Source organism: uncultured Rothia sp. (assembly GCF_963555405.1).
Classification (GTDB): Bacteria; Actinomycetota; Actinomycetes; order Actinomycetales; family Micrococcaceae; genus Rothia.
In genome coordinates this window covers 57,672-115,342 of sequence record NZ_CAUVVO010000006.1, presented here as the reverse complement: position 1 = coordinate 115,342, position 57,671 = coordinate 57,672, and the positions used below count along the sequence as shown (strand labels likewise).

Sequence of the window (57,671 nt, the reverse complement as noted above, 5' to 3'; positions counted from 1 at the left end):
GAAGAACCCCTGCTATGCACTTAAATCCACCGCTTATCCACTTCTGTAATTACAAGTTTTCCACCGTGTGGAAAACTCTTGTGGATAACTTTCTCCACCTGTGCATTAAGCGGGTAGAATCTTAATGACCTCGCGGTGGTTTCCGGCATTATTTCTTTACTGCGCCACCGCTTCACATCGAGTGAAAGTAAAGAATTCCATGACCGATTCCCTTCAGGCGCGCTGGGCGCATCTGCTCTCCATTCTTGCCGCCGATCCGGCGGTGACGGCACGTCAGCGCGGTTTCGTGAATCTTGCGCAGCCTCAGGGACTGATGGGTTCTTCTCGCCTCATCATTGAGGTGCCGAATAAGCTCACCCGTGCGGTCTTTGAGGAGCAGATTAGTGCTTCGTTCCGTGCGGCTCTGCATGAGGCTTTCGGTCCGTCGACCACTGCTCTTTTCGACGTGAACGAGTCCATGGTTCCGGTTGAAACTGCAAGTCAGGACGTTTTCCAGGGTGAGCGTGAGGTACCTGCCGAACAGGCTCCTGCAGTCGCTCCGACTGTTCCCGCGCATCCCGAGGTACCCACCGGCTCGCGTGCTTTTGAGTATTACACGGAACCGCATCCGGGCCCCGATCACTACGAGGTTCCTGCCGATGAGCAGGTCACCCGCCCCTCCCTGCAGGCTTTGGAGGCGGAGCGTGCCGGCTTTCCCGCCGCTCAGCAGTCGGCTCCGGTGACGACTCCGGCAGCTCCTGTCGCGGGTGCGCCGGCCCCTCGCGAATATCCGGCGCCCCTGCCCACTTTCGTTCCGGAGGCCCCGGCGGTACCGGAGTCTCAGCAGGTGCATCCGCATGAAGACCCGGAAAACGCGCCGACCTGGGATAGCTCTGCCCGACTGAACCCGAACTACACCTTCGATACCTTCGTGATTGGCCAGTCCAACCGCTTTGCGCACGCGAGCGCTTTCGCGGTGGCGGAGCAGCCCGGCATCGTCTACAACCCGCTCTTCATCTACGGCGGTTCGGGCCTGGGCAAGACTCACCTGCTGCACGCGATTGGTCACTACACCAAGTACCTGTACCCGAACCTACGCGTGCGCTACGTGAATTCTGAGGAATTCACGAACGATTTCATCAACTCGATTCGTGATGATGAGGGCTCGTCGTTCAAGCAGATTTACCGCAATGTCGACGTTCTGCTGATTGACGATATCCAGTTCTTGGCGGGTAAAGAGGCGACGATGGAGGAGTTCTTCCATACCTTCAACGCCCTGTATAACCACCAGAAGCAGATCGTGATTACCTCTGATTTGCCGCCGAAGCAGCTGACCGGTTTCGCTGAGCGTATGCGTTCGCGTTTCGGTTCGGGCCTGAACGTGGATGTGCAGCCTCCGGAGCTGGAGACCCGTATCGCGATTCTGCGGAAGAAAGCTCAGAACGAGATTTTGCCGGTGCGTGATGACGTCATGGAGTACATTGCTTCCCATGTCACGGCCAATATTCGCGAGTTGGAGGGTGCTCTGATTCGTGCGAGCGCTGCCGCCTCAATGAAGAAGCCGCCGGAGCCCATTACCCTGGCTGAGGCGGAGACCTATCTGAAGGATTTGCTCTCTGATACCGGTGGTGCGGAGATTACATCGGCGCTGGTTTTGGCGACCGTGGCGAAGTATTTTGATGTGTCCATTGAGGATATGCAGTCGAAGTCTCGCACCCGCACGCTCACGAATGCGCGCCAGGTGGCGATGTATCTGTTGCGTGAGCTGACGGAGATGTCTTTGCCGCGTATTGGCAACGATCTGGGCGGCCGCGACCATACGACCGTGATGCATGCGGTGCGTAAGGTGAGCGCGCAGATGGCGGAGCGTCAGACGATTTTCAATCAGGTCACTGAGCTGACGAATTTGATCCGCCAGGAGCAGCGCGCCGCCGGCTAGAGCCTCTAGATTCCCCGCTTTACAGCAGATTTTTCACCTTGACTAGGTATTTTACTCGCTGTGAGGCGGGGTATCTTGGTGAATTCCGCTATTTTTAGCGGTGAGAAAAGCTGGATTTTCAGGGTGTGGATAAGCTGTGCTTTAACTCATGTGTTCGTGTGGACGTTAAGTGCATGAATATTCAAAAGGTGTGGAATCAGGGAAATGTATAAATATCCATACACAATGCATCCTCAGCACTGAGTGGATTCTTCCACTTAATGTCCACAGGCTACTTCCGCGTCATTGCAGGCAAGGAAGGGGTTTTCCACCGTTTCCACAAGCGTTAACAATACTACTGTACTTAAAGAAAAAATCCTCCCCATAACAAATAATTCTGCTCGACCGTCCGGTCTAGTTCAGGTTTTTCTGTATACCCCTGCTGAAAGCGTAGATTTTCGCGGATTTGGGTCGTTGCTGCATGCTCTCTCTTGGGTTGGGTTTAGAAAAGAAACCAACACTGAACCATTGCCTAGTTCGAACCTATTTTCGGGTAGATTCGCTACGTCTTCCGACTATCTTTGTAATTACAAAAATACGGAGGCTCCACGCACCTCATTACACCCGTTTTTTCGCTGCAGAACTGACCTTCGAGTCTCTGTGTAATTACAAAATCCGGTAGGATGGATAGACGCGCGCGCGGAAGATTCACTGCGCACCAGAGCACGCGATATCTCCGGCTCTATCGCCCAAAGCTTTACGTGCGCCCACAACCTAACTCTCCAATTCCGTGAAAGGCGCCTTCTCGATGAAATTCACCGTTGAACGCGATGTCCTTGCCGAAGCAGTCGGCTGGACGGCACGCTCACTTCCGCTGCGTCCCACCTCCCCCGTACTCAACGGTCTGCTGATTACCGCCTCCGCAGGTGAGGTCAGCATCGCAAGCTTCGATCACGAGACCAGCGCCCGCCAGGTCATCGCAGCTGACGTTGAAGCAGAAGGCGTTTGCCTGGTTCCCGGCAAGATCCTGGCTGAAATTTGCCGCTCCCTGCCGAACGCACCTGTCGAGTTCACCGCAGACGAGTCCGTGATCCGTATTCACTGCCGTTCCGCTAACTTCCAGCTCGCTGGCATGCCGGTCGTAGACTACCCCGAGCTTCCTGAGCTTCCCGAAATTTCCGGTACCGTGGACGGCGCCGAATTCGCTGAAGCCGTCAAGCAGGTTCAGATTGCGGTGTCCAAGGATGAGACCCTGCCGCTGCTGACCGGTATCCGCGTCGAAATCAACGGCGACACCATGACCCTACTCGCCACCGATCGCTACCGCCTGGCGATGCGCGAAATCAAGTGGAACCCGGTCAACCCCGACGTTCAGGCGGCTGTGCTGCTGAAGGCTAAGACCGTCTCCGAGGTGGGTAGCACCCTCTCCGGTTCCGGTGAACTGTCCATCGCTCTGCCCGCCGCCGGCGAGCTGATCGGCTTCGCTGCAGGTACCCGCCGTACCACCAGCGTTCTGATGGACGGCGACTACCCCAACATTCGTGCACTGTTCCCCGAGCAGACCCCGATTCACGCGGTGGTTCGCACCTCCGATCTGGCTGAGGCTGCTCGCCGTATCTCCCTCGTGGCGGAACGTAACACTCCCCTGCGTCTGAAGTTCACCCAGGGCTCGGTCGCTATTGACGCCGGCCGCGGTGATGAGGCTCAGGCTTCCGAGACCCTGCAGGCGCACCTGTCCGGTGAAGACATCACCGTTGCGTACAACCCTGCATACCTCTCGGATGGTCTGAAAGTGTTCGGTACCGAGTTCGTACGTTTCTCCTTCACCGATGCGCCGAAGCCCGCCGTGATTTCCGGTCAGGACGAGCCGCTGGCTGAGGACGACCGTAACTACCGTTACCTGCTGATGCCGGTTCGCCTGCCCTCGAACTAGTAGCTAGCCGCCCCGCGCGCCTCCCAAGGTTCTGCCCAAGGAAGCCCGCGGGGCTGTGCTTTCTACCCGCCCGCACCCATCCCCAACCGAACCGCACGAAAGGAGCTGCACCGGTGTATATCGACCATATTTCGTTGTTGGATTACCGCACCTACGCTCTGCTGAGCCTGCCTCTTTCGGCGGGGGTCACGGTGTTTCTGGGCTCTAATGGTGTGGGCAAAACCAATATTGTTGAGGCGATTGACTATGCGGCGTCTCTATCCTCGCACCGTGTGAGCCATGACGGGCCGCTGGTGCGGATGGGTGCTTCGCGCGCCTATATTCGCACCCGTACGGTGCGCGGCTCGCAGCAGACGGTGACCGAGTTTGAGATTGCTCCGGGGCAGAGTAACCGCGTGCGCATTAATCGTGCCGCGCCGGTGCGCGCCAAGGAGGCGCTGGGTATTGCCCGCACGGTGCTGTTCTCCCCGGAGGATTTGCAGTTGGTGAAGGGCGATCCGGCGGGTCGTCGCCGTTTTGTGGATGAGCTGGGGACCTCTTTGCGTCCGGTGGTTGCCGGGTACCGTAGCGAGTATGAGCGGATTTTGCGTCAGCGCAATTCGCTGCTGAAATCCATGCAGCGTAAGGCTCGGGACGAGAACGCTTTGAGTACTCTGTCGGTGTGGGATGAGCAGCTATCGACCCTGGGTGCTCAGCTTCTTTCCGCGCGTTTTCGCCTGCTACAGCGCTTTTTGCCGCAGCTTCGTCGCGCCTACGCGGGGCTGACGGACGGCTCGAAGGAAGTCGGTTTCAACTATGAGTCGACTGTTTTTTCGAGCATGGGCGAGCGCTCAATCGAGCACGCGGCACTGATGCGCATTGAGGACCTCAAAGAGGCTTTGATGCGCGGTTTTGCGGAGCGTCGACGCGATGAGATTGAGCGCGGCGTGACTCTGGTGGGTCCGCATCGTGAGGATATTACCCTGCTGCTGGGCGGCATGCCGGTGAAGCATTTCGCGTCGCACGGCGAGAGCTGGTCTTTTGCTCTGGCGCTGAAGCTGGCGTCCTGGTTTGTACATGTTGAGGATGATTCCTCGGCGGGTTCTTCGCCGATTCTGATTCTTGATGATGTGTTTGCGGAGCTGGATTCTGCGCGCCGCCACCGCCTGGGCGCGATGGTTGCCGATGCGGAGCAGGTGCTCATTACCTGCGCGGTGCTGAGCGATATTCCGGAGGAGCTGGGTGACTACCGCCTGGTGTCGGTGACGGCGGGTCATGCCGAGTATGCACAGCCTGCCGTTGCTACTGCGGATAGCGAGGGGTCGACTGCATCGGCGCTCGCGGAGGGTGGCGGCGATGAGTAACCCCGCCCGCCCTCAAAACCATGTTTCACGTGAAACATTCGACGAGTTTGCGGAACCGCAAAACCCGCGCGAGGTTGATAGCGTGGGCGAGTTCTACCGCGACGAGGTGGACGCTCCCTCCGCCCTACTGACCCGTATGCGCGTGGCGGCTCAAGAACGCGGCGAGGCGCCCCTGAACGCCTTCTCGGTAAATAAAATCATGCGCGATTTCGGTGCGGTCATGTCCGGTACCGCCTCGAAGAAGAAATCGCGGCGAGCGCAGGGCTGGGATCCCCGCGTTATGGGCGGCTATAGCGGCCCCGGGGAGAGCTCTCGCGACCCTAAACCCCTCGGTGGCATCGTCAGTGCCCTCATTCGTTCTCGCGGCTGGAAAGAGCCCGTGGCTGTCTCCAGCGTGCTGGCTCGCTGGGCTGAGCTGGTCGGTCCGGAAATTGCCGCACACACCCGTCCGATCAGCTTTGAAAACTCCATTGTTGAAGTTCAGTGTGACTCTACCGCCTGGACCACGCAGCTGCGCCTGATGCACGGTCACCTCATCGAGCTTTTTCGCCGGGAACTGGGCGAGGGTGTCGTAGCTCAGGTCCGCGTGTTGGGTCCGAATAACGGTCGCTGGAGCCAGCGAGGCTATCGCCGTGCCACCGGCATGCGCGGAGTTCGCGATACCTACGGGTAGGCGCATCCCGGTGAGCGCATCGCGTCACTGCATCGCATTGCCGCGGCGGGAAAAACTAGACATTGGGGTACGTTGCATAAAACGTGCCCCTTTTCTGCACTTCATGATTTTCTGCACGGTACGAAAGCTTTAGAATCGCCGGCAACCCCCACGAAGTGGTGAACCGTACCCCCCACCTCGAGAGGGGGTTGAAGCACTCTAAACCGCCTTTGCGGGCTTTTGAGCGGGTGGTAGTACCCAAAAAAGCTCAATATGTGACGTATGTAGATGGTTTTATGCTCTCTTGCTCGGTAAAATAAAAGAGACAATGCGTAAAGTGTGCCCACCTATGGGCACCACCGGCAACGCGGGTTGTGCAGGCACTTTCTGGTGCCCTTCGTGAGGTGTTCTAGGCTCCCCTCTGAGCTGCCCGCAGTTCTTCTTCGCCGGTTGCATCATCTACTCAAGGAGTTCTGCCTCGTGGCATCTGAACAGAATGCATCTGAACAGCAGCATGAATACGGTGCATCCGATATTACCGTGCTGGAAGGTCTGGAAGCGGTTCGCAAGCGCCCCGGCATGTACATTGGCTCGACCACTGAACGCGGTCTGCACCACCTGGTCTACGAGGTCGTAGATAACTCGGTCGACGAAGCGCTCGCCGGTTACGCCTCCAAAATTGACGTGACCATTCAGGCTGACGGCGCTGTTCGCGTAGAGGACGACGGCCGCGGCATTCCCGTGGATGAGCACCCCACCGAGCACAAGTCCACCGTTGAGGTTGTTATGACCGTGCTGCACGCTGGTGGTAAGTTCGGCGGTGGCGGCTACTCGGTCTCCGGTGGTCTGCACGGCGTGGGTATCTCCGTGGTGAACGCGCTGTCTACCCGCGTGATTACCGAGGTGCACCGCCAGGGCTACGCATGGCATATTTCCTTCTCGAACGGTGGCGTGCCGGACGGCCCTCTGCGTCGCGGCGAGCCCTCCGATAAGACCGGCACGATTCAGACGTTCTACCCGGACCCGGAGATTTTTGAGACCGTCGAGTTCGACTTTGAGACTCTGCGCGCTCGCTTCCAGCAGATGGCGTTCCTGAACAAGGGCCTGACCATCACTCTGACCGATGAGCGCGAGAAGTTCACCGGTGACGAGGTTGCTGAAGAGGAGAAGGAAAACGTCCTCAACCGCGTGCGTGCGAACGCCGACGGCTACACGACCGTCACCTACCGTTACGACAACGGCCTGTTCGACTACGTGCACTTCCTCAACGCTGGCGCGAAGACCATCGTGAACGAGGAGATCGTCTCCTTTGAGTCCGAAGACACCGACCGCAACATGAGCCTGGAAGTGGCGATGCAGTGGACCGGCGCGTACAAGGAGTCCGTCTACTCGTACGCGAACACGATTAACACCCACGAGGGTGGTACCCACGAAGAGGGTTTCCGCGCCGCTCTGACCTCTCTGGTGAACCGTTACGCGCGTGAGAACAAGCTGCTGCGCGATAAGGACGATAACCTCACCGGTGAAGACGTGCGTGAGGGCCTGACCGCGGTCATCTCGATTAAGATTTCTGAGCCGCAGTTCGAGGGCCAGACCAAGACCAAGCTGGGTAACTCGGAGGCAAAGTCCTTCACTCAGCGTGAGGTGAACGATCACCTCAGCGACTGGTTCGGTCGTAACCCCGCGGTGGCGAAGGACATTGTTCGCCGCGCGATCACTGCCGCTCAGGCGCGTATTGCAGCTCGTAAGGCTCGCGAGACCACCCGCCGCAAGGGCCTGCTGGAGACCAGCTCCATGCCCGGTAAGCTCAAGGACTGCTCCTCGAAGGACCCGTCGATCTCTGAGATTTACCTGGTGGAGGGTGACTCTGCGGGTGGTTCGGCAGTGCAGGGCCGTGACCCGAACACTCAGGCTATTCTGCCGCTGCGCGGTAAAATCCTGAACGTTGAGCGTGCTCGCCTAGACCGTGCCCTGTCCAATGCTGAAATTCAGGCAATGATTACCGCTTTCGGTACCGGCATCGGCGACGACTTCGATATTGAGAAGGCACGCTACCACAAGATTGTTCTGATGGCGGATGCGGACGTCGACGGCCAGCACATTACGACCCTGCTGCTGACCCTGCTCTTCCGCTTCATGCGTCCGCTGATTGAGGCTGGCTACGTGTACCTAGCTCAGCCGCCGCTGTACCGCATTAAGTGGTCGAACGCTCCGCACGACTACGTGTACTCGGACGCTGAGCGTGATGAGGCTCTGGCTCGTGGTGCAGCGAAGAACCTGCGCCTGCCCAAGGAGAACGGCATTCAGCGTTACAAGGGTCTGGGCGAGATGGACTACACCGAGCTGTGGGACACCACCATGGACCCGGCTCGTCGTACCCTGCTTCAGGTGAAGATGGAGGATGCAGCTGCTGCTGACCAGATCTTCTCTGTTCTGATGGGTGAGGACGTTGAGGCTCGTCGTGAGTTTATCCAGCAGAACGCAAAGGACATTCGATTCCTCGATATCTAGCCCGAAGCGGCATATGCCTCATAGGCAATATGCAGACTGAGGCATATGTCAATCGAGATATGAAGTAATGAGAAAGTTATGAGCGAAGAACACCAGAATGAGACTACCAAAGCTGACGTTGTCAGCAACGGTGGTGTTGAAAGCGTAGACCACCACGGTCACATTGAACAGGTGGACCTGCAGACCGAAATGCAGCGCTCCTACCTGGACTACGCAATGGCCGTTATTATTGGCCGCGCCCTGCCGGATGTGCGTGACGGTCTCAAGCCCGTGCACCGCCGCGTGATCTACGCGATGTACGACGGCGGCTACCGCCCGGACCGCGCCTTCAATAAGTGCGCCCGCGTGGTTGGCGACGTGATGGGTCAGTTCCACCCCCACGGCGATATCGCTATCTACGACACTCTGGTGCGTCTGATTCAGAGCTGGATTATGCGTTACCCGCTGGCTCTGGGTCAGGGTAACTTCGGCTCCCCCGGTAACGACGGTGCCGCGGCGCCTCGATACACCGAGACCAAGATGGCTCCCATTGCTCTGGAGATGGTGCGTGACATCAACGAGGACACCGTTGATTTCCAGCCGAACTACGACGGTAAGTCGCTGGAGCCGACCGTTCTGCCCGCGCGCATCCCGAACCTGCTGGTCAACGGTTCTTCCGGTATTGCTGTGGGTATGGCGACCAATATCCCGCCGCACAACCTGCGTGAGGTTGCTGAGGGTGTGGAGTGGTTCCTGAAGAACCCGCACGCGACCAATGAGGAGCTGCTGAACGCTCTGATGGCGCGCATTAAGGGCCCGGACTTCCCGACCGGTGCACAGATTCTGGGCACCAAGGGCATCGAGGATGCGTACCGTACCGGCCGCGGCTCTATCACCATGCGCGCGGTGGTCAATGTGGAGGAAATCCACGGTCGTACCTGCCTGGTGGTTACCGAGCTGCCCTACCAGGCAAACCCGGATAACCTGGCGATTAAGATTGCTGAGCTCATCAAGGACGGTAAGGTCACTGGTATCGCCGATCTGCGCGATGAGACCTCGGGTCGTACCGGTCAGCGCCTGGTGATTGTGCTCAAGCGTGATGCGTCCCCGAAGGTTGTGCTGAACAACCTGTACAAGCACACCCAGCTGCAGGAGAACTTCTCCGCGAACATGCTCGCCATTGTTGATGGTGTGCCGCGCACCCTGTCCCTGGATGCGTTTGTGCGTCACTGGGTGGATCACCAGATGGACGTTATCGTTCGTCGTACCCGTTACCGTCTGCGTCAGGCGGAGGAAGAGGCGCACATCCTGCGCGGCCTGCTGAAGGCTCTGGATGCTCTGGATGAGGTTATTGCCCTGATTCGCCGCTCCCCCACCGCTGATGAGGCGCGTAGCGGCCTGATGGAGTTCCTGCAGATTGATGAGGCTCAGGCTCAGGCAATTCTGAACATGCAGCTGCGTCGTCTGGCTGCTTTGGAGCGTCAGAAGATTCAGGATCGCCACGATGAGCTGATGCGCATGATCGCTGAGTACAACGCGATTATTGCGTCGGAGACTCGCCAGCGCGAGATTATCTCTGAGGAGCTGGGCGAGATTGTGAACCGCTACGGCGATGAGCGTCGCACCCAGATCATGTACGGCTACAACGGCGACATGTCCATGGAAGACCTCATCCCCGAGGAGGAGGTCGTGGTGACGATTACTCGCGGCGGCTACATTAAGCGCACCCGCAGTGATCAGTACCGTAGCCAGCACCGCGGCGGTAAGGGCATTAAGGGTGCCTCCCTGCGCGGCGATGACGTAGTGGAGCACTTCTTCGTGACCACTACGCACAGCTGGATTCTGTTCTTCACGAACCTGGGCCGCGTGTACCGTGCGAAGGGTTACGAGCTGCAGGAAGCCGGCCGCGATGCGAAGGGTCAGCATATTGCGAACCTGCTGGAGTTCCAGGGCGGTGAGCATATTGCTCAGGTCATGGAGCTGAAGAGCTACGACGATGCTGAGTACCTGGTGCTGGCAACTCGCGGCGGCATGGTGAAGAAGAGCCGCCTGAGCGATTACGACACGAACCGTACTGCCGGCCTGATTGCGATTAACCTGCGTGAGGGCGATGAGGTTGTTTCGGCGTTCACCGTTTCGGCGAAGGACGACATTCTGCTGGTGTCGCGTAACGGTATGTCGCTGCGCTTCCACGCTGATGATGCGTCGTTGCGCCCGATGGGTCGTTCGACCTCGGGTGTGACCGGTATGAAGTTCCGTGACGGCGACGAGCTGATTTCTGCGAACGTGGTTACTGAGGGCTCCTTCGTCTTCGTGGTCACTGAGGGTGGTTACGCGAAGCGTACGAGCGTGGATGAGTACCGCGTGCAGGGCCGTAACGGTTTCGGCATTAAGGTTGCTAAGCTAGTTGAGGATCGTGGCGCCCTGGTGGGTGGCCTCATTGTGGACGAAGAGGACGAGGTGCTGGTGGTTATGGCCAGCGGCAAGGTCGTTCGTTCGAACGTGAATGAGGTTCCTGCGAAGGGACGCGATACTATGGGTGTTATCTTTGCAAAGCCCGGTAAGGGCGATTCTATTATTGGTGTTGCACGCAACCAGGATCGTCAGCTGGATGATAGCGACGATGAAACCACTGAGAACACCGAGGCTTCGGAGTCTTCTGAGGCGCCCGGTTCGGACAACGAGGGTGAAGCGGCGGCTGCCGATCTCACCGCTACTGGAGGTAACTAATGAGCAGCACTCCCGCGAGCTCCTCTCCTGCGTCGGCACAGCGTTCGGCGTCGGCTGGTGCATCTAAGTCTTCGGGTGCGGCTAAGGCTGGCGCGCGTCGCCCGGCTCAGGCACGTTCGGGCCAGGCCCGTCCTGGCGGTACCGCTAAGCGTCCTGCCGGTAAGCGCCCTGTGAATGCTAAGCGTCCGACTGGTTCGCGCCGTCAGCTGGTGCGTCCTGCGCCGCGTTCGAAGATTCGTCGTGCGCGTCTGGTGGTTCAGAAGGTTGATACGTGGTCGGTGGCGAAGCTGATCTTCCTGCTGTCGATTGCCCTGGGTATTGTGACTGTGGTGGCTTCGGTGATTCTGTGGCTGTTCCTGCAGGCTTCTGGCGCGTTTACCGGTGTGAACCAGCTGATTAGCTCGCTGGGTACCGGTTCGACCACTGTGGATATTTCGCAGATGATTTCGCTGGGTCAGGTTGCTTTGGTGACTACTATTTTTGCTGTGGTCAACACTGTGGTCTTTACTCTGCTGGGTATGATTGGCGCGATTCTGTACAACCTGGCTGCGAAGCTGGTTGGTGGCGTGACTTTGACTCTGAGTGATGAGTCCTAGTTTGTAGCTTTTGAGCTTTGTGTGCGGGCGGTGCCCCTCTGGATGGAGGTGGTGCCGCCCGTTTTGCATGCTTGGGAACCTCGCAACAGTAAATGTGATGCAGAACATGCTTTTTCGATTTGGTGTTACCCTCAAACACCTGTATAGTTATATCTCGTTCTACGGAAGAAATTCCGCAGAAGGAGGGCGTATAGCTCAGACGGTTAGAGCGCTTCGCTGATAACGAAGAGGTCCCAAGTTCGATTCTTGGTACGCCCACTCCACACTATGAAAGGCAATAATGAAGAAATTATTGATTCTTGCTGTTCTTTCGTGTGTCACTGTGATGGTCTTGAAAAAGTACCAGAGCAATGAAGTCGTGAAGGCTTGGAAAAATAACTAAACAGTGGTTTTCGCTGAGACGGGGGCGTGGCGCAATTGGTAGCGCATCTGCTTTGCAAGCAGAGGGTTAGGGGTTCGAGTCCCCTCGCCTCCACTTTCCGGTGATTATAGCAAGAGGGAAACGCCTGGTTCCATTCCGAACCCAGAAGCTAAGACTCTTCGCGCCGATGGTACTGCACTTTTGTGGGTGTGGGAGAGTAGGTCATCGCCGGTTTATTTTTGAGAAAGACCCCGTATCGAAAGATACGGGGTCTTTTGTTGTATTCGCCGTAGTTGTTGTATCTGAGTTGTTGTATCTGCTGATGTGATGCGGAGGAATCGGTGTGAATGCCTCGCAAGGCCAGTGTGCTGCATGCGCCGCGGATTGGTGGCTGGAGTTTATTCTTCGTGATGCTGGAGTGCGCGCCGCTATAGAAAGCCCCGTGCTGTAAAAACCCACAGGGGCATCCTGCACGGGTAGTTTGGTGGCTCAAATGAGGTCTGAATAATAAAGGTGTGTCACAAAAAGAAAGCTGGGAGGTTCCTGAAAGTGAACACTTGGTGAACACACTTTAGCCTCTTGATGGATATAATCGCCCCTCTCCCCCACACTCTCGCATAAGCCACATAAACCAACTTAAGCATTCCGATAGGTGCACCCTTTTTGCCGCGGAATATCGGGATTATTGCCCCTAGAATATGGTCTCTGCAGCAAAACCCTCACGGAAACCCGCTCAATACTGTGGGTTTATCTGTTATTTCGTGTTAATTCGGAATACTTTAGATTTCACGAAAACCGACAGATAATTTTCTTGTGACTACAGAACTCATTATTCTCGTGATCGTGGTGCTTACCGCGCTCGCCTTCGACTTTACGAATGGCTTCCACGACACCGGTAACGCGATGGCAACCTCCATTGCGACCGGTGCGCTGAAGCCTAAGACCGCCGTGGCGTTGTCTGCGTCCCTGAACCTCGTTGGCGCGTTCCTCTCTGTTGAGGTGGCGCGTTCGGTCGGTAGCGGCATCGTGAACCTGGATCGTATCGATGTAACAACGGACGGCCCGGCGCTGATGCTTATTGTCTTTACCGGTCTGGTGGGCGGCATTCTTTGGAACGTTTTGACCTGGCTTCTGGGTCTTCCCTCCTCCTCGTCGCACGCTCTGTTTGGTGGCCTGATTGGTTCGGCTATTGTCGCGATCGGCTTTGACGGCGTGCAGTGGATGGGCGTTCTGTCCAAGATTATTGTTCCCGCGGTCCTCTCCCCCGTCATTGCGGCTATTGTGGCGGCAACCGGCACCTGGCTGGTATACCGTATTGCTGCCCCGGTGGCTGACGACCGTAAGCACGGCGGCTTCCGTAAAGGACAGGTTGCGACCGCATCCCTGATGTCTCTGGCGCACGGTACTAACGATGCGCAGAAGACCATGGGCGTGATCTTCCTGGCTCTGGTTGCCTCGGGCACTCTGAGCAACGATGACGCAATCCCCTTCTGGGTGAAGGCTAGCTGTGCGCTCGCGATTGCTCTGGGTACTTACCTGGGTGGCTGGCGCATTATCCGCACCCTCGGTAAGGGTATCGTTGAGGTAGACACCCCGCAGGGTGTTGCTGCTGATGGTGCATCCGCCGCGATTATTCTGACCTCCTCCCACTTCGGTATGGCACTGTCCACCACTCACGTGGCATCCGGTTCGATTCTGGGTAGTGGCCTGGGCCGTAAGGGTGCTGAGGTTCGCTGGTCTGTTGCTGGCCGCATGGTGGTTGCTTGGCTGATTACTCTGCCGGCTGCCGCAATTGTGGGTGCTCTGACCTGGCTGATTGGTCACGGCCTGAACGCTCTGACCGGCACCCAGTTCGTTGGCGAGCTGACCGTGTTCGCGCTGCTGATTATCTTCTGCTTCCTGATGTGGCGTCATTCCCAGAAGGACAACATTGACGCTTCGAACGTGACTGGCGACTGGGATGAAGAGGAAGGCGCTGCAGTCACCAGCGCTGACGCATCCGCAGAGCAGACTCTTGCTACTGAGAAGGCAGGTTCGTAGCCGTGGAATATCTGATGGACATTGTGAACAAGGTTATTCCGGTGCTGATTGCCGGTCTGTTCTTTGGTGCGGGCCTTCCGGCGCTGTATGCTCTGGGTCTGCGTCTGCTGGCTGGCCGTACCGAGTACACTGCGGACGGTAAGCTCGTTGAAATTGAGCCTCCGGGAACGGTGGCGAAGATTGCCGCGTCTTGCATTTTTGCTATTATCGTAGCAATCGTAATCATCGGTATTCTCTGGGTCGCTAAGGACTTTATCGACCACACTTTCGGCTGGAATATCTTCGGCGTAACCGGTGGAGGCCACTAATCCGTGAACACTAAATTGCATATGATGACTGCTTCGAAGGAGGGGCTCGATGCCTGATAAGAGCATAATCTCTCGAGTAATCGACTGGCTGAGCGTCGGGTATCCCAAGGATGTTCCGGTGCAGGACCGCGCGGCAGTGATGGCTATTTTGAAGATGCGTCTGACCGATGAGCAGCTGCAGGAAGTTGTTCGCCAGCTCATGCAGTCTCGTGCTGCCCGTGGTGAGGCGTACGTGAGCGACCAGCGCATTAACGAGTACATTCGTCGAGTGGTGGATCATACCCCGACCCCGCAGGATATTGACCGCGTCGCTAAGATTCTGGGTGCGCACGGCTTCCTGATTGCGGAGAACCACGTGAACGAGGACGCTGAGCCTACGACTGGCGGTACCGAGTACGTGACCTACGACGATCCGACGACCGGCGAGATTCGTATCGCCGAGTTGGCTGCTGAGTCGGCTAATATTCCGGCTCCGAACGCTACTGCTGCGCAGGACGACTAAATACTTGCTGTGAGAGTTAAGAACTCTCATGAAGCTTGTGACCTATGGGGTGGGCTGAAGTCCACCCCATAGGTTTTCTTTATGCCCTCCGATGGATGTGCCGCGGGTTGTCAGCTCACCCATAGGTGCGGGCGGTATCCTAGAGAGACTCACTCCCTCAAACTAATGGCGAGCTTTGTGCTCGCCCTACATCATGGAGATTCTGTGTCTTCTTCACCTACTCCTGAACCCGAGAACTCTCACCTTACGTCCACTCAAGAACCCTCTCAGGGCGTTTCTGAGGCGGCATCCGTCGCCACTGAGGAATCCTCCGCTAAGAGCTCTTCAACCCGCGTAGATGTCGCTAAAGAGGCTATTGCCGAGCAGGCGCGCCGCCTCGTGGTTCCTCGCCGTTCCCTGCTTCTGACCGGTGGCGTGATTGCTGCCGCCGGGGTGCTTGCCGCGATGCCGCAGATTGCCGCCACCGGTGTTCTGGGTGAGGACGCTGCGGTGGTGGTTTCAAACGAGAAGCTGCTGGCGCGTCGTGAGCGTCTGGTTCGCGAGAATATTGATACCCGCTACCTGAAGATTGAGTCGCTGGGGCGCATCTATGTGGGTCAGGGGCGTACTGAGCAGGATCTGCGTCTGGTGGGTTCTTTCTCCCTCACGGAGGCGGCACAAGCCGATTTGACGGCGGCAGCTACGGCTCTGACGAACCTGTCTGTCTACGGTTCTTTGCACCGGCTGAGCGTCACCTACGGTGGCGTGGACTCGGCGAATGACCCGCAGAACGTTGCCAACACCGCCACGGATGCGCCGGTGAGCCCGCTGCGCGTCAATGATTCGGCAACTCTGAAGGAAGAGCAGTGGCTGAAGGTGCTGACTGCCAATGCGGCACTGGGTACTAATGCGAGCTACGCTCAGGTGAGTCTGCTGGCGGATGAGCTGCGCCTGAACGCCGTTGTGATTGATGAGAACTATGAGTCCCTGATGAAGCGCTTCCGTGCGCTGGCTGAGCTGGATCTGAAGAACGAGCAGGTGCAGCAGATTCACCTGAATATTCAGTTGGCTCCGGATAAGGCGCTGACCCTGCCCTCGGGCGCGCAGTCGAAAATCTCGGTGAGTGTTGCGGAGTCTTCGCGCGTGGCAACGGTTGCTGATGTGCTGTCGAAGGCCGCCACGAGAAAGGAACTAAATACCCTGGCGTCGTTCTCGCTGGTGTGGAACGCCCGTGAAAAGTACCCCTCGGCGAGCCAGTGGGACGCGTTCAAGCTGGGATTCAAGGCGCCGGAATCGAAGGAAGAGTCCGCGAAGGAGGCGCAACGCACCGCGGTTCGTAAGTATCTGCAGGAAGTGAGCGGTCCGCTGCAGGCTCTGACGAAGCGTGAGGCGACGGTGCCGGGCGAGGTTATTTCCTAACCCTCTCGGGGTGTGATGGGTCTAACTAAAAAAATGTGCCCGAGGATTTGGTAAAGCTACAAAAGGTGTTATAGACTAGTAGAGCACCGCGGGGGCGTGGCGCAATTGGTAGCGCATCTGCTTTGCAAGCAGAGGGTTAGGGGTTCGAGTCCCCTCGCCTCCACTTTCCGGTGATTATAGCAAGAGGGAAACGCCTGGTTCCATTCCGAACCCAGAAGCTAAGACTCTTCGCGCCGATGGTACTGCACTTTTGTGGGTGTGGGAGAGTAGGTCATCGCCGGTTTATTTTTGAACCGAGAACCCCATGTCGAAAGACATGGGGTTCTTTGTATATCCGGGAATATGTCTGGGTATATCAGGTGTCTGGGGTATATCAGGGAGATTCAGCACTACAGCCGCAACTCCCCCTCCAACAAACGAGAAAAGCACCCAAAACAATAGCCGCCCGCCAGAGCATTACACTCTAGCGGGCGGCTATCTTTCATAAAGCGCTCCCTCACGCCGCCAGCGGCGCCTCAGAAAGCCTTAGAGAAAAAGATACGGGGAAACACGCTTATGCGTTCTTCCAGGGATCCTCCACGGGACGAGCTGCGTTGTAAGCTGCTGCGCCTGCAACACCCAGAGCAACCAGCAGGCCCAGGAATGCCAGGCCCTTACGGGGGCGCTTGCCGCCGTTACGCTCAATACGAGCCAGTTCCTTCTCAGCGGCGCGAACGGTCTTCGCGGTAGCCTTACGAGCCTTCTTCAGAGCCTTCTTGTTGCCGGTCAGCTTCTCAGCGAACATCTCAGCGGTCTTGCCTTCCAGCGCGGACTCAACAGCAGCCAGGGAAGAGACAACAGCCTGAGCCTTAGCAGCCTTGCGTGCCTTGCGCTTCTTGCAGCAGAACATGGGGTGACCTCCATCGGTTGAAATGCGCCAGCGGCCAGAAAACGCCGCAGCGCGCGTAGTGTTCACCTCTCAGGATATTCAATTCCCGCCCAAAAAGCCCGCCCAACGGTGCGCCCGGGGCGAAAAAACATGTTAGATGGCGAATGAGCGCCGCCCCGTGCCACAATAGAGCCATGACTAATGCAACTGCTAAGGCAACTATCCACACCAACTACGGTGACATCGTCGTCGAGCTCTTCGGCAACCACGCACCGCTGACTGTTGAGAACTTCATCGGCCTCGCTGACGGCTCCCGTCAGTGGAAGCACCCCCGCACCGGTGAAATCATGAACACCCCCCTGTACAAGGACGTCGTGTTCCACCGCATCATCAAGGACTTCATGATTCAGGGTGGCGACCCCCTGGGCATGGGCGTTGGCGGCCCCGGCTACCAGTTCAAGGACGAGATTCACCCCGAGCTCTCCTTCTCCAAGCCCTACCTGCTGGCAATGGCTAACGCAGGCCCCGGCACCAACGGTTCTCAGTTCTTCATCACCACCGTTGAGACCCCCTGGCTGAACGGTCGCCACACCATCTTCGGTGAGGTTACCGACGAGGCATCCAAGAAGGTTGTTGACGCTATTGAGAGCGTTGAGACCGGCTTCCAGGACCGCCCGGTCAAGGACGTTGTCATCTCCTCGATCGACATCGAAAAGCTCTAATAAACCCCATCGGAAGGCTCATACGAGCATTCTGCTGAAGGTGTTGAGAAAACACGTATAGTTCAGGGGCCCGCCAGGATTCTTCCGGTGGGTCCCTGCGCTTATATGCCCACGCGCGCCATCCCCCGCACACCACCTTCGGATAATCCTGTACACAACCCCTGGAGGTTCAGTGGAGAACTTTCCCAACTACGCAGGCTACGGGCAGACTCCCACCGTCTGCGTCAACCACCCCAACCGCGTTAGCTACGCCCAGTGCAAGCGCTGCAACCGCACCGTCTGCGGCGAATGCCAGGTAGCGCTGGATGTGGGCATGGTCTGCCCCGACTGCTACCGCGACCTCACGGGCGGCAGCTCGAAGGCGCAAGGTTCGAAAGCACAGGGCTCATTCCTGGCGCGCCACTGGCACATTACGTACACGCTCATTCTGATTAACGTCGCGATGTACGGTCTGCAGCAGATCATTCCCAATGAATGGGTGGTTAGGCATGGCAACATCTGGTGGCCCTACGTCCAGCATGGCGAGTACTACCGCATCATCAGCTACGGTTTTCTGCATATGCAGAACGACCCGATGCACCTGGTGTGGAACATGATTAACCTCTTCATCTACGGTGTGTCCCTCGAACGCATGATGGGGCGCTGGAAGTTCCTCCTCGTGTACCTGGGCTCTATCGTCTTCGGCGCCCTCGGCGTGTACGTGCTGGCGTCTGACACCAGCGTGGTGGGTGCCTCCGGTGGTCTATTCGGCCTCATGGGCTCTTTCTTGACCCTGCTAATCATCAGGAAGCAGAAGGACACCGCACGAGTGTTCGTCATGATTACTGCCCCGAACATCATCTATAGCATTCTGACCCCCTCGAATATCTCCCACGCATGCCATGCGGGTGGTTTTGTCGGTGGTGTGCTGTTGACACTGCTGTTTGTCCCGCTTGTGGATAAGCCCGAGCCTCCTCAGCAGCAGAGCCCGCAGCAATGGCAAAACGGCAGGTACTAAGCCTGAAAATACGTGAAAAATCTTCGGAAAATCCGGCACGAAAATCTTTGGAGAGGCAGTGGAGAACTTTCCCAACTACATGAATTACGGGCAGAGCCCCACGGTCTGCGTCAACCACCCCGACCGCGTTAGCTACGCCCAGTGTGGGCGCTGCAACCGCACCGTCTGCGGCGAATGCCAGACGGCGCAGGGCGCGGGTGTAGTATGCCCCGACTGCTACCGTGACCTAAATGGATTCGCCTCGAGCCCGACGCGTTCCTTCATCGCCCGGCACTGGCATATTACGTACACGCTCATTCTGATTAACGTCGTGGTGTACGGTCTGCAACAGATCATTCCATTCCGTTGGGTGTACAACCTCGGCGCGATGTCGGGTCCCAGTGTTCACCGCGGTGAGTACTACCGCTTGATCACGCACGGTTTTTTGCACTCGCAGAATGACCCGATGCACCTGGTGTGGAACATGATTTACCTCTTCATCTTCGGTGTATCTCTCGAACGAATGATGGGGCGTTGGAAGTTCCTCTTCGTATATATGGCTGCTACCCTGGGCGCTGGCTTCAGCGTGTATATCTTCGACTACTACAGTCGCACCGTGGGTGCCTCAGGCGGTGTGTATGGCCTCTATGGTGCCTTCTTCGTGATTCTGCTTCTCAGGAGGCAAAAGGACACAGCACGCCTCTTTATGCTACTCATCGGCATTGATGTGGTGCAGAGCCTCTTCCACCCGCATATTTCCCTCGCGGGACACTTTGGCGGTCTTGTCAGCGGCGCACTAGCAACCCTGCTGATTATCCCGTTCGTGAAGAAACCCGAGTCCTCGAATCCGCCGCCGCAGAGCCCGCAGCAGTGGCTCAACGGCAGGTATTAAGCCTGGAAAACCGCGGAAATCCGGTGCAGAGACACGTTATCCACAGCAGTTTTCCACACTGTGTATAACTACATTCGTGTAATTCCACGAGTGTGAGTACATGTTAAAAACCTGTGGATACAGGCTAAAACAACCGAATTACACGGGGTGAATTACACGGGTGTAAGAGTTTTCCCCAGATTTCTCCACAGATGTGGAAAACCTTAAATACCAGGATGTGTGTAATTACAAAAAATTTCGGCGCGAAGCGCCGGATACAACAAAAAGTGCCCGGAAGGATCAACCTTCCGGGCACTTTCACGTATCGAGCCCCTCACGGGGCGAAGAAGCAGCGGGCGCGAACCTAGTTCGCCTGAGCCTCCGCCTCCTCAACCTCCTCGGGAGTAAGCTCCACGCCGGTGTACAGGCGGAACTGCTCAGCAGCCTGCAGAGCAATCACCTCACCGCCGTGAATAACTTCCTTACCCGCCGTGCGAGCCGCACGAATCAGCGGAGTCTCAACGGGCATCGCCACCACGTCAAAGACCACCTGAGCCTCAGCAATAGCCTCTTCGGGGTAGGACAGCTCCTCGCTCTCCTCACCGCCAGCCATGCCAATCGGGGTCACGTTCACCAGAATCGGTGCACGCAGGTTACCCACCTCCGGCGCCCACGCGTACTCGTAACGCTCAGCCAGCGCGCGGCCGGTCTCCTCGTTGCGGGCAATAATCATGCCCTGCGAGAAGCCCGCGTCAAAGAACGCGCCAGCCACAGCCGCAGCCATACCGCCCGAACCGCGCAGCAGGAACGGCAGCGACGGATCCACGTTATGCGAACGCAACAGGGAAGCCACCGCAATCACATCCGTGTTGTACGCCTTCAAGAAGCCGTCAGTGTTCACAATCGTGTTCACCGCACCAATGACCGCCGCCGAGTGGTCCATATCGTCCATCAGCGGGATAACAGCCTGCTTGAACGGCATCGACACCGAGCAGCCACGAATACCCAGAGCACGCACGCCGGCGATAGCGCCCTCAATATCGGTGGTGGTCATCGCCTTGTACAGGTAATCCAGACCGTGCTTCTCGTACAGGTAGTTGTGGAACTTAATGCCGTGATTCGACGGGCGACCGGACAGAGAAATGCAAACCGTCGTATCGCGGTTCAGCGCCGGGCGAGCCATCTTACGCCTCGCCGCCAGCGTTGAGGGTGTTCTCAATCAGCTTCTTCACCTTGTTGCGGCTCACCAGGTCAGCGACCACAAAGTGGGTGTCGCCGGTGTCCACGGTGGGGACGGTCGCGTTGCCGTCGTTCAGGGACTTCACGTGTGCCTCAGCCTGCGGATCCTCCCAAATGTTAACCCAGGTAGCGTGGTCGCCCAGCTCGCCCAGCTTAGAATCCAGAGCCTCGCAGTAAGGGCAGCCGGGGCGCCAGTAAATGACGACGCCGCCATCCTTCATGACCTCGCGTGCCTTCTGCTGATCGGACTGCTGACGTTCAAACATAGTTCCTCCATAAACAGGGTGCTCCGCGGTCTGCAGGAGGCGCTAAAACCTGCCTGAGGGCCGCAGCTCAATAAGTTGACATATCAAGCATAGCTGAGCGTGCAGGGGCGGGGGAGAGGTCCTCATACGGCGAACCTCCGTGGCGCGCCTCCAGCCTGCGGTGTACTCGCCAGAAGTCTTCACCCGCGCATTAACGGCATACGCCCCACACCACGGTTGCCGGACCAATGATGCGGGGCGTATACAGTTCGCGAGAAAGCGCGAGCACTTGTGCTGAGTAAGAGTAAAAGAAGAGTGAAAACAGGCTACCCGGCGGTAGCAGAAGCTGAGCAATATGCCGAGTGAGTCAGTGAGTGAAAGAACCCAGGCGGGGCAGAACGCCCCATATATTCGAGAGAGATGTTGAGTGAAAGCCTGTAATGCAAACCCAGGGGAATGGCGCCCTACCCCATGAGGAGGCGAGGTAGGGCGCCAATCCAAAGGGAGGCTGTCGCCTTACTTGCCGAACTTCTCGGTCAGCTTGGAGACGTTGTCAGTCACGACCTCTTCAACCTTGGCAACGTGCTCGTCGGTGACGACCTCCTTGCCAGCCTTCTCGTTGATGACTTCCTGAGCCTTGTCGAGGCCCTGCTCAACGGTGCCCTTGATATCGAAGCCCACGGGGGCCTCCTTTCTGCGCTTTCGCGCTCTAAAGCCTCACTCTGGGTGAGGGGCCTGCCCGGATGGGCAGAAAACTGGAGTGTGATGCTTTGGTGGACGAAACCTGCAAGCTGGGCTTGTATGTGACGGTCGAACCCAGTGTAGATGCTATCCATATGCCGGACTATGCGCATCGAAACTTTACAGCTCACGGATTGCGTCCGTCGATAAGTGTACATACCCGCGAGGACAAGAAAAACCACTCTCAGGAAACGAGGCGAAGCTTTTGATCAACGACCAAAGAATCGTGGCTTATCAGTGCGTTATTGGGGGCGTTGCACGGAGGATTTTTGCAGAAACTCGCAGGAAACTTCCAGCTATGAATATTGTTCAAAACCCCAAAAATACACCCGTATGACACCCCGACGCTTTATGACGGCCCTACGGGACCCCCTAAAACACCGGAATATCCGTAGGATCCGCACCCGCCGACCAATCATGAGACGCCGCAAAACCAGCAACCATCGGCAAAAAACGAGGCGCCGCATAGCCGCGCACCGCATAGGTGGTCGCCACCGCATCCGCAGCAGCCTCCAGCTGGGAAGTCGGAATCAGCGCCATCACCGCGCCACCAAAACCGCCACCCACAATACGAGCGCCCAGCGCACCCTGATCCAGGCACACCTGCACCGCATCATCAATCTCCGGGCGAGAAACACACAACTCATCGCGCATCGACACAAACGACTCCGTGAAAATACGGCCCGCCTCCTCAAATGCCGCGAAACCAAGCTCATCAGCATGCTGCAACAGATAGCTCGCACGACCCACCAGAGTCATATCGTGGAACGCATGACGCACCCAACCACGCGGGAACGAACACGGACGACCCGCGTCCTCCAGAGCGTCCAAGGCACGATTCACCGAAGAATCCACCAAATCAGCACGCCACGCCTTCGCAGCACGCGCATCCATACCCGCACACGACAGGTCCTCCGGTAGGGCATCACGCAAAAAACGCAGACCCAAAGCATCAGCGCACGCCTCAGACGCCGCACGACGAGCCGCAAAACCACCATCCGTCAGCTCATGCGGAGTGTTCGTATCAATCACCAAAAAACTCAGGCCATGCTGAGCAATATCCACCGCAACCGGCTCAATCGAAAAATCACGGAAATCAACCACCAGAGCCTGCTCCGGATACGAACGCAACGACGCCGTCTGATCCAGGCCACCCGTATGCGCGCCAGCCATCTTATTCTCAGCCGTAATACACACCTGAGCCAGACGCGCACGCAACGCATCACTATCAGCCGGGGTAGCATCCGCCTGTGGGCACTCCTCACGCACCGGACACGAGAGCTCCAACAATGCCAACGCCGTCGAACACTCCAAAGCCGCCGAAGACGACAAACCGCCACCCACCGGAACACGAGAATTAATCAGCAGGTCAGCACCAAACTCATCGGGCAGCATAATGTCCCTGCCGCCCTCCTGATTCATCGCCCACGCAACACCCGCCACATAGGTGAACCAGCCCTTCAAATGACCCGGCTGAATATCGCGAATCACGACCGTGCGCTCATCGCCGGGCATCTGTAAAGAAGCCGCGCGCAACACACCATCACGACGCAACGCACCCGCCACATAGGTGCGGTACGGCAACGGCATCGGCAGACACGAGCCACCCAAAAAATCAATGTACTCGCCCAAAAGATTCAGACGCCCAGGCGCAGACCACACACCATCCGGCTCATAACCATACGCAGTAATAAACTCCTCACGCACACGCGCAATCTCCGCGCTATGGTCCGGAAGAGCCGCCCACTGGGCGGTAGCGGTCATCGACATGGAACACCTCTGATAAAGCCCAACAGGGCACTAAGACATAAACGACACCCCACTCGCACCAGATACCCGCAGGTATCAGCACAAGCACGTGTCCCCTCTAGACTAAAGCAGAGTACCAAGGAACATCGACTCAGCCGCCAAACCGCACCAGTTTCAATCCGCACCAGTTTCAGCACGCGGCAGGGGAGAGGTACGCAACGCACGCAAAAGCCCCGCACCCCCACACAGGGGGCACGGGGCACCATACATAACTAATAAACCAAAAGAAGGTGATTACGCATCCTGCGTATAAGGCTCCTGCACCACCATCATCGAATCAATCGCAGAGAGCAAATCCTGGCGGTAGCGGTTAAACGCATTCTCAATCAGAGGAACATCGCCACTCGCCACAGCCTCCTGCGGAGAAATCAGCGGCAGAGTCTGATACTCCTCCACCAGGCTCAATGCAATATGAGTCAACAAACGAGCACGACGAAGAGCCTCCGCATGACCCAAACCAAGAGCCTGGAACTCATGAGCCATCGCCACCACCGGCTTCAACTCACGTGGGTGCAGAATCAAACTCAAACGCACCACCTCAGGGCACTCACGAATCGGGTAGAGCAAGGAAAACAGCGTATCGCCGCGGCGAATCATCGAAGCGCGAATAGCCTCCGGATTCGCCTCAGCCTCCTCAGACATCGACTTCGGGGCACGAGCCAGAATGTAATCCGCCAGCAGAATCAGAAGCTGCTGCTTATTCTTCACGTGGTAGTACAGGGCACCGGGAGCCACGTGAAGCTCCTGAGCGAGTCGGCGCATGGAAAGGTCCGCCAAACCGTAGGTCGCCAAGACCTCGTAGGCGGTATCTAGAATCTTTTCACGGGAAAGTACCACCCTTTCATTTTAGGGTGTTCAAATCTGTATCGTGAGCAAGATGCACCCCACGGCAAACAAAAACCCCATAAATACGCGGGAGAAGCGCAAAAATGAATGTTGATTCTCACTCACACAGAGCGAACGTTTCGCGTTTCACGAGCACTTTTACCACCGAAAACCCTCCAGTACACGCAGAAAAAAGCAGACGCCCACGCTCTCGGCATAAAATCGCGTCTTAAACCGCCCAAAACCGCCAAGACAGGTAAACCTCGCGGGCACACAGGGCAAAAGGGGGTGTTTAATATTCGGTATGAGCAATGCATTTTCTGAACTAATCGAGCGCGCCACTGCAGGCGAAGGCCTCAACCGCGAAGAAATCCACACCCTCCTCGTGGATGGTGAAGGCCAGGACTTCGCCCTCATCGAGGCAGCCTCCGTCGTGCGCCGCAACGAATTCCGCAACATGATTGCGATCCACACCGAAGATGAAGCACTCGCCGACGCACTGGGCACCCGCTCCATCGCCGTGGACTCCTACGAGGTACTGGATATCTCCCGCGATATTGACTCCGAAGAACTCGCGGCAACCATCGAACGTATTGCTGAATCCTCCGCCATCGGCGTGACCGTACTGCTGCCCGAAAATGCAGTACCCATGATGCTGATGCGCGTGCTGTCCATCCTGCGCCTGGCGGCACCTGCCAAGGTCATTCACCTGCCCGAAGGCTACGAGCAGTCCCTGCGCTCGCTGACCTCCCTCGCAATGCACGTGGTCAGCGCCATCACCATTACCGACGACATTGAGCAGTGGCCCATGGTCAACGAGGTGCTCAAGGCTCTGCGCCACGGCGGCATCGTCATTTCCGGTACCGCTGGACGTGACGCCCTCGCAGGCTACCTGCGCTACCTCTCCGACCTCGGCGTGGACCTCATGGGTCACCGCGACGCACGCGGCTCCGCCTGTGGCTCGGTTGACGGCGGCGGATGCGGTTGCGGTTCGGGTGGCTGCGGTAGCCACGAGGAGCCGGCACCTTCCGCTGGTGGTTGTGGCTGCGGCTCGGGCGGATGCGGTTCCTCCGCTGAAGCTCCCGCTGAGCCTCACGGTCACTCTCACAGCGGCGGTGGCTGCTGCGGTGGCCACGATAAGCCGAAGGAAGAACAGGGTGGTTGCTGCGGCGGTCACGACGAGCCCGAACCGGTCGTTGAGGAAGCTCCCGCCGGTGGTTGCGGCTGTGGTGCTGGCGGTTGCGGTTCCAAGTAACCTGCTAGGGGTTCTTGCCCCAAGCCATATATTCCAAATATAGAATTTTCCCCTGAATACCTTGCTGAATAGTAGGGTTATTCAGGGGAAAACTCTATATTCCACACAAAGCATTAGGCTCAGAGGTAAACAATGCCAGAATAAACGCCGCAGAACCCCCATATCCGAAAAACGGAATGAACCCCTCCGGTAGAGTAGAAAGACGTAGCCGACTAATCCTAGCCGCGCGAAAGGAACAACACCGGACCAATGCTTTACCTCTCCGTTATCGTCATCATCCTGCTCGCGACCGTATTCATGGTCAGCGTCGGTGATCGACTCAACCTGCCCTGGCCGGTCATGATGACCCTGCTCGGCGCTGCCGCGCTCTTCATCCCCAACCGACCGGACATCACCATCGACAGCGACATCATCCTGCCGATCTTCCTTCCGCCGCTACTGTGGGCCATCGGCGTTAAATTCTCCTGGGGCACCCTGCGCCGCCGCTGGAGATCCGTACTGCTCTACTCGGTCCTTCTCACCACCGTCTCTGCCCTGGCAATTGCCGGCGCAGCCATGTGGTGGGTCCCCGGCATGACCATCGCCGTCGCCCTTGCCGTCGGTGCCGCCGTCTCCCCGCCCGACCCCGTCGCCGTGGAAGCAGTCGCTGAGCCCGTCGGCATCCCCCGCCGCCTCATCGGCACCCTGCAGACCGAAGGTAGCTTCAACGACGCTATCGCAATCGTTCTCTTCCACGCCGCAATCCACTCCATGACCAGCGACCACCACATCGAGCCGCTCTCGGTCGCTAAAGACTTCGTGCTCGGCTCGATCCTCGCGGTCATTATTGGTTACATCTTCGGCTGGCTCGGCGGCTACGTTCGCCAGCGCGCCCACGACGTGGTCACCAGCAACGCCGTGACCCTCGTGATCCCCTTCGGCGCCTACCTCGCTGCTGAAAGCGTGCATGCCTCCGGCGTTATTGCCGTGGTCATCGGCGCTATCCAGTTCACCAGCACCAAATACATGGCGGCACTCGAAGCGGAAGAACGCCTCTCCTCCACCTCCTTCTGGCAGATTATTGAGCTGCTCATGACCGGTGTCGCCTTCGGCCTCATCGGCCTGCAGGCAAGTAGCATCATCGCCACCGCCGACCCCTCCCGTACCGCAGGCCTCTTTGTTGATGGTGCACTGGTCGCACTGGTCGCCATCCTGGTGCGCCTCATCTGGTTCACCATCGTCTGGCTGGCAGGACGCAAGAACCCCATCCACGAGGGTGCCCCCGAAAGCTTCGCCGAAGTTATCATCATGACCTGGTCCGGCATGCGAGGCCTCGTGACCCTGATTCTTGCCCTGTCCATCCCCGTGGTCAACGGCACCGAACAGGTCCGCCAGGACGCCATCGTCATGATGCTCTCCGTGCTCTTCTTCACCCTCGTGCTACCCGGCCTGACCCTGCCCATGCTCGTGAAGGTCCTTGGCGTGCGTGCCAATCATGAAGAAGAAACCGCCGTACCCGAACTGCTCAAGATCGCGCAGGTTGCAGCCCTCGAGGCGCTGCAGGCAGAAGCGAAGGCAACCACCGATCCTGAGACCTACGCCCGCGTGAAGGAAATGTGCTCCGCCATTACCCGCCGCGACGAAATCAGCGAGGCGCTGCCCGAAGAATACAAGCAGCACATGGAGAAGATTAAGGACAAGAGGAACGACTTCGTGCGCCTGCGCGATGCCGCCCTCGTCGCCGCGCAAAACGAGGTTATTTCTGCTCAGGACCGTTACGACTCCCACGACGTGACCCGCGTGGTGCGTAAGCTGGACATCCTGGCGCAGGCAGAAAGCATCCGCTCCTCCGGCATGTTCATTCTTCCCGCCATGACCGCCGGCGCGGTCGCCATGGAACGCTACAACCTCTGGAAGAAGCACCAGGGCACCCTGAGCACCCGCGCAATCCCCGTGGTGGAAAACGCGCCCGCCTCGCCTCTGGTCACCAACGAGGTAACCCCCACGTCCTAGCCGGTACCTGCACCGCGTGCATGAATGTTACGTTTCTGCCCCTGCCTACGCCACCGAGATAAGCCCGTTGGTCTTTAGCTCACAGGCGATAGACAAGGGCAGAAGCAGATTAAGCCTCAACTATCACCTAAAATGAGAACCGAACGTTAGCTCTCTCAAACTCACAAACACATTGAAAGTAGACATGGATTTCAAGACTCTCTCGCCTGCGTACCTGACCTCCCTCGGCGTGATTTTTTGCGGCGCGCTCTTGATCGGAACCTCCAACCCCTGGCTCCTGTGGCTCGGCTGGATCCTTCTGATTCTTGCGTTGGGTCTGAACGTCCTTGCCTTTGTGCTGTCCGTGGGTAAGGCGAAGGGCGACCCGACCCCCGCACTGGTTGCCAACCTGGACGGCATCGAGTCCTCCGTTGAGAACCGTATCCGCGAGCGCTCGGAGCACCGCCGTGAAGAGCGTGAAGCTGCTGAGCATGAGGTAGTCGAGCACGATGCTGCGGCGCAGGCTGACCAGGAAGTAGCTCCCGCTGAATCCGTTGAGACCGTTGAGGCGACCGAGCCCGCTGAAGCTGCAGAGGTCCGCGAGGAAGAGCCCACCGAATCTCAGCCGATTGTTGATCGTGCCCCCGGCCGTATGAGCGTTCTGCCCTCGCGTCCCCGTTCGGGTCGTGCCCCCAAGCCCCGCTCCAACGCACGCTAGGTAGGTCGGTAGTGAATACGAAGTTTTTGCTTTCCCCGGCGTACCTGGTTTCTGTTGCCCTGATGCTTTCCGGCGCGGTGCTTTCCGGTGGTCGGTTCATGCTGATCGGCTGGATTCTGTGCATTGTGGGTGTCTGCTTGAACGCCATGACCCTGGTGGTGCTGACGAATCGTGAGCAGCTGTACACCATGGAGGCGAAGGCTGCCCGAGGCACCCGCCGCGGCTTTGATGACCGCCCCGCTGTGGTGCAGCGATTGGACGAGGCCCCGGCTACTGACAGCGCAGACGAAGGATCTGCGGAGTCCGTCGAGGAAGCCGCAGAAGAGCCCGTTGAAGCACCCGCGCAGAAGACCAACTAGGGTGTAACCCCCTAAGACGTAAAAGACCCCCGCAGAGATTATCTGACGTGAATAAAAGACCGTAACCGCCCCCCGTACAGGGGAGTGGTTACGGTCTTTTGCTGTGCTTGCATATTTATTTTGACTAACGCTCGTCGAATACTTTTGTCTTTTGGGGGAGGAGGGGTGGCGAGCGGGGTCTTTAGCGCTGAGTACCCAGCTTCTGCGCCGCGAAATCCGCGTACTCCTGCACATGCGCGCGAGCCTGCTTGGTCAGCGCCTTATTCTCATCCAGGATGCGTTCCGACTGCGCCGCCATCAGCTCCAGGTACTGGCGGTCGCGGGTCTTCTTCCATGCGGTGCGTGCCGCCTCCAGCTCCGCGAAATCGTTGAGCGCCTGACGCTGCATCGTGTAGCGGATCCACATGAGCACCAGAATCAGCATCAGCGGAATGAGGCACGCCCAGCTCTGCCACAGCCCGTACAGTGCCGCCGCAATGGCACCCAAAACAATCAGCACCGGAGAAATCGAGACGATGGGGGAGTCCGGTTGGTTCTTCTGATTCTTCACGAGTGATTCACGCGCCATAGCGCGGAAGGTGTCAGAGAAGCTGGACGGGTCGTAGGACTGAGCAGGCTCGGCCTGCTGGCTCTTCTGTGACTGATTCTTGCTGGGCTGAGAAGCGGAAGGGCACATAGAAACCTCACGGGGATACACGGGGAGTAACGGGAAAGCGGGTGTTTCACGTGAAACGGGGGAGTAGGCGGCGAGCACGCGCGAGAGAAGCGGCGAGTCCGCGGAGGCGGACTGGCAAGCTCCGCGCTCGCTGCACCGCCGCCTCGGCAGCTTCTACAGGGAAGCCTCAATAAACTCGTACGCCTTATCCACACAATCGGTGGTGACAGCCTTAACCTCATCGGGGGAGTAGCTGAACGACGCCGAACGGTCAGCGTAGCGGTGCATGTCGATATCGTTCCACGAATCACCAATCGTATGCACCTCATAGGAGCTACCCGGATGCTCCGACTGCAGGTACTCCACCAGATGCTGCAGACCGGTGCCCTTCGTGCAGGCGGGCGGCACAATATCCAGGAAGTCCTGGTTCTTGTGGCAGTCCACCGAATCACCAAAACGCTCCAGAATCCAGGTGTACGCCGCCTCGCGGACCTGCGCATCCGGAATCCACAGGGGTACACCCACGTACTCGTGGTTCTGCAGGTCATCAGCCGGCAGGGGAGTGAACTCCGGCAGGATATTCGTCGAGGAGCCCACCCGGTCGCAGAGGCTGTAATCGTTATCCAGGGTCGTAGCGAACAGCGCCACGCCGTCCACGGTGCTGAAATGCTCGTAGCACGCCTGCACAACACTCACCGGAAGAGGCTGATGGTAAATCACCCGGTACTCCCGGTCGGTAATCACCGCACCCGTGTACAGCACGTGGTAGTCAAAGCGGATGGCGGTCGGGTTCAACGCCAGCTGAGTAGCAAAAATGCTCTTGCCCGTGCACGAGACCGCCAGGTTACCCTCCGCCTGCCAGCGGGCAATCGCCTGCTCATTGGCAGGCTCTACGGCACGGTTAAACAGGATCGTGCCGTCCAGGTCGAAAGCCATCAACTTGGTCATAGAAACTCCTTTGCGGGAGGGCTGCATTGCCGCGAATTGTGCGCCGCAACCGATAGAAAACGCCCATGAAAAACGGGGGTGCCGCCGGTACTTCAAGTGTACCGACCACACCCCCACCACTTGAGACAAGCCCCTGAATCTCACGCCTTCGCTGAAGGGTGAAAGGGCTCATCCCTCAGATTTTTAGAGGGCCAGGAAGCCCAGGTACGAACCGAGGATACCCACGGCAAACAGAGCGAAAATCAACCAGATAGCGTTGACCTTCTTCTTCAGCAGCCACATGCACAGGAAGCACAGACCCAGCGACGCAAGGCCCGGTAGCAGATCGTTCAGCACCGACTGAACGGTCACATCCACCATCGCGCCAGCCTGGTTCTTGTAGCTGGTTAGCGGCAACGGAATGTTCACGCTCGTCCAGCGGTACACCAGCGCACCCATCACGAACAGACCCATCACGGACGCACCCTGAGTGATCTTCTGCAGGGTGTTACCGCCCGCCTCAGTCACAATCTGGGTACCCTTCTCGTAACCGTACTTGAAGCCGTACCAGCGGGTCGCCCAGCGAATCGCGGTCAGACCAAAGAAGAACAGCAGCGGGCCCAGAATATTACCGGTCACCGCCAGGGAAGCACCCAGAGCAGCCAGCACAATACGTGCGGTACCCCAGTAAATCGGGTCGCCCACACCAGCCAGCGGGCCCATCAGGCCCACCTTCACGTTGGTGATAGCGGCCTCGTCAATGTCCTTACCTGCTGCCTTCTCACGCTCCATTGCAGCGGTCACACCCATAATCGAGGATGCAACCCACGGCTGGGTGTTGAAGAACTCCAGGTGGCGGGTCAGCGCCTCCGCCTGGTCTTCCTTCTTGGTGTAGAAGCGCTTAATAGCCGGAATCATGGAAACCGCGAAACCGATGGACTGCATACGCTCAAAGTTGAACGAACCAAGCAGGAAAGTGGAGCGAATGTAGGTTTCGACCTTATCGCGCTGGGTGAGCTCGGGAACTTCAACGAGCTCGACGTTCTTGTTCTCAGTCATGATGATGCTCCTTACTCGAGCTCGTTATCGAGGTCGTTTGCTGCGGCTGCCGGTGCTGCGGCGGGTGCCTCGCTCTTATGGAAGAGCGGGTTCAGCTGGGTGTACAGCAGACCTAGGCAGGCGCCCACAATACCGATAGCAACCAGGTTGAATTGTGCCGGGGTGGACAGTGCCACCAGGACATCCTCGGGCTTTCCGCCGGCAAGAGGCACAATCGACTGGGTTGCCGGGATGGCGGCAGCGGCAATGAAACCGAGGAAGAAGAAGGGCATGAGAGCCTTCGAACGCATCATGTTGATGACCATTGCGAAACCGACCACGGTAATCATGCCACCGGCAATACGCAGACCAATGGTTACCTGTTCCGGAATCATGCCCAGCAGGCGGGTCAGCTCTTCGGAGCTAATCAGAGCCACAATAGCAGTCGGGATAGCAACGCGCAGACCCTGCAGAGCCATACCGCTGAGGTGCATCAGCTCAATACCGCGGAAGTTCGCCGTCTTCGCGAAATTATCCGCCTGATGCTGGAAGAACACCGTAATGGTACGAACGAAAATGGTCAGAACCTGACCTGCTGCAGCCAGCGGCACAGCAATAGCAATACCGGTGGTGATGTCCTGGTGACCCTGAATCACAACAATAGCGGAGATGGTGGACGCCAGAGCCGAGTCGGGAGCCATAGCGGCACCAACATTCATCCAGCCCAGGGCGATGAGCTCAAGTGCGCCACCGAGCATAATGCCGGTAGTCGGGTCACCCAGCGCAAAACCCATCAGGGTACAAGCGACCAGGGGGCGGTGGAACTGACGCTCGTCCACCACGGATGCGACGCCCGCAATGAACGCCACGAGAACAACGAGAATAAACGTCAGGGCGCTCATGCGTCCAGGCCTTTCTGCTTGAGGATCTTTTCCAAATCAACCGGGGAGTGGTTGGGCAGCTGCTGCACCGTCAGCTTCACACCGCGCCTAATGAGTTCGCGGTAGGCTTCCAGGTGCTCCTCGGAGGCGTACACTGCGTCCGAAAGCTGAACCATGCCGGTCTTGAAGGTGACGCCACCAACGTTCACTTCGTTGATCTTGACGCCTTCGTCGAGCAGTCGCACCACGTCAACGGGGGATTCCACGACGAACATGGTCTTCATGCCGGTGTACTTGGGGTTGTTGTACACGCGGCCCGCCTTAGCGATGTCCAGGACGTTGGTCTTCACGCTGGTCGGTGCGACCTGTAGCAGCAGGGACTTGCGCAGCGGATCGTGTGCCGCATTATCGGATGCCGCGATGAAGGTCTGCGGTGCGATATGGGGAACCCAGGTGCCTGCCACCTGACCGTGAATCAGGCGGGAGTCGATGCGGGTGAAGATAGCGTCCATGGTGCCGCCGGGAACCTGCTGAGCAGCCGGAACTTCGACCGCCTTGGTCTCTGCGGGCTTCGCCTCGGCGGGCTTGGCGGCTGCGGGCTGGTTCGCCTCCTGGAAGGAGCGAATACCCTTAGTGCCAGCCTTGTGTGCCTTGGCGACCAGGGACTTGAGGGTTGCGTTCTTACGGCCTACGCCGGAGATGACCTCAATAAGCATCGGTACGTTGACACCGGAGACGACGTCGACGCCCTCGCGGGTGGCTGCGAACTGCGCACCGGCGTTGTAGGGGCTACCGCCGAAGAGGTCGACCAGCAGCAGGGTTTCTTCTGCTTCGGACGCCTCAACGATGCGGGTGTACTCTTCGACGAGATCTTCGGGGCCCTGACCCGGCAGGAACGTGACCGGGTGGACGTTTTCGAAGTTACCGAGGATCATGCCGGCGGTCTTCAGCAGAGCCGGAGCCGACTCGCCGTGTGCCGCCACAATGATAGTGACCATAGTGGTCCTCTCGTTTTCGTGACATGGTGTGTATAGGTCCCGTGAAGGGCCTCATAATTCTCAGATAGTAACACGTTGTTTTTGTGTTTTGTGGGTTTTTTCTGAGCATGCACACTTTAGGTTCTTGTGACATTTTTATCGGTGTTGGAATATGGGTTTTTGATGTCAAAACACGTATTTATTGCCAGGGTGTAAAAAATTTAAACAGAACACCGAAAAATGCTTGTCCATACGAAGGGGAAGACGTTATTCTCGCGAAAATTCGGGAATGTTGGCGTCTTGTAGGTGGGTGGACGAGGTGTTTGACGTGGAATATGTGGATCACAAGAGCGCGGGAAAAAGATTTACAAAGAAAATACCGAGCAAAAAATGGCTGCATGAGTCAAAAAGATGTGGGATTTATATAAAAACCAACATTTGTCTGTGGTCTGTCCACAGAATGGTATTTTCGGAATGCGCTGTTATAAAGCGTCATTTCAAAATTCAAATCGACGCGCTAACGCGCGAAAGAAAACCCGGGAAAACGGCATTTTAGTGACAGGTTGTATATATAAATAGCAGCTCACCTTTAACGGCCACGTTCCGCCCGGCGGCGCCTCCCTGCACTGAGACTTCGGGCATAGAAAAAGCGACCGGGGGTTCTCGGTCGCTTCCTACAGAGCATACGCTACGCGTTAATGCCCCACATATCCCGCGCCAGACGCGCAATATGAATCGTCAAATACGTCAGCTCATCACGAGTCAGGCTCTGCTTCAACTGCATCTGCAGCACCAACAAAACCTTCTGTGCACACGCGTAGGCGCGCGGCGCATCCGCACGAAGAGCCGCCAACAGGCTCGGCTGCGACACCTCATCCTCAGCATCCTCCGCCGACTCCGCGGAGGCGCGGCTCGCCCGCACAAACAGGTACCGCAGGTGCGTCACAAAACGCGCCGCGCTCATCGAATCCGGGTCAATCTTCCGCTCGTAACTCGCCTCGATGATTTCAAAAACCTGCGCGAAAACCTCAGTCATACGGAACGCCTGAGACATATCAGCCGTCGCAAATTGCGCGTTGACCAGGTGCAGCGCTAGGGGAATTGCCTCGTTCGGGTCCAGCTCAACATTTAGGCGCTCGCGAACCATTTCCAAAACCGTGCGGCCGTACTCCACCTCGCGCGGATAAAGAACAGTCACCTCCGGCGCCAGCGGGTACTCCACCCGCACCCCATCACGCGCACGAACCACCGCATAATGCAGGTGATCAGCCAACGGAAGAATAAAAGAATTCGACAGCTCCAGCGCACCCTCGGCGCGAACCTTAGACTCCAAAAGCGTGGCAATCGACAGAATATCCGCCGGAATCTCAGAAAGAGTCATGCTCAAACGCTCACCGGACATGCCCTTCTCAGGCACAAAGGTCTGCTCCACCGCAGACGGGTCAACCAGCTGACCCTTACGCTTACCAAAGGCAATGCCGCGACCAATCATCACGGACTCCTTGCCCAAATGATCCACCGTGAGGACAACATTATTGTTATAAATACGGCTAATGCGCATGTGTCCTCCTCTGCGGGTGTCGGGGCGCCTGTGTCGGGGTGGCACACTGAAACGATAAAAGGCGATTGAGTATCACCTAAGCTACTACAAATTTTACCGAAAGATTGAACCCGTATTGAAGGGTTAACGCGCGTGGTTGGGATAATGGGCGGCGCGAAACTGTGCCCCAGCTGTGACGCGGGCAAGCATTCCATAAGTTTGCGGCTGAAAACCGGCTCCCGCCCCACCGTGAACCCTAAATCGCGATACTCTTAACCACATGAGCAGTAAAGCAACCGAAATCGCCAAGAACCTTCCTGCCCTCGAGCACCCGGACGGCAGCCCCATCCGCGCCCTCGTCGTTGACGACGAGGAAATGCTCAAGGAACTCGTCAGCATGGGCCTGAAAATGATCGGCTGGGATGTGCAGTCCGCCGGTGACGGCCCCTCCGCGCTCGCGATTGCCCGCGATTGGCGACCCGACGTGCTCGTGCTGGATATTATGATGCCCGGCTTTGACGGCCTGGAACTGCTCTCCCGTATCCGTAAGTTCTACCCCGAGGTTCCCTGCCTCTTCCTGACCGCTAAGGACTCGGTCGACAACCGTATTGAGGGCCTTGCCGCCGGTGCGGACGACTATGTGACCAAGCCCTTCTCTATGGAAGAGGTTATGATTCGTCTGCACCGTCTGGTGCAGCGCTCCGGCGTTGCCGCCATTGACGATGCCGAGCTGGTTGTGGGCGACCTGGTGTTGAACCAGGACACCCGCGAGGTGACCCGCGGTGGCGAGCAGATCAACCTCACCGCAACCCAGTTCGACCTGTTGCGCTACCTCATGGAGAACGCGAAGCGCGTGGTCTCCAAGAGCCAGATTCTCGACAACGTCTGGAACTACGATTTTGGTGGCCAGGCGAATATCGTAGAGCTGTACATCTCGTACCTGCGTAAGAAGATTGACGTGGGCCGCGAACCGATGATTCACACCGTGCGCGGTGCCGGTTACGTGCTGCGTCCCGCCGTATAGTTCTATTCTCTGCTCTTCATATGGCGCGGTATAACACCCAGTTATACCGCGCCATATCAGTTATATTCCGTATTTCGAATATAGAAAGAAAGGATACTCGTGGGCTCCTACTCACCCGGTGAACCCGCCTCCCCGGATAACGAAGCAACCCGCCCCCTGCGTGCGGGTTCCCCCGCGCAGGATGGTGCTACACCCTCCCGCGGGAACTTCTTCGTGCGCCTACGCGCCGCCTGGAAGAGCATGAGGAACCCCGAAGCATCCCCCGAAGAACTGGGCTACGTACCCCACCTGCGTTCGCGCCTCATCGCAATCCTCGTGGCAGCCCTCGGCATCGCCTGCCTCATTATCGGCCTGTCCACCTATGTGACCCTGCAGAACTCCCTCTACCAGCAGGCGCAAAGCGACCTCAAAGAAACCAGTCACCGCGTAGTGCAGCCGACCTCCCGAGATGGCAAACGAGAAGAAGTGGACTGTAGTGACCTGCAGAAGAGCAACTCCCTCTTTGCACCCGGTCAGGCGTCCGGAACCATCATTACCTGTGTTGAGTCCGAAGGTGCCGTAGAAATCGCCAGCAAGCTCGCCAAAGACGGCACCGTACAGGCTCTCTCCGCTAACGACCAGGTAACCCTCGGAACCATGGCGCTGAACGCCACCAAAGAAGAAGTTCGAGAGGTCAAACTGGAATCCGGTCTGTACCTCGTGAAAATCACCCCGAAGGCTAGCAGTACCGCTGACGCGCAGGTGGTTGGTATCCCGCTCGCCAACGTGCAGCAGACCCTCACTATTTTCGTGATTGTGGTGTCCCTCGGTTCAATCGCCGTAATGGTCGGCGCCGGTGTGGCTGGCTCCTACATTATTCGCGGCACCATGAAGCCGCTAGAACGAGTCTCCGCCGTAGCAACCGACGTGGCGCACCTGGACCTGGAAGAACACACCATCTCCTCGGCGGTGCGCGTGGAACCGCGTGACTCCGACCCGCGCACCGAAGTAGGTGCGGTGGGCTACGCCCTCAACCAGCTACTGGATAACGTGAACTCCGCCCTCGAAGTGCGTGAACGCACCGAGCACCAGATTCGCGCCTTCATCGCGGACGCATCCCACGAGCTGCGCACGCCCCTCGCCGCCATTAAGGGCTACTCCGATATGCTCCGCTGGACCGAACCGCTCAGTGAGTCCGGCCAGTCCTCCCTGGCGCGCATCGACTCGCAGACTGAGCGTATGTCCCGCCTCGTGGAAGACCTGCTGACCCTCGCCCGCCTTGATGAGGGCCGCGAACCCAAGCTGGAGCAGGTTGACCTGACCGAGCTGGTACTCGAATGTACCTCGGATATGCAGGCGGCAGCCCGCACCCACGAATGGCACCTGAACCTGCCCGATGAGCCCGTCGAAGTGGTGGCGGATCGCTCCCAGATTCAGCGCGTGATTCTGAACCTGCTCTCGAACGCCCGCAAGCACACCGATGAGGGCACGCGCGTGACCGCGGGCCTGTCGGTGGACGCGGCACGCCGCGAGGCTGTGGTCACCGTGACCGATAACGGCCCGGGTATTGCACCCGAGTTCCTACCGAAGATTTTTGACCGCTTCACCCGCGCCGACAAGGCCCGCTCCGGCTCGGATGGAACCACCGGCCTGGGCTTGGCGATTGTGCAGGCTATTGTGCAGGCGCACGGCGGTTCGATTCAGGTGCAGAGCCAGCCGGGTCATACGGTCTTTACAGTGCGCCTGCCGCTGGATGTGCGTCTTCAGCCGGTTGCCTAGTTCGGCGTCTAATCTGCCGTCTGGCCTGCTGTCTGGTCTGCATGCGTCCACTCTGTGAATGGCTGCTTGAGGGGGAGCGGGGTGTGCTGTGTGTGCACCCTGCTCCCCTTTTATTGTGCTTTTGCGGTTTTATAGTGGTTTGACATGCCAAAACACTAAATTGCTTGTTGAGTAAACATTAAATCTGCACTTCAAGTTTATTACCTGGAGTGCAAATATGTGGTCAATCTAACCCCAAAATAGTTACCCCCGGTGAAACAATACGCGTATTGTAAAAAACATGGCTAATCTTGTTGAATCCCCCGCAAACATCACGGACAAGCGCTCCGCCCGCAAGGCAGAGAACCGCATCGCAATCGTTGAGGCAGCAGAAGCCCTCATCCTCGAGGGCGGCTACGGCGCCCTCAACGCAGAAGCACTCGCAGAACGCGCCGGCGTCTCCCGCCGCACCATCTTCAACCACTTCGCCTCCGTGGACGACGTGCTGGTCACCCGCATGAACCAGTACTTCAACCGCATCTTCGAAGAATGCGACTTCACCATCTCCGGCGAAAACGCAAGCATGGAAGCTGAAATGCTCTCCATCGCCCGCAACGTCTTCATGAGCAACACCCTCGAAGAGTACATCGCACCCTTCGCACACCTGCTCTACGCCCTCGAAATGGACAGCCCCGCAAAATTCGAAGAATACTCGCACGTCATTCTCGAGCGCACCTACGACATCTTCCTCGAGCGATACCTCGAGGCATACCCCGACCTGCCCTACCTGCGCGTGGCAGTCTTCGCCTCCAACCTCTCCGAAACCATCGGTGAAGGCGTCTACTACTACCTCACCCGCGCCGAAGAAGTAACCGCCAAGGTCGCAGCGGAAGCCCCCGAAGACACCCACCCCGAAGCACTCGCCATCGAAGCAATGCGCCAGTGCGTACTCGAGGCACTCGACTACCTGGGCCGCCTGGTCCAGGGCGAATTCGCAAGCTAAGCCCCATAGCGTTCACGCTCAAAAACTCTCGCTTCGGGCACCTCACCTGCAGGTGCCCGAAGCGGGGTGTTTTTTGCCCAAAAACAGGGGCGTCACCTCAGCATGCGGGTGGCAAAACAGGGCAATCACCGTACTCACACGCACCCAACACCACAAACTCTTCGCTCACTCAACTTCAAAGGAATAATTCATGGCTACATGGCTCTACCGCATCGGTGAAGCCGCCGCCCGCCGTGCCTGGGCTGTCATCCTCGCCTGGGCACTCATCATTGCAGGTGTAGCGGGTGCCTACACCGCGTTCCACGGCAAGCTCAGCAACACCTTCACCATGCCCGGAACGCAGACCCAGCAGCTCTCCGACGAGCTCGCACAGCGCTTCCCGAGCGCCAACCGCGGCTCCGGTCAGATCATTCTCACTACAGGTGACGGCACCGCCCTCACCGAAGAACAGAAGCAGGCATTCTCTACCGCGCTGAACAAGCTCACCACCGAGGTGCCCTCCGTGGACGCGGTCACCGACCCGTTCACCACCACCTCCAAGCTTGTAGAGGCGAAAAACCAGCTCGACGAGGCGCACACCAAGATTGGCGCTGCCCCCTCCCAGATTGAGGACGGCAAGAAGCAGCTGAACGCTGCTGCCTCGCAGATTGAGGACGGCACCAAGCAGATTGCCGACAGTGAGAAGAAGCTCGACGACTCGCAGGCGCAGATTACCGCGGGTCGAAAGCAGCTGGATGACGCGCAGAAGCAGCTTGACGACGCGCAGGCACAGCTGAAGGAGGGTTACGCCCAGGCGGGGGCGGTAGGCTCACCCGCCGAGATGATGGATCAGCTCAACGCCCAGCAGACGCAGCTGACCGAACAGCAGAACGCCCTCAACCAGCAGCGTGACACCCTCGCCGAGAGCCAGAAGCAGGTCGATGCGGGCCGCGCAGAGATTGCCTCCAAGAAGGACGAACTGGCTGAGGGCAAGAAGAAGCTGGACGAGCAGCGCAACCAGCTGCAGAAGACCGAAAGCGAGCTGCCCGCACAGCGTGAGCAGCTGAAGCGTCAGCAGAAGCTGTACGACTTCACCGCCGGCTACCGTATGGTCTCTGAGGATCAGTCCACGGCGATTGCGACCGTCTCGTTTAAGAAGAAGATTTTTGAGGTTCCCTCCGCTGACCTGCAGAAGGTCATGTCCGATATTGAGTCGGCGGACCTGCACGGGGCGACCGTCCAGTTCGACGCGAACCTGAGCGAATCTGCGCTCGGCGGCGGCTCGCACACCGGTGAGGTTGCGGGTATGGTTATCGCCTTTATCGTGCTGATGGTCATGCTCGGCACCCTTGTGGCTGCCGGCCTGCCGATTCTCATGTCCCTGGTGGGCGTGGTGGTGGGTGTGCTCGGCACGCTCTCGCTGTCTTCCATCATTCAGATGAGCTCGACCGCCTACACCCTGGGCCTGATGCTCGGCCTGGCGGTCGGTATCGACTATTCGCTGTTCATCCTGAACCGCTACCGCACGAACCTGTTCGACGGCATGCCGAAGGTCCAGGCGATTGCTCTGGCGAACGGCACGAGCGGTAATGCCGTGATTTTTGCGGCAAGCACCGTGATTATTGCGCTGGTTGCGCTGAACGTGACCGGTATTCCGTTCCTGGGCGTGATGGGTAATGCCGCCGCGTTCTGCGTGGTTGTTGCCGCCCTGATTGCGGTGACTCTCACCCCGGCGGTGCTGTCCCTGGCGGGTACCAAGATTATGTCGAAGAAGCTGTGGGCTTCCATCGACACCCCACAGAAAATTGAGGAGCGCCGCGCGCAGGATGCCGAACGCACCGAGAAACCGAATGGTTGGTTGCGCCTCGTGCTGGCGCGTCCGCTGCTGACCCTGGTGGTGGGTACTGTGGCGCTGCTGGTTGCTGCTGCACCCATGTCGCAGATGCGTCTGGGCCTGCCGGATGCCTCGAACTACCCCTCCGATAGCGCCGCGTATAAGTCCTACGCGCTGGTCAAGGACAAGTTCGGTGAGGGCATGAGCGCCCCGCTGGTTGCGGTTGCGCACACCCCCGCGAATATGAGCGAGGAGCAGGCTCAGCAGGCGCAGATTGATATCGCCTCTGCGGTGAAGGAGCGCGGTGGCTCGAACGTGCAGGCTGTGGTTCCCGGCGGCATGACCGATGACCGTACCCTCATGATTTTCCAGGTGATTCCTGCCCACAGTGCAAGCTCCGTGGAGACTGAAGAGCTCGTCCACGAGCTGCGCGCCGTAACCGTTCCGGTTCAGGGCTCTGAGGTGTCTCTCGGCATCGCGGGCCAGACCAGCGGCAATATCGACGTCTCCGAGGTGCTCGCGCAGAAGCTGCCCCTGTATCTGGGCGTGGTGATGGGCCTGTCCTTCCTGGTGCTGATTCTGGTGTTCCGCTCGATTCTGGTTCCGCTGGTTGCCTCGGTGGGCTTCCTCTTCTCGGTGCTGGCGAGCTTCGGTGCCGTGGTGTCCATCTACCAGCTGGGCTTCATGAGCTCCTTCTTCGGTGTGGACCATCCGGGCCCGGTGCTGTCGTTCTTGCCGACCCTGCTCATCGGTATTCTTTTTGGTCTTGCCATGGATTACCAGATGTTCCTGGTGACCGGCATGCGTGAAGCGTACGTGCACGGCAAGGACGCGGCGACCGCCATCGTAACCGGCTATAACCATGCGGTGCGTGTGGTGGTGGCTGCCGCGATCATCATGATTTCGGTGTTTGGTGGCTTTATTTTCGCTGATTCGACCATGATTCGCCCGATGGGCTTTGGCCTGGCGTTCGGCGTGCTTGTGGATGCGTTTATTGTCCGCATGACGCTGACCCCGGCGATTATGGCTCTGCTGGGCGATAAGGCGTGGTGGATGCCGAAGTGGCTGGACCGCCTCACCCCGAATATGGACGTTGAGGGCGCCGCGCTGAGTGAAAAGATTCAGCACGAGCGTGAGACTGCCGCCGCCGAATCGGGTAGCAAGCTCGGGTAAGAGCCTCGGGTCAGAGTAAAGTATTAGTGTGCGTTTGTGCGCTGTAGCGCACTCTGAAGACTAATACGAGATGAAAGGGTAGGTGCACGGTGATGAGGAACCGCGCGAGTATCCGGCAGGGGATAGGAGGCGTTCTGAGCCGTGTGCCTGCCCCTTTTCTTGTCTTTTTGGGCGGCGGCACGGGCGCGCTGTGTCGCGTGTACACTCCCGGTGGCGTGCTGGTGGCGAACCTGCTGGGTTCGTTCACGCTGGGCCTGCTGACGATGGTGTGGAATGCTTACGCGCGCCGTGACGGTGAGGAGCGGATCCAATCCTTCCGTCTGCTCTTTGGTGCGGGCATGATGGGCGGCTACACGACGTATTCGTCGATTGCCGCGGTCATGGCGCAGACGATTTTTCTGCCGTACACGGTGCACGCACAATATATGGTGCTGGCGGTGGCGGTGCTGCTCGTGGGTGGTTTGGTTGCCGCCGCGGCTGGCATGCTGACCGGTCGTTTGCTGGCGTCCCGCCTGGTGCCTGCCCGTGATGCTGAGGAGGGCCGCTAATGTTTTTCGCGCTGATGATATTCTTATGCGGCGGTTTGGGTGCGATGGCCCGTTTCTTCTTGGATAAGGCGATGTCGCCTCGCCTGCGTACGGAGTCTTCGATTATTAGCCCGGTGTTCGTCATTAACCTGGTGGGTTCGTTCCTGTACGGTCTGCTGATTTTGCCGGTGTCGAATCCTCGCGCACTGGGCGTGCACTATAACGCCACGGATCAGGTGGCGTTCTGGTGCACGGTGATTACGACCGGCCTGCTGGGTGGTTTTACGACCTTCTCAACCGCCATGGTGGAGGCGCTGACCGCCCGCGCTGAGGGCAAGATGGTGAAGTTCCTGATGCTCTGGCTGGTGCAGGTTGTGGGTGCGATGGTGGCTGCGATTGCGGGCGCGTTCTTGTTTGTGCTGTTGTTTGGTCGGTATATTGCGCCGGTGTTCCCTCCGGATGTTTTGTACTGACGGTATCGGCTGTAGCGGTTTGCGTGGCGCGCCGGGTGCTGTACAGGTTTTTCACAGTTTCGCCTAGGGTGAGCCATAGAGCTGTCTTTTACACTGGTGGTGAACGATATGCGGCGGGCACGAACAGACACCCGCTATATACCATTGGGAATATATGTTAGAACAGGCATATACTCAGGTGGAAAGCATATAACTCACTCTCACGACATAAGGAACACACAGCATGCAGGAACTACTGAATAAACACATGATTGGCACCTTTGCCATCGAGATTGTGGTGTTCACCGTGGCACTCTCCATCATTGGCTTCATTGGCATGCACCTGCGCACCAAGAAGACCGGCCGAGCACACAGCATCCGCCAGTACCTGCTGACTGCATCCTTCGCGCTGTTCCTTGCGTCGATTCTTTCGCTGACGCTAACCCCGATTGGTAGCGCGAATAGCGTCACGAACCCCGAACTCTACTACCCGCGCTTCTACGTGGGCTGGAGCTGGCAGCAGGCGTGGGACCTGACGGCTGGCATGGGTCTGCACCGCTTCGCTACCACCGTGTATGCGCAGCTCTTCTTCAATATCGCGATGTTCATCCCCTTGGGATTCTTTACGGCGGGCTGCCTGCGCTGGGGTCTGCGTGCTACGGCGCTGAGCGGCTTCGCACTGTCGAGCTTCATTGAGTTGAGCCAGCTGACCGGTAACTGGGGCCTGGCGGGTTTCACTTACCGCACCTTCGACGTGGACGATATTGTGAACAATACTGCAGGCGCGGTGCTCGGTGCGGTCTGTATTTGGGTGGTGCGTGCGATTCAGAAGCGCCGCCTCGCTAAGCATGACCGGGTGTTGGCAATGGCTACCGCCGCGGCATAGAAGCCCCTTGGGTTAGCAGACGTTTTCATAACATGATTGATATAATTCATGTTATGAAAACGTCTGCTCCTAGCCTCCTTCCTATCTTGCGTAGTGATCTGCAGGGTGAAGTGATGGCATTGCTGTTCTCTCATCCTGAGCAGCAGTACACGGTGTCACAGATTGCTGATGCGACAAGTGCTTCGTTGCCGACTGTCTCCCGAGAGGTGAACCGTCTGGAACAGTCTGGTTTGGTGGCTGTCCAGAACGTTGGTAGGACCCGTATGGTGCAAGCCAAGGTTGATAACCCGGTGGGCCAGGCGATGCGTCAGTTGATTCTTGTGACGTATGGGCCTGTTCCGGTGCTCCGGGATACTCTGCAGAGTGTTTCCGATATTGAGGGTGCCGCCATTTATGGTTCGTGGGCTAGCCGCCGTTCTGGGGTGGCTGGGCACGTGCCGAATGATATTGATGTGCTGGTCGTTGGTTCCCCTTCGCGTCAGAAGCTGTATGAGGCTATTGATGATGCTGAGCAGAAGCTTGGCTATGAGGTGAACGTGAAGCGGTTGTCTCCTGAGGCTTGGAACTCGCAGGATGGCTTCGTGCAGACTGTGCGCTCGCGTCCCATGGAGGTTCTCTTTGGGCAGCTGGAGGTGAACGATGTCGACGCTGAAGCCTAAGCTAGGACCTTTCTAGACGGTATTTTTCGGTACCCCTGAATGAACCTCCTTGCATGCGGTAGACGCAACGAACCCCTCATTTTCATAACCTGAACAACATGAGTCAGGTTATGAAAATGAGGGGTTCGCCGTTTTAGATGAAACCCTAGACAGGGGAGCCTAGATGAGAAGAGCTACTCGTCGTCGGTCACGCGGTTCACGACGCGGGTGCTACGGTTCTCCTTCACCTCTTCGGGCAGCAGAATCGGCATGGAACCGGTCGGGGTGTAGGTTGCCGCGCGTGCCGCCGCGGTAGCGTGGGTGTCCTCAAACTCGGGGACGACCTCGGAGCTAGGTGCGCGGTACAGGTGGCTATTAGCCCACCACGCGAAGAGCAGAACCACAACCGCCAGAGCGCTGGAAACGAACAGCCACGGGCTAACCTGACCCTCGTAGTAGAGCTTGAAGAACGCGCCACCCATGAAGCCACCGGCAATCGGGCCGCAAATCGGAACCCAGGCGTAGAACCAGCGCGAGGAGCCCTTATCGTGGATGGGCAGCAGGGCGTGCATGAGGCGCGGACCGAAGTCACGGGCGGGGTTCAGGGCGTAGCCGGTCTGACCACCCAGACCGATGACGAGCACGGCGACCATGAAGCCGAAGGCGAGGGGCTTAAGCACGTCGTTGAGGTTGAGGGAGAGTTCCACACCGCCGCTGATGGACGGCTTGAAGTTCACACCGGTGTACAGCGCCGAGAAGACCAGCATGAACGTGCCAATCATTTCGGAGAGGGCATTGGTGAAATAGTTGTGAATGGCAGGGACGGTACCGAAGATACCGAGCTTAATCTTCTTGTCGGCGGTTGCCTTCCAGTGCGGCAGGTAGTTGAGGTAGACCAGTCCGGCACCGACCATTGCGCCGAGGACCTGGGCGATGATGTAGCCGGGGACCTTCTCCCAGGGGAATTCGCCGTAGGCTGCCAGACCGATGGACACGGCGGGGTTTAGGTGGCCGCCGGAGTAGGCGTGGGAGGCGTAGACGCCGAAGGTGACGGCGAAGCCCCAGCCGAAGGCGATGGTGAAGAAGTTGTCGCCGTGGCCTTTGGATCGGCGAAGTTCGACGTTGGCGATGACGCCGCAGCCGATGGTGCACATAATGAGCGTGCCGAGGAATTCGGCGAGGTAGGGGCTGATGGTGTACACGGGGTGTCCTTCAGGTAGTGAACTGCGGGTGGTGAACCGGGGTTCGACCGGGTGTGCAGTGCCGAGCGTGAGGGAGGTGTGGTTTTGTGTGGGGTTATGCCGCCCGAGTGGCGTGTTTACCCTTTGGCATCTATGGAACCCCGAATACCTCAGAAGGGCAATACTTTGGTGTTATTTCACCCTTAGACATAAGCGGTTTTTCGGGTTTTTCGTTTAAAAATAAATGTGGTGGATGAGGGGAAAAACAGGCATAGTCCACACCTTGGACTCGCTCTGTGAACCCGCAGTTGAACCCATAGACAAACTCACGAATAAACCCGCAGTTAAACCAACACTTGAACCCCGCCAACACCACCCGCCATCAGCGCAAAATCAGCGCAAAAATGCCCGGGCACCTTCTTGAGGTACCCGGGCATTTTCTGTAATTTTCGTGCGGCTCTTATGAGCCGTTTTGGGGCGGGGTATACGCCGCTACACGGCTACTACTTGGCGCTCGCCCAGTCGAGAATCGCCTCGAAGAAGCGCTCGCAGGCGCTCAGCTGCTCCAGCTCAATCCACTCGTTCGGAGTGTGTGCCTGCGCGATGTCGCCGGGACCGCAAATGATGCTCTGCACGCCGGCGCGCTGGAACTGGCCCGCTTCGGTGCCGTAGGTGACCTTCTGCGGTGCGTCGTTGGTGCCCAGCCACTCGTGGGCGAGGCGCACGATGGGCGCGTCGTCTTCGGTGCCGAGGCCCGGTACGGCGGCGAGCAGCTCGTGCTTCACGCCCACGCGGGAGGTGAGGCTACCGGGCTCCGCGCCGGTCAGCTTTTCTGCGCGTGCAGCGCGTGCCTGCAGATCGGGCAGAATCACCTCGGAAAGTTCGCGGTCAATGCGCTCGACGAAGGACTCGGTAGTCACCTGCGGCAGGGTGCGCACATCGTACTCCACGACCGCCTGCTCGGCGACAATGTTGTACTGCAGGCCGCCGTTTGCCAGGTTCACGCTACCGGTGGAGTGGGGAATGATGAACGATTCGTCGTAGGGGCCTTCTTCTTCCCACTGGTCTGCCATGTCGGTGAAGAAGGTGATGAACTCGCCGGCTGCGGCAACCGCGTTCACGCCGTGGGTTGCGAGGGAGCCGTGCTTGGGTACGCCGGTGAAGGTGACGCGGCCGCGGTGCGCGCCCTTGTGCGCGTCGATGATGCGCATACTGGAGGGCTCACCCACAATCGCGTAGTCGGGGGCGAGGTCGCGCGCCACGAACTCCTCGATGAGGGAGGGGGCACCGATGCAGCCGATTTCCTCGTCGTAGGAGAACGCGAAGTGCAGGGGAGTGCGCAGCTTCGCCTCGGCAACGCGCGGCAGCAGCCAGAGGGCGACGGCGATGAAGCCCTTCATATCGCACACGCCGCGGCCGTAGGCGCGGGTACCCTCCACGCGCAGGGTGAAGGGGTCGGCGTCCCAGTCCTGACCGGCGACGGGAACGACGTCCGTGTGGCCGGAGAGGATGAGGCCGCCGCGGGTGGTGCCGTCCGCTGCGGGGACGGTGATGAAGAGGTTGGCGCGGGTGCCGTCCTCGTTGTAGGTGCGCACGCCGCGGTAGCCGTAGCGGCCGAACTCGGCTTCGATGAGCTCAATGAGTTCGAGGTTGGAGCTGCCGGAGATGGTGGGAATCGCGATGAGCTTTTCGAGCCAGGGGAGGGATGCGGGCTGGGTGGTCTGAGCCGTCATAACTATTCCTTCTGCGTTGTGGTGCTGTGCGCTGTTATGTTCAGGGTACGCCGCGGGGCGGTATTCGTCGCCTCATGGTCGTCGAATACCGCCCCGTGACCCCTGCGCGGGGTTAGATGATGTAGTTGTTCACGTTGGAGTGGTCACCCAGCGCGTGGAAGTTGCGCGAGTGGTAGACCAGCGGGGTGCCTTCGCAGTCGTTGCGGATGAACTCTTCAACCTGCGCGGTGAAGACGAGTGCGGGGCCTGCCTCAACGCGGCTGAGCGGGGTTGCGCGCAGTACGCGGCGCACGCCGTGGACGAGGGGCTCGCCGGTGTGGACGAATTCCCAGGTGCTGGGGTCTTCGAAGCGGGGGTAGTCGTGGGTTGCGAAGTTCTTAGCGATGGTGACATTCTCAGCGTCGAGCATGTGCACGAGGAAGGAGGATGCAGCCGCGATCTTTGCTGCGGAGCCGCTGTTTGCCTTGAGGGAGAAAGCAATAATGGCGGGGTCTGCGGATACGGAGGTCAGCGAGGAGGCGGTGAAGCCTGCAGGTTCGCCGTTTTCGTCGGTGGCGGTGATGATGGCGACGCCGGCGGGCTGGTGTCCGAAGGCGAGCTTGAACTGCTCGGAGGTGTCGGCGATGGGTGCCTGTGCTGCAATGGTTTCGGTCATGATCGACCCTTTCTTCTGCGGCTGCGTTTGAGGGTTCGTCCAGATGTGTATGCGTTGGGCGACCCTTTGTTAAGGGGAGATATGTTTCAGGGTAAAGCTAATGGGTGCTGAACACCTTATTTATTGCCCTATGTTTCTTAGGTGTACCTTTCATGACGCGGGGCGCGAAATATTACGTCATATTCTTCGCCGTTTGGGGGCTTCCCGGAGGCGTTCTGCGGGGTACCCCGTGAGAGGTTCGGAACGCTTGGTTTTGGGTGCTGTCCCTCTCTCTTCCGCGGGGTTTCGCGGGGGTGAAGAGGCCTCTAGGGTATCCTTGCTTGGTACGCGAAAGCGCACCGCGCCCCGTATTTGAGGGGTTTTCCGGTGCGTGAACTGTGGGGAGAAGAGGGTTAATGAGCTGGTTGGCAACTATTCCGCTGCTACTTTTTGCGGTCGTGTTGGCTTTTGGCCCCGGCTATGCAATGGGCTGGGCGCTGCGTGTTCCCGCACGTCTGCGCGTTTTTTATGCGCCGCTGCTGTCCTTCGCTTTGGTGGCTGTTTCCGCGATTGTGCTGGGCAAGACCGGTATTCCGTGGAGCCTGATTTCTTTCGTACCGGTTGCCGCCGTGCTGGTGGCTGCCGCCGCGGGTGTGATGCACCTGGTGGGCCGCCGCTGGCCCGCTCTGACCTCTGCAGAGTGGCCGGGTAACGATGTTCCTGTGGCGTGGCCGGTGGTGGGTGCTGTTTTAGGCGGATTCCTGGTGCTGCACATGACCGAGGACATGGTCTACGGACCTGAGGCGTTCTCGCAGAGCCTGGATAACTCATTCCATATGAATGCAATCCGTTGGATTCAGGAGCACGGTGACGCGTCGAGCCTGACCCTGGGCGCGGTATCTGCGGCAGACCAGCAACCGGCATTTTACCCGGCGGGCTGGCACGATTTTGTGTCCCTGATTTATAGCACTACGGGTACGAGCATTGCGACTGCCACCATCGTGACCGTGTTACTGGCTGCCAGCATTTTGTGGCCCTGCTCGCTGGTGGCGCTAAGCCTGAGCATCCCGAAGCTGCGTCGCCTGCAGGCGTTGGCAATCCCTGCGCTGACTTGCGGTTTTGCTGCCTTCCCCGGTCTGTTGTTGCGCTGGGGTGTACTCTTCCCGAATCTGCTGGGTTACGCTCTGGTGCCGTCATTTGTGGCACTTATGGTATGCCTGGTGCAGGTGATGGTGCGCGGCGAGCACGCAGCGCTGCTTTCCCTGTGTCTTTCCGCCCTGGTGGGTGTCGCGGGTCTAGCGCTTGTGCATCCGAACGCGGTGGTGTCTGCTGTGGTCTTTGCTCTGCCGCTGGTGCTGGCTGGGGTGGCGTGGGTAGTGCGCTCGCGCGAGCTGACCTCTCGCCAGAAGTGGGTGGGATCCGCTCTGCTCGGGCTGGTAATTCTTGGGTGTGTGGGTGCCTGGTGGTTCCTGCGTCCCGGCGCATCTGCCAGCAACACGTGGGAGCCTATGCTCACCGAGGGTGAGGCGCTCTACCAGTTCCTCTTCCTGGGCTTGGAGAACGCCAATCAGTTGAGAGATACATTCAACCCCTCGTATCTGGCCGGTTTCCTGGCTCTGTGGGGCGCGGGGTACCTACTGTACAAGCGCCGTAACCTGTGGCTGATTGCCAGCTGGGTGCTGATTGGTTACCTATGGATTGTATCCGCCTCGGTGCCGCGCGGCGAGTTCCGTCTGCTGATGGTAGCTCCCTGGTACACCGACCACTTCCGTCTGGCGGCGCTGGTGGTATTCCCCTCAGTAGTCCTGGCCGGTATCGGCCTGGGTGGTGCCGTGGAGGGCATCTTCGTGCGCATCATGCACTATATTCCGCGTGAGAAGCACGCGAAGGTTGCCCCGGCAATGATGGGTGCCGCCATGGTGTTGGTGCTTGCGGTTGCGGGCCTATCCTCGCGTGTACCCTCGGTACAGGAGACAACTCTGGCGGTATCGCAGGAATACCGAGTGACCCCGACCTCTGTGGTGCTGAATCAGGACGAGATGAACGTTATTAACGAGATCCCGAAGATCGTGCCGAGGGGCGATGTGATTGTGAACAACCCCTGGGACGGTAGCGCCTATATTTACGCGCTGGCAGATCGTCACCTGACGGGATACCACTTCGAGTTTGAGACTTCACCCAAGTACTCGGCGATTATGCACAACCTCAAGGACGCTCGTACAAATCCGGAGGTGTGCCGCGAAGTGAACAAGTACAAGGCCCACTGGTACGTTCACCTGGAGAACCAGTTGAACTTCGGCCCAGACGCACAGAAAAACTACGACGGCCTCGTAGCTGCTATCGACACGGACGTGCTGACCCCGGTGTACTCCTCGGGTCCGATGACTCTGTACCGCATTAGCGCTTGCGATAATAACTAGTATCTGGCACTTTTGGGCTGCCTGAAGTATTGCGGGGGTGGCGTGGAGACTAGACCACCCCCGCGGTGCTACTTCGAGCGTCGTTAAGAGAGTGCTGATAAGATGTAAAACCGGTATGCCTTTGTGCGCATACTAGCTTCCGTATGCCATATACACAAGAGATAGCACCGCATGGAATCAGAGACTTTTAAGCAGACCCCTCGACCCCTCATCATTATGCCCGCGTGGAATGAAGAGGAAGTTATTGGGGGCACAATTGAAGAACTTTTCCGCATGATGCCTGAGGTCGATCTGGTGGTCGTCAATGATGGATCCACCGACCGCACCTCTGAGATTGCGCGCGCTGCCGGCGCTTTCGTGATTGATCTTCCCTACAACATGGGTATCGGTGGCGCTTTGCGCACCGGTTACAAGTATGCTCGCCAAGCCGGATATGATTGCGCGATTCAGGTTGATGCTGATGGCCAGCATGACCCGAAGGGTATCCGCACTGTGCTTGCTGGCCTGGAGGACGTCAACATTTCGATTGGTTCCCGCTTTGCTGAGGCGACGAACTATAAGGTGTCTGGTCCGCGTAAGTGGGCGATGGTGGTTCTGGCCCGTATGTTTACGATGATTTCAGGCGAGAAGTTCACCGACGCCACCTCCGGCTTCCGTGCAGCAGATCGCAAGGCGATTGAGCAGTATTGCGAGCATCTGCCTGCAGAGTATCTGGGTGACTGTATTGATGCCTGCGTGATGGCGATTCGTTCTGGCTTGACTGTAAAGCAGGTGCCGGTTGAGATGCGTGAGCGTCAGGGCGGTACTCCTTCTTCAAGCCCGTGGAAGTCTGCGGTGTACCTGGTTCGTTCTTTCTTCTCGTTTGGCATGTCGATGACTCGCCAGAAAACGAATGTGGGGTCTAAGTAAATGAGCGCAAATATTTTCTTCCTTCTCGTCGTTGTGGTGATGGAGGTTCTCGTTCTGGCACAGGTACGCAACCAGAAGATGAAGGAAAAGTACGCTGCACTGTGGCTTATTGTTGGCGTCATCATGATTGTGCTAGCGCTTTTCCCGAAGCTTTTGGATTCCCTCTCGCGTCTGGTGGGTATTGAGACCCCGGTCAACCTGCTGTTCCTACTAGCGATTATTATGCTGATGGGTATTAGCTTGCACTTGACCCTGGCTATCTCGAAGATTACGGATGATATGCGTACCCTCGCTGAAGAAGTGGCGATTATGAAGGCTCTTCAGCGTCAGCCACAGGGCGCTTCCCGCGCTACGGAGCGAGAGCAGAAGAAGCCCTAAAGCCCCTGATTTTTATACGTTTCTACACGTTTGAGCTTGGAGTAATACCTCATGACCGTTGATATTCTGTTCCCCTACTACGGCGACGTTGCCATGATGAAGCAGGCTGTGCTGTCTGTGGTCGGTCAGACCAACCCGGACTGGCGCATGATTGTTATTGATGACGGCTACCCGGATGATTCGATTCCCGGCTGGTTCGAGTCGCTCAAGGATGAGCGCATCACCTACATGCGTAACGAGAAGAACTTGGGCGCGAACGGTAATTACCGCAAGTGCCTGACCTTCGTAGAGAATGACCTGGTCACCGTCATGGGTGCTGATGATGTCATGCTCCCCAACTATGTGCAGTGGCTGGTGGATTCGGCTGCTAAGCACCCCGAGGCGTCCATTTTCCAGCCCGGCGTGGTCGTGATTGATGAGAACAACGGCCTGTCGAACACTTTGGTGGAGCAGACTAAGGCGTTCTATCGTCCTAAGGGTGAGGCTGTTCTGCAGGGTGAGGAGCTGGCTACCTCCCTGTTGCGCGGCGCGTGGTTCTACTTCCCGTCCTTGGGCTGGCGTAAGGACGCTATTGTGGGCACCGGCTTCCGTGAGGGCCTGAATGTTGTGCAGGACATGGCGCTGATTCTGGACATTACGATGCGTGGCGGCTCCCTGTACTACGATCCGCAGGTTGCGTTCATGTACCGTCGTCACGGTGGTTCTGACTCGTCCTGGCGTGCCCTGGAGGGTACCCGCTTTGATGAGGAGCGCCGTTACATGAACACCATTGCTGATGAGATGACTGCCCTGGGTTGGACGAAGGCTGCTCGTGTGGCTCGTATTCGTTTCTCCTCGCGTGCTCACGCGCTGACTCTGCTGCCGAAGGCGGCCCTGGCGAAGAAGTGGCAGGGTGTTAAGAACCTTGCCGAGCATGTGGTGAAGTAAACCCTATATTTGTGTGCGGTGCGTCGTACATCCTGTAGCGGATGTGCGGCGCATCTGCGTATGTAATGATGGTCTGTGTTAGCGGCTAGTGTTGGCGGCTAGGAACGAGGAGGACACCGTGGAAGCCCAAGATACTGTAGGAGCCCAGGACGCCGTTGAGGCTCAGTCTTCGGGCACGGTCACCCGCTACCAGTCCCTGGCGCTTCTGGGTTCGTCTCTGTTGGCGGCGGTCTCCACGCTGGTGGTGACCATGATTGCTCAGCGTGCCCTGAACGGTTCGGAGCTGACGGAGTTCCTGCTGTTTTGGGCGGCGCTATTCACGGTGACGGGCATTATCACGGGCATTCAGCCGGAGATTACGCGCGCGGTGGGTACGGCACGCACTCGTGCTGTATCCGACGGGGCAGTATCCGGCAAGGCTGCATCTGCTGAGGGTTCCGCGCCGCAGGGCGCTCGCGTGGTCACGGTAACCGCGGCACTCGGCGCTATCGCCGGTGCGCTGGTGCTGGTGAGCTCCCCGCTGTGGGCGGGCCAGCAGATTCCGCATTCGGCGGCGGTGGGCGTGACCGTTATGGCGGTGGGTGTGTTCCTCTACGCCCTGCAGGCAACCATGAGCGGTGTGACCGCCGGTGAGGACCGCTGGTACCTTTTCGCGGCGGTGGGCGGCATGGAATCTGCCGGGCGCCTCATCCTCATGTTTGCGGCGGCTCTGCTTATTCCTTCCCTTGCCGGTCTTGAGGTGGCGACCGTCGTGCCGATGGGTCTGTGGCTCATCCTGGCGCTCGTGACCGTCTCGGGTCGCCGCCTGTGGGGTGCCCGCGCCGATGTGCCCGCGCGCCGACTGACGACCAATATCCTCTGGTCGTTCCTGTCCTCTGCCGCTGCGGCGGTGCTGATGATGGGCTTCCCGAATGTGCTGAAGGCGAGCGGTGCCGCGGAGAGCGAACCGGTCGTGCTGGGCACCCTGATCCTGGCGATTTCCATTACCCGTTCGCCGATTATGATTCCCCTGCAGGCGTTCCAAGGCGTGGCGGTTTCTGCCTTCTTGAAGCAGCGTCACCGCCCTGTGGCGGCGTTCGTTAAGCCTGCCGCCGCAGTGGTGGCTGTGGGTGCCGTGGGTGCGTTGGCGGCGTACCTGGTGGGTCCGCTGCTCTTCCGCCTGATTTACCCGCCCGCCGCAGGCGCAGAGTCCGCGTACGAGGCGGCAGCCTCCGGTATCACTCTGGGTGCGCTGGTCTTCGCCTCGGCACTACTGGCGCTCATGACCCTCTCGGGTAATATGGCGCTCGCGGTGAACCAGCACCGCATCTACCTTGCCGGCTGGGTGGTTGCCGCGGCAGTGACGCTGAGCCTGGCGTTCCTGATTCCCGCCCCGCTGGTACCGCGCGCTATCGTGGCGCTGGCGGTCGGCCCGGTCTGCGGCTTCGTGGTGCACATGGTGGGTGTATCTGTCACCGCCCCCAAAGGATAATCCTGCATTAAGAATGCCCCTCGGCTGACATTCAGCGGAGGGGCATTCTCTGCGTAGCGGCTAGGTTGCAGACTGGACTGTAGGCTTCTTACCCGAAACCAAAGGGTTACGGCCGAGAGCCATGGCCCGCTTCTCAACAAAGGTCCAAGAAAGCCATGCTAGGCCGAAGGTGATGATGGCGTCGAGGATGATATTAACTGAGATTCCGAGGGAAACGCTTCCCAGGAGTACAAGAATCTGTTGTACCGGCCAGGCGTAGATATACACGCCGTAAGAGATATCGTTGGTTTGCCCCAGAGGAACGTTAAGACAGGTGCCCAGGGCAATAATTCCGAAGGCCAAAACAATCTGAGTCCACTGCATAATGTTGGCGTGAGGAACGAGCCAGGTGAAGTAGAACCCGGCGAGAGTACAAATTGTAGCCAGGAGCGGAGTGATTACCGGACGGAGCGTGATACGGCGGCTCACGAGGTAGAGTAGAGCCCCGGCAAAAAAGAAGGGGTAGAGGCGTGCTGAAGCCTTGAGGTTTCTAGGGTCGAGGCCCAGCGCCCAGGTCATCCAATCGTAGCCAAGTACCTGAATGAGTACGTAGTAGCTGAGGCTCACAAGGTAAGCGAGAGGAATAAAAACCTTTAGGTGCCGGCGAATGAACGGAAGGTAGAAGATGGGGAGAAGTAAAAGGTAGCAGAAGAACTCGTATTCTAGCGTCCATGCTGAACCGTTCCATGAAGGGGAGGTAAACGGCACGTCGGCCGGTCCGTTAAAGAGTCCGTACTGCAATTGGGAGAGATCCCAGTTGTTGCGGAAGTATAAGATGGCGTTGGGGATGTCCCAACCCATGGGGGCGTGGCCTGTGAGGACGGAGAGCGTTCCACCAATGAAAATTACGAAAAGGATGGAGACCCAGTAACCGGGGAAAATACGCAAGATACGCTTCACCAGATATGATCCCGCGGAGCTCCGGTAGGCGCTGTGCGCAATTAAAAATCCCGAGATGGCGAAGAAAGCATTGACTGCAAAATCGCCAAAGACATAGAACTCTTTCCACAGGGGGTTTTCATCAACCTTTACACCCGCCACAATGTAGGGCGTGTGGGAGAAAATCACAAAGGTCGCGAGGACTAGGCGAATGAAGTTAAGAGAATTTGGCCGCTCAAAAACGGCGGAATAGAGGGACGGATACTCCGGTGCTGTATGTGCCATAAGTTTCTAGGGGATATGTGGATGAATATGCAATGTGAGTGCAGCGTTGGGTTAGCGCAGAGATAAAACCGAGAGTGAGAATCCCCGTGCTTTGTTCCAGCAGATATATGACTAACGCTTAACGTCAAAGTGTCTGGGATTAGAGGTTGTAAACCCGTTTAATGTAAGCGCCGTAGAGCCTGCGGTAGAGCGCCGGGCTGACCTTGAGGAGCAGGCCCGCAGCGCCAAAGACGGGGCGGCGGCGCAGGGCGAGGAGCGTATCGCCGAAGCTGAAACCGGCACGGCAACCCGCCAGCACAGCCGGGGCGCTCTCACCGCCCACAATCAGCGCCTGCTGCGCGTTATTCAGGTACGCAATAACCCGGGCAATCGTCAGCGCCTCCTGACCGGCAGGCAGATGATACGTGCTCGTACGCTGCAGAGACTTCTCAAAATACTCCAGCAGGCGGCGCGTCTCGGATAGGGGAGTGATACGGCTCCACGTCAGGCTTCCCGCGCTTACCGCGTAGGCGTACAGCGGCTCATCAATGACGGTCACGCTCTGCGCTCGCAGGTAGCAGTCCAACAGCGCGCACTCATCCTCGGCTCGTTCAATCTGGGGGTACCGGACGTTCTCAAATAGTTCGCGGCGAATAATCTTATCCCAGGCGTAAGGAGACAGCTGGTCCTTGAGCAGGGCGAATGCCGCTTCCTGGCCGGTCAGCGTGCCGGGGGTGCCCTTGAGGCGCTGGGTGGTCGAACCGTCGGTCGCCACCATGTTGTGGGCGCAATTGACCACCTGCGCCCCCGTACGCTCCGCGTGGTAGTGCAGGCGCTCCAGGAAAGTCGGGTAGAGAGCATCGTCAGAATCGGGGAACGTCACCCACTCGCCACGCGCCTCATCCAGGCCCTGGTTACGCATCGCGGACAGGCCCTGATTCTTGGGGTTATTGAACACGCGCACGCGCTCATCCGGGTTCTGCTGCAGATACTCGGCAATCAGTTGCGCCGAATTATCCGGGGAGCCGTCAATCATGACCAGAAGCTCAAAATTGGGGTCGGTCTGCGCCAGCACCGACTTAATCGCCGCAATGACGGTGGAGGCGGTGTTGTAGACCGGCATGATAACGCTAGTGCGGGGGACAGAAGTCATCAAGAGCTAAGACCTTTTGAGAGAACGATAAGAGAACGAGTATTACATTCCGTAGGTGCGTTTAATATAGGCCCGATAAATGGGGTAGTAGATTGCGGGTAGGTACTTGAAGAGTGCTCCCGCAATCCCAAAAACAGACCCGGAGGAAATCGCCAAATACAGGGTGCGGGGCGTGATTTCTTGACGGCATTGACGTAGGAATTCCTGACCGCCTGAAGGGTTCTGACGTAGAACGCTATTGCCGCTATTGACAAAATTAATGATGCGCGAAATCGCGAGGGCGGACTGGACCTTCCTACTAACGTGGGGGAAGCCTACCGTTGCATCCACGTAATCCATGAAGGCGATTAAATCTTCGAAGGGAGGAGTTGAACCCCAAGTGATAGATTCGGGGTTCACAGAGTAGAGGTTGAGGGAATCGGGGATAACCTTCAATGCGCGGGCTACGGTACAGGCTGCAATGCTGTATCCGGCGTCTTCCACTCGGTTAAAGAGAGGAAATTGGATGTCTTTGAGAGGGGCACGACGAAAAATTTTGTCCCATGCAAAGGGCGCGATGCGGCTGCTAAGAACCCGTGCTAGCGCGTCATCACCGCTAAAGGTGCCTACCTCGCCCATGAGACGGTACTGGGTTGATCCGTCAGGGTAGTAGATGTCGTGGGCACAACCGACGACATCGACATCGTCGGTAGCTGCAGCGTGCATGACTTCTAGGAAGTTGGGCTTGTATGCGTCGTCAGAGTCGAGGTAAGCGAGCCATTCGCCGGTCGCATGGCTAATTCCAACGTTGCGTGCACCGGCCAGCCCAAGATTTTTTTCATTAAGGTGGTACGAGATGCGTGGGTCCTGGAGTTTCTGGAGATACTCCTGAATTACACGGTGAGAATCATCTGGGCTTTGATCGTTGATGATGATGAGTTCAAAATCCGGGTCGGTTTGAGAGAGTACGGAGTCGATAGCCCGAACTACAGTGTTTGCGGTGTTGTAGACCGGCATGATAATGCTGGTGCGGGGTGACGGCATAGTACCTCTTCGAAATGCGGCGGATGGAACTACATACAGGTACATCATACGGTGGGGGTGGTGGGTAATCGAAATATGTTCCACCACCCCCACGATATATGACGGACCTACTGGTGGGGAGGAATATGCGTAGTATTGTGGGGCTTGCGAGTATGGTCGGTGTTAGCCCAAGCCATCCACAAACCCCAGAGGGCTATCGCGAGACCAGCCCACACACTTGCCTGCTCCTGCGTAAGGATTCCGTATGTCTGCAGGACGGCAGTGGTAGCCGGAATAACCGCGTATAGTTGCTTACGCCATCCTGGACGGTGTCTAAGCATGGCGCTTTGACTTTGCGAGCTTCTCGATATCTTCAATACGCTTAGCAATGAGAATCATCTGATGATCGAACCATTCCACAACGGTTCGAGTGTTGACAGTAGCGTTGCCAAATTTAGCAACCGCAAGATTACCTTCTCGAACAAAAGGCTCGTTGTACACATCGGTTAGGGCTCGATGCGCTGCGCGGTAGGCGGATGCTTCAGAAATAGGTGCCATGAT

At 58.1% G+C, this 57,671-nt stretch carries 50 protein-coding genes, 3 tRNA genes and 2 rRNA genes; 36 read left to right on the top strand and 19 right to left on the bottom strand.

All coding sequences use genetic code 11. The annotated features are described in order from the left end of the window. Positions 1-199: 199 nt before the first annotated feature. The 16 genes from dnaA to rrf (RWL87_RS05710) all read left to right on the top strand — a co-directional run bounded on the left by dnaA (position 200) and on the right by rrf (RWL87_RS05710) (position 16,533). Positions 200-1,918 (top strand): chromosomal replication initiator protein DnaA, encoded by a 1,719-nt coding sequence (gene dnaA / locus RWL87_RS05785; RefSeq protein WP_313969211.1) that lies wholly within the window; start codon positions 200-202, stop codon positions 1,916-1,918. Positions 1,919-2,705: 787 nt separating this feature from the next. Next, positions 2,706-3,830 (top strand): DNA polymerase III subunit beta, encoded by a 1,125-nt coding sequence (gene dnaN, locus RWL87_RS05780; RefSeq protein WP_313969210.1) that lies wholly within the window; start codon positions 2,706-2,708, stop codon positions 3,828-3,830. Positions 3,831-3,943: 113 nt separating this feature from the next. Further along, entirely contained in the window at positions 3,944-5,173 is a 1,230-nt protein-coding gene (recF, locus tag RWL87_RS05775; protein ID WP_313969209.1) for a DNA replication/repair protein RecF, read from the top strand. Beyond that, on the top strand, positions 5,166-5,846 hold the full coding sequence (locus tag RWL87_RS05770) for a DciA family protein (protein WP_313969208.1): 681 nt from the start codon (positions 5,166-5,168) through the stop codon (positions 5,844-5,846). The genes recF and RWL87_RS05770 overlap by 8 nt, the downstream gene beginning before the upstream one ends. Positions 5,847-6,305: 459 nt before the next feature. Beyond that, on the top strand, positions 6,306-8,336 hold the full coding sequence (gene gyrB, locus RWL87_RS05765) for a DNA topoisomerase (ATP-hydrolyzing) subunit B (protein WP_313969207.1): 2,031 nt from the start codon (positions 6,306-6,308) through the stop codon (positions 8,334-8,336). A gap of 78 nt (positions 8,337-8,414) precedes the next feature. Beyond that, positions 8,415-11,045, top strand: a complete 2,631-nt coding sequence (gyrA, locus tag RWL87_RS05760) for a DNA gyrase subunit A (RefSeq protein ID WP_313969206.1) — start codon at positions 8,415-8,417, stop codon at positions 11,043-11,045. Next, on the top strand, positions 11,045-11,641 hold the full coding sequence (locus RWL87_RS05755) for a DUF3566 domain-containing protein (RefSeq protein ID WP_005508012.1): 597 nt from the start codon (positions 11,045-11,047) through the stop codon (positions 11,639-11,641). The genes gyrA and RWL87_RS05755 overlap by 1 nt, the downstream gene beginning before the upstream one ends. Positions 11,642-11,825: 184 nt before the next feature. After that, positions 11,826-11,899 (top strand) — tRNA-Ile (locus RWL87_RS05750). A gap of 144 nt (positions 11,900-12,043) precedes the next feature. Continuing rightward, a tRNA-Ala gene (locus RWL87_RS05745) sits at positions 12,044-12,116 on the top strand. Between the two features lie 3 nt (positions 12,117-12,119). Then, positions 12,120-12,236 (top strand): 5S ribosomal RNA (gene rrf / locus RWL87_RS05740). A gap of 579 nt (positions 12,237-12,815) precedes the next feature. After that, a complete protein-coding gene (locus RWL87_RS05735) occupies positions 12,816-14,042 on the top strand; it encodes an inorganic phosphate transporter (protein ID WP_049350202.1) in 1,227 nt (408 codons plus the stop codon). 14 nt (positions 14,043-14,056) lie between these two features. Beyond that, positions 14,057-14,350, top strand: coding sequence for a hypothetical protein (locus tag RWL87_RS05730; RefSeq protein WP_065423854.1), 294 nt, complete (start codon positions 14,057-14,059; stop codon positions 14,348-14,350). A 49-nt stretch (positions 14,351-14,399) separates the two neighbouring features. Next, positions 14,400-14,852, top strand: a complete 453-nt coding sequence (locus RWL87_RS05725; protein WP_313969205.1) for a DUF3349 domain-containing protein — start codon at positions 14,400-14,402, stop codon at positions 14,850-14,852. Positions 14,853-15,056: 204 nt separating this feature from the next. Beyond that, a complete protein-coding gene (locus RWL87_RS05720) occupies positions 15,057-16,250 on the top strand; it encodes an acetamidase (protein WP_313969204.1) in 1,194 nt (397 codons plus the stop codon). Positions 16,251-16,340: 90 nt separating this feature from the next. Then, a tRNA-Ala gene (locus RWL87_RS05715) sits at positions 16,341-16,413 on the top strand. A 3-nt stretch (positions 16,414-16,416) separates the two neighbouring features. Next, positions 16,417-16,533: ribosomal RNA gene (gene rrf / locus RWL87_RS05710) — 5S ribosomal RNA — on the top strand. Positions 16,534-16,803: 270 nt separating this feature from the next. On the opposite strand, the gene RWL87_RS05705 is transcribed toward rrf (RWL87_RS05710), so the two are convergent. Next, entirely contained in the window at positions 16,804-17,139 is a 336-nt protein-coding gene (locus RWL87_RS05705) for a hypothetical protein (protein ID WP_049345994.1), read from the bottom strand. A 173-nt stretch (positions 17,140-17,312) separates the two neighbouring features. Between RWL87_RS05705 and RWL87_RS05700 the strand changes: the two genes are divergently transcribed. From RWL87_RS05700 to RWL87_RS05690, 3 genes are all read left to right on the top strand, one after another. Continuing rightward, the gene (locus tag RWL87_RS05700) at positions 17,313-17,840 is read left to right on the top strand and encodes a peptidylprolyl isomerase (RefSeq protein ID WP_049352247.1); all 528 of its coding nucleotides are present in this window, start codon (positions 17,313-17,315) and stop codon (positions 17,838-17,840) included. A 172-nt stretch (positions 17,841-18,012) separates the two neighbouring features. Further along, positions 18,013-18,837 (top strand): rhomboid family intramembrane serine protease, encoded by an 825-nt coding sequence (locus RWL87_RS05695; protein WP_049338659.1) that lies wholly within the window; start codon positions 18,013-18,015, stop codon positions 18,835-18,837. A 58-nt stretch (positions 18,838-18,895) separates the two neighbouring features. Then, on the top strand, positions 18,896-19,708 hold the full coding sequence (locus tag RWL87_RS05690) for a rhomboid family intramembrane serine protease (protein WP_005504123.1): 813 nt from the start codon (positions 18,896-18,898) through the stop codon (positions 19,706-19,708). A gap of 343 nt (positions 19,709-20,051) precedes the next feature. Here RWL87_RS05690 and RWL87_RS05685 read toward each other — a convergent pair whose 3' ends face one another. The 5 genes from RWL87_RS05685 to RWL87_RS05665 form a co-directional block, all read right to left on the bottom strand. Next, on the bottom strand, positions 20,052-20,870 hold the full coding sequence (locus RWL87_RS05685) for a shikimate 5-dehydrogenase (protein WP_313969221.1): 819 nt from the start codon (positions 20,868-20,870) through the stop codon (positions 20,052-20,054). Position 20,871: 1 nt separating this feature from the next. Then, positions 20,872-21,192, bottom strand: coding sequence for a glutaredoxin domain-containing protein (locus RWL87_RS05680; RefSeq protein ID WP_005508005.1), 321 nt, complete (start codon positions 21,190-21,192; stop codon positions 20,872-20,874). A gap of 495 nt (positions 21,193-21,687) precedes the next feature. After that, positions 21,688-21,852 carry a ribosome recycling factor gene (locus RWL87_RS05675; protein WP_070634683.1) on the bottom strand — a complete coding sequence of 55 codons (165 nt, stop codon included), beginning with the start codon at positions 21,850-21,852 and terminating at the stop codon, positions 21,688-21,690. A 432-nt stretch (positions 21,853-22,284) separates the two neighbouring features. Next, the gene (locus tag RWL87_RS05670) at positions 22,285-23,682 is read right to left on the bottom strand and encodes a galactokinase family protein (RefSeq protein ID WP_313969203.1); all 1,398 of its coding nucleotides are present in this window, start codon (positions 23,680-23,682) and stop codon (positions 22,285-22,287) included. Between the two features lie 273 nt (positions 23,683-23,955). Continuing rightward, positions 23,956-24,558 (bottom strand): TetR family transcriptional regulator, encoded by a 603-nt coding sequence (locus RWL87_RS05665; protein ID WP_313969202.1) that lies wholly within the window; start codon positions 24,556-24,558, stop codon positions 23,956-23,958. Between the two features lie 292 nt (positions 24,559-24,850). Here RWL87_RS05665 and RWL87_RS05660 point away from each other — a divergent pair, with 292 nt between their 5' ends. From RWL87_RS05660 to RWL87_RS05645, 4 genes are all read left to right on the top strand, one after another. Further along, the gene (locus RWL87_RS05660) at positions 24,851-25,801 is read left to right on the top strand and encodes a biotin synthase (protein ID WP_313969201.1); all 951 of its coding nucleotides are present in this window, start codon (positions 24,851-24,853) and stop codon (positions 25,799-25,801) included. 249 nt (positions 25,802-26,050) lie between these two features. Beyond that, positions 26,051-27,793: a sodium:proton antiporter gene (locus tag RWL87_RS05655; RefSeq protein ID WP_311450129.1), complete on the top strand. Its 1,743-nt coding sequence runs from the start codon at positions 26,051-26,053 to the stop codon at positions 27,791-27,793. Positions 27,794-27,977: 184 nt separating this feature from the next. Further along, positions 27,978-28,490 carry a hypothetical protein gene (locus RWL87_RS05650; RefSeq protein ID WP_102033638.1) on the top strand — a complete coding sequence of 171 codons (513 nt, stop codon included), beginning with the start codon at positions 27,978-27,980 and terminating at the stop codon, positions 28,488-28,490. 11 nt (positions 28,491-28,501) lie between these two features. Further along, on the top strand, positions 28,502-28,849 hold the full coding sequence (locus RWL87_RS05645) for a hypothetical protein (protein WP_005507997.1): 348 nt from the start codon (positions 28,502-28,504) through the stop codon (positions 28,847-28,849). Between the two features lie 181 nt (positions 28,850-29,030). Here RWL87_RS05645 and RWL87_RS05640 read toward each other — a convergent pair whose 3' ends face one another. The 6 genes from RWL87_RS05640 to RWL87_RS05615 all read right to left on the bottom strand — a co-directional run bounded on the left by RWL87_RS05640 (position 29,031) and on the right by RWL87_RS05615 (position 34,888). Then, on the bottom strand, positions 29,031-29,525 hold the full coding sequence (locus RWL87_RS05640; protein ID WP_193388460.1) for a hypothetical protein: 495 nt from the start codon (positions 29,523-29,525) through the stop codon (positions 29,031-29,033). Between the two features lie 153 nt (positions 29,526-29,678). After that, the gene (locus tag RWL87_RS05635; RefSeq protein WP_049338641.1) at positions 29,679-30,452 is read right to left on the bottom strand and encodes an HAD-IIB family hydrolase; all 774 of its coding nucleotides are present in this window, start codon (positions 30,450-30,452) and stop codon (positions 29,679-29,681) included. 183 nt (positions 30,453-30,635) lie between these two features. After that, entirely contained in the window at positions 30,636-31,490 is an 855-nt protein-coding gene (locus RWL87_RS05630) for a PTS system mannose/fructose/sorbose family transporter subunit IID (RefSeq protein WP_070684746.1), read from the bottom strand. 11 nt (positions 31,491-31,501) lie between these two features. Next, positions 31,502-32,371 (bottom strand): PTS mannose/fructose/sorbose transporter subunit IIC, encoded by an 870-nt coding sequence (locus RWL87_RS05625; RefSeq protein WP_311452037.1) that lies wholly within the window; start codon positions 32,369-32,371, stop codon positions 31,502-31,504. Next, a complete protein-coding gene (locus RWL87_RS05620; RefSeq protein ID WP_313969200.1) occupies positions 32,368-33,348 on the bottom strand; it encodes a mannose/fructose/sorbose PTS transporter subunit IIA in 981 nt (326 codons plus the stop codon). The genes RWL87_RS05625 and RWL87_RS05620 overlap by 4 nt, the downstream gene beginning before the upstream one ends. Before the next feature lie 667 nt (positions 33,349-34,015). Then, positions 34,016-34,888, bottom strand: coding sequence for a PRD domain-containing protein (locus RWL87_RS05615; RefSeq protein WP_313969199.1), 873 nt, complete (start codon positions 34,886-34,888; stop codon positions 34,016-34,018). A gap of 259 nt (positions 34,889-35,147) precedes the next feature. On the opposite strand from RWL87_RS05615, the gene RWL87_RS05610 reads away from it, so the two are divergent. From RWL87_RS05610 to RWL87_RS05575, 8 genes are all read left to right on the top strand, one after another. Beyond that, positions 35,148-35,891, top strand: coding sequence for a response regulator transcription factor (locus tag RWL87_RS05610; RefSeq protein ID WP_049345979.1), 744 nt, complete (start codon positions 35,148-35,150; stop codon positions 35,889-35,891). Between the two features lie 99 nt (positions 35,892-35,990). After that, entirely contained in the window at positions 35,991-37,649 is a 1,659-nt protein-coding gene (locus RWL87_RS05605; protein WP_313969198.1) for a HAMP domain-containing sensor histidine kinase, read from the top strand. Between the two features lie 280 nt (positions 37,650-37,929). After that, positions 37,930-38,631: a TetR/AcrR family transcriptional regulator gene (locus RWL87_RS05600; protein WP_313969197.1), complete on the top strand. Its 702-nt coding sequence runs from the start codon at positions 37,930-37,932 to the stop codon at positions 38,629-38,631. A gap of 190 nt (positions 38,632-38,821) precedes the next feature. Beyond that, complete coding sequence (locus RWL87_RS05595) at positions 38,822-41,617, top strand: MMPL family transporter (RefSeq protein WP_313969196.1); 2,796 nt, start codon at positions 38,822-38,824, stop codon at positions 41,615-41,617. 143 nt (positions 41,618-41,760) lie between these two features. After that, a complete protein-coding gene (locus tag RWL87_RS05590; RefSeq protein ID WP_313969195.1) occupies positions 41,761-42,165 on the top strand; it encodes a CrcB family protein in 405 nt (134 codons plus the stop codon). After that, a complete protein-coding gene (locus tag RWL87_RS05585) occupies positions 42,165-42,617 on the top strand; it encodes a fluoride efflux transporter FluC (RefSeq protein ID WP_399534282.1) in 453 nt (150 codons plus the stop codon). Before RWL87_RS05590 ends, RWL87_RS05585 begins: the two co-directional genes overlap by 1 nt. A gap of 223 nt (positions 42,618-42,840) precedes the next feature. After that, positions 42,841-43,482: a VanZ family protein gene (locus RWL87_RS05580; protein WP_313969193.1), complete on the top strand. Its 642-nt coding sequence runs from the start codon at positions 42,841-42,843 to the stop codon at positions 43,480-43,482. A gap of 113 nt (positions 43,483-43,595) precedes the next feature. Beyond that, positions 43,596-44,141, top strand: a complete 546-nt coding sequence (locus RWL87_RS05575) for an ArsR family transcriptional regulator (RefSeq protein ID WP_313969192.1) — start codon at positions 43,596-43,598, stop codon at positions 44,139-44,141. Between the two features lie 173 nt (positions 44,142-44,314). Here RWL87_RS05575 and RWL87_RS05570 read toward each other — a convergent pair whose 3' ends face one another. From RWL87_RS05570 to RWL87_RS05560, 3 genes are all read right to left on the bottom strand, one after another. Continuing rightward, entirely contained in the window at positions 44,315-45,322 is a 1,008-nt protein-coding gene (locus RWL87_RS05570; protein ID WP_313969191.1) for an MIP/aquaporin family protein, read from the bottom strand. Positions 45,323-45,804: 482 nt separating this feature from the next. Beyond that, positions 45,805-47,034, bottom strand: coding sequence for an acetylornithine deacetylase (gene argE, locus RWL87_RS05565; protein WP_313969190.1), 1,230 nt, complete (start codon positions 47,032-47,034; stop codon positions 45,805-45,807). Positions 47,035-47,146: 112 nt separating this feature from the next. Further along, positions 47,147-47,689: a flavin reductase family protein gene (locus RWL87_RS05560; protein ID WP_313969189.1), complete on the bottom strand. Its 543-nt coding sequence runs from the start codon at positions 47,687-47,689 to the stop codon at positions 47,147-47,149. A 395-nt stretch (positions 47,690-48,084) separates the two neighbouring features. On the opposite strand from RWL87_RS05560, the gene RWL87_RS05555 reads away from it, so the two are divergent. The 5 genes from RWL87_RS05555 to RWL87_RS05535 all read left to right on the top strand — a co-directional run bounded on the left by RWL87_RS05555 (position 48,085) and on the right by RWL87_RS05535 (position 53,773). Beyond that, positions 48,085-50,088, top strand: a complete 2,004-nt coding sequence (locus tag RWL87_RS05555; RefSeq protein ID WP_313969188.1) for a DUF6541 family protein — start codon at positions 48,085-48,087, stop codon at positions 50,086-50,088. Positions 50,089-50,259: 171 nt separating this feature from the next. Then, entirely contained in the window at positions 50,260-50,997 is a 738-nt protein-coding gene (locus RWL87_RS05550; RefSeq protein ID WP_049350242.1) for a glycosyltransferase family 2 protein, read from the top strand. Continuing rightward, positions 50,998-51,375 (top strand): DUF2304 domain-containing protein, encoded by a 378-nt coding sequence (locus RWL87_RS05545; protein ID WP_313969187.1) that lies wholly within the window; start codon positions 50,998-51,000, stop codon positions 51,373-51,375. A gap of 51 nt (positions 51,376-51,426) precedes the next feature. Beyond that, the gene (locus RWL87_RS05540; RefSeq protein WP_254756840.1) at positions 51,427-52,302 is read left to right on the top strand and encodes a glycosyltransferase family 2 protein; all 876 of its coding nucleotides are present in this window, start codon (positions 51,427-51,429) and stop codon (positions 52,300-52,302) included. A 118-nt stretch (positions 52,303-52,420) separates the two neighbouring features. After that, positions 52,421-53,773 carry a hypothetical protein gene (locus tag RWL87_RS05535; protein WP_313969186.1) on the top strand — a complete coding sequence of 451 codons (1,353 nt, stop codon included), beginning with the start codon at positions 52,421-52,423 and terminating at the stop codon, positions 53,771-53,773. A gap of 60 nt (positions 53,774-53,833) precedes the next feature. Here the strand turns inward: RWL87_RS05535 and RWL87_RS05530 are convergent, their stop codons facing one another. From RWL87_RS05530 to RWL87_RS05515, 4 genes are all read right to left on the bottom strand, one after another. Then, entirely contained in the window at positions 53,834-54,976 is a 1,143-nt protein-coding gene (locus RWL87_RS05530; protein ID WP_298700493.1) for an acyltransferase, read from the bottom strand. Between the two features lie 139 nt (positions 54,977-55,115). Further along, entirely contained in the window at positions 55,116-56,108 is a 993-nt protein-coding gene (locus RWL87_RS05525) for a glycosyltransferase family 2 protein (RefSeq protein ID WP_313969185.1), read from the bottom strand. 42 nt (positions 56,109-56,150) lie between these two features. After that, positions 56,151-57,131 carry a glycosyltransferase family 2 protein gene (locus RWL87_RS05520; protein ID WP_313969184.1) on the bottom strand — a complete coding sequence of 327 codons (981 nt, stop codon included), beginning with the start codon at positions 57,129-57,131 and terminating at the stop codon, positions 56,151-56,153. 312 nt (positions 57,132-57,443) lie between these two features. Continuing rightward, on the bottom strand, positions 57,444-57,668 hold the full coding sequence (locus RWL87_RS05515; RefSeq protein ID WP_070507441.1) for a hypothetical protein: 225 nt from the start codon (positions 57,666-57,668) through the stop codon (positions 57,444-57,446). Positions 57,669-57,671: the final 3 nt, after the last annotated feature.

What these genes read in the sequence shown, in the direction of transcription:
- RWL87_RS05655 (WP_311450129.1), top strand. Translation starts at nt 26,051, where the DNA reads ATGCTTTACCTCTCCGTTATCGTCATCATCCTGCTCGCGACCGTATTC.
- RWL87_RS05635 (WP_049338641.1), bottom strand. Translation starts at nt 30,452, where the DNA reads ATGACCAAGTTGATGGCTTTCGACCTGGACGGCACGATCCTGTTTAAC.
- RWL87_RS05550 (WP_049350242.1), top strand. Translation starts at nt 50,260, where the DNA reads ATGGAATCAGAGACTTTTAAGCAGACCCCTCGACCCCTCATCATTATG.
- RWL87_RS05610 (WP_049345979.1), top strand. Translation starts at nt 35,148, where the DNA reads ATGAGCAGTAAAGCAACCGAAATCGCCAAGAACCTTCCTGCCCTCGAG.
- RWL87_RS05545 (WP_313969187.1), top strand. Translation starts at nt 50,998, where the DNA reads ATGAGCGCAAATATTTTCTTCCTTCTCGTCGTTGTGGTGATGGAGGTT.
- RWL87_RS05625 (WP_311452037.1), bottom strand. Translation starts at nt 32,371, where the DNA reads ATGAGCGCCCTGACGTTTATTCTCGTTGTTCTCGTGGCGTTCATTGCG.
- RWL87_RS05670 (WP_313969203.1), bottom strand. Translation starts at nt 23,682, where the DNA reads ATGTCGATGACCGCTACCGCCCAGTGGGCGGCTCTTCCGGACCATAGC.
- RWL87_RS05685 (WP_313969221.1), bottom strand. Translation starts at nt 20,870, where the DNA reads ATGGCTCGCCCGGCGCTGAACCGCGATACGACGGTTTGCATTTCTCTG.
- argE (WP_313969190.1), bottom strand. Translation starts at nt 47,034, where the DNA reads ATGACGGCTCAGACCACCCAGCCCGCATCCCTCCCCTGGCTCGAAAAG.
- RWL87_RS05640 (WP_193388460.1), bottom strand. Translation starts at nt 29,525, where the DNA reads ATGTGCCCTTCCGCTTCTCAGCCCAGCAAGAATCAGTCACAGAAGAGC.
- RWL87_RS05555 (WP_313969188.1), top strand. Translation starts at nt 48,085, where the DNA reads ATGAGCTGGTTGGCAACTATTCCGCTGCTACTTTTTGCGGTCGTGTTG.
- RWL87_RS05515 (WP_070507441.1), bottom strand. Translation starts at nt 57,668, where the DNA reads ATGGCACCTATTTCTGAAGCATCCGCCTACCGCGCAGCGCATCGAGCC.
- RWL87_RS05770 (WP_313969208.1), top strand. Translation starts at nt 5,166, where the DNA reads ATGAGTAACCCCGCCCGCCCTCAAAACCATGTTTCACGTGAAACATTC.
- gyrA (WP_313969206.1), top strand. Translation starts at nt 8,415, where the DNA reads ATGAGCGAAGAACACCAGAATGAGACTACCAAAGCTGACGTTGTCAGC.
- RWL87_RS05560 (WP_313969189.1), bottom strand. Translation starts at nt 47,689, where the DNA reads ATGACCGAAACCATTGCAGCACAGGCACCCATCGCCGACACCTCCGAG.
- RWL87_RS05600 (WP_313969197.1), top strand. Translation starts at nt 37,930, where the DNA reads ATGGCTAATCTTGTTGAATCCCCCGCAAACATCACGGACAAGCGCTCC.
- RWL87_RS05650 (WP_102033638.1), top strand. Translation starts at nt 27,978, where the DNA reads ATGGATTTCAAGACTCTCTCGCCTGCGTACCTGACCTCCCTCGGCGTG.
- RWL87_RS05540 (WP_254756840.1), top strand. Translation starts at nt 51,427, where the DNA reads ATGACCGTTGATATTCTGTTCCCCTACTACGGCGACGTTGCCATGATG.
- RWL87_RS05620 (WP_313969200.1), bottom strand. Translation starts at nt 33,348, where the DNA reads ATGGTCACTATCATTGTGGCGGCACACGGCGAGTCGGCTCCGGCTCTG.
- RWL87_RS05530 (WP_298700493.1), bottom strand. Translation starts at nt 54,976, where the DNA reads ATGGCACATACAGCACCGGAGTATCCGTCCCTCTATTCCGCCGTTTTT.
- RWL87_RS05725 (WP_313969205.1), top strand. Translation starts at nt 14,400, where the DNA reads ATGCCTGATAAGAGCATAATCTCTCGAGTAATCGACTGGCTGAGCGTC.
- RWL87_RS05580 (WP_313969193.1), top strand. Translation starts at nt 42,841, where the DNA reads ATGCAGGAACTACTGAATAAACACATGATTGGCACCTTTGCCATCGAG.
- RWL87_RS05680 (WP_005508005.1), bottom strand. Translation starts at nt 21,192, where the DNA reads ATGTTTGAACGTCAGCAGTCCGATCAGCAGAAGGCACGCGAGGTCATG.
- RWL87_RS05660 (WP_313969201.1), top strand. Translation starts at nt 24,851, where the DNA reads ATGAGCAATGCATTTTCTGAACTAATCGAGCGCGCCACTGCAGGCGAA.
- RWL87_RS05525 (WP_313969185.1), bottom strand. Translation starts at nt 56,108, where the DNA reads ATGACTTCTGTCCCCCGCACTAGCGTTATCATGCCGGTCTACAACACC.
- dnaA (WP_313969211.1), top strand. Translation starts at nt 200, where the DNA reads ATGACCGATTCCCTTCAGGCGCGCTGGGCGCATCTGCTCTCCATTCTT.
- dnaN (WP_313969210.1), top strand. Translation starts at nt 2,706, where the DNA reads ATGAAATTCACCGTTGAACGCGATGTCCTTGCCGAAGCAGTCGGCTGG.
- RWL87_RS05595 (WP_313969196.1), top strand. Translation starts at nt 38,822, where the DNA reads ATGGCTACATGGCTCTACCGCATCGGTGAAGCCGCCGCCCGCCGTGCC.
- RWL87_RS05700 (WP_049352247.1), top strand. Translation starts at nt 17,313, where the DNA reads ATGACTAATGCAACTGCTAAGGCAACTATCCACACCAACTACGGTGAC.
- RWL87_RS05730 (WP_065423854.1), top strand. Translation starts at nt 14,057, where the DNA reads ATGGACATTGTGAACAAGGTTATTCCGGTGCTGATTGCCGGTCTGTTC.
- RWL87_RS05755 (WP_005508012.1), top strand. Translation starts at nt 11,045, where the DNA reads ATGAGCAGCACTCCCGCGAGCTCCTCTCCTGCGTCGGCACAGCGTTCG.
- RWL87_RS05630 (WP_070684746.1), bottom strand. Translation starts at nt 31,490, where the DNA reads ATGACTGAGAACAAGAACGTCGAGCTCGTTGAAGTTCCCGAGCTCACC.
- RWL87_RS05575 (WP_313969192.1), top strand. Translation starts at nt 43,596, where the DNA reads ATGGCATTGCTGTTCTCTCATCCTGAGCAGCAGTACACGGTGTCACAG.
- RWL87_RS05585 (WP_399534282.1), top strand. Translation starts at nt 42,165, where the DNA reads ATGTTTTTCGCGCTGATGATATTCTTATGCGGCGGTTTGGGTGCGATG.
- RWL87_RS05705 (WP_049345994.1), bottom strand. Translation starts at nt 17,139, where the DNA reads ATGTTCTGCTGCAAGAAGCGCAAGGCACGCAAGGCTGCTAAGGCTCAG.
- RWL87_RS05520 (WP_313969184.1), bottom strand. Translation starts at nt 57,131, where the DNA reads ATGCCGTCACCCCGCACCAGCATTATCATGCCGGTCTACAACACCGCA.
- RWL87_RS05615 (WP_313969199.1), bottom strand. Translation starts at nt 34,888, where the DNA reads ATGCGCATTAGCCGTATTTATAACAATAATGTTGTCCTCACGGTGGAT.